This window comes from Actinophytocola sp. (assembly GCF_035762905.1).
Lineage (GTDB): Bacteria > Actinomycetota > Actinomycetes > Mycobacteriales > Pseudonocardiaceae > DASYTH01.
This window is the reverse complement of sequence record NZ_DASUCC010000009.1, coordinates 1-57671: the sequence shown is the minus strand read 5'-3', so window position 1 is coordinate 57671 and position 57671 is coordinate 1. Positions and strand designations below refer to the sequence as shown.

At 70.0% G+C, this 57671-nt stretch carries 53 protein-coding genes (1 of these 53 running past the window's edge); 29 read left to right on the top strand and 24 right to left on the bottom strand.

Going from position 1 to position 57671, the window contains the following annotated elements:
- Positions 1–122: the end of a DUF1707 SHOCT-like domain-containing protein gene (locus VFV67_RS01045; protein ID WP_326466468.1), read on the top strand. It extends 472 nt beyond the left edge of the window; only the last 122 of its 594 coding nucleotides appear in the window; its start codon lies beyond the left edge, outside the window; the stop codon is at positions 120–122.
- A 32-nt stretch (positions 123–154) separates the two neighbouring features.
- Here the strand turns inward: VFV67_RS01045 and VFV67_RS01040 are convergent, their stop codons facing one another.
- The 7 genes from VFV67_RS01040 to VFV67_RS01010 form a co-directional block, all read right to left on the bottom strand.
- Positions 155–3052 carry an AfsR/SARP family transcriptional regulator gene (locus tag VFV67_RS01040; RefSeq protein WP_326466479.1) on the bottom strand — a complete coding sequence of 966 codons (2898 nt, stop codon included), beginning with the start codon at positions 3050–3052 and terminating at the stop codon, positions 155–157.
- Between the two features lie 148 nt (positions 3053–3200).
- The gene (locus tag VFV67_RS01035; RefSeq protein WP_326466467.1) at positions 3201–3638 is read right to left on the bottom strand and encodes a hypothetical protein; all 438 of its coding nucleotides are present in this window, start codon (positions 3636–3638) and stop codon (positions 3201–3203) included.
- A 227-nt stretch (positions 3639–3865) separates the two neighbouring features.
- On the bottom strand, positions 3866–4396 hold the full coding sequence (locus VFV67_RS01030) for a hypothetical protein (RefSeq protein WP_326466466.1): 531 nt from the start codon (positions 4394–4396) through the stop codon (positions 3866–3868).
- A gap of 276 nt (positions 4397–4672) precedes the next feature.
- Entirely contained in the window at positions 4673–5284 is a 612-nt protein-coding gene (locus tag VFV67_RS01025; protein WP_326466465.1) for a LysE family translocator, read from the bottom strand.
- Positions 5285–5325: 41 nt separating this feature from the next.
- Complete coding sequence (locus VFV67_RS01020; protein WP_326466463.1) at positions 5326–6234, bottom strand: diiron oxygenase; 909 nt, start codon at positions 6232–6234, stop codon at positions 5326–5328.
- Positions 6231–7433, bottom strand: coding sequence for an aminotransferase class V-fold PLP-dependent enzyme (locus VFV67_RS01015; RefSeq protein ID WP_326466461.1), 1203 nt, complete (start codon positions 7431–7433; stop codon positions 6231–6233). Before VFV67_RS01015 ends, VFV67_RS01020 begins: the two co-directional genes overlap by 4 nt.
- 116 nt (positions 7434–7549) lie before the next feature.
- Entirely contained in the window at positions 7550–9073 is a 1524-nt protein-coding gene (locus VFV67_RS01010; RefSeq protein ID WP_326466460.1) for an amino acid adenylation domain-containing protein, read from the bottom strand.
- 248 nt (positions 9074–9321) lie between these two features.
- On the opposite strand from VFV67_RS01010, the gene VFV67_RS01005 reads away from it, so the two are divergent.
- Complete coding sequence (locus VFV67_RS01005) at positions 9322–10317, top strand: aldo/keto reductase family protein (RefSeq protein ID WP_326466459.1); 996 nt, start codon at positions 9322–9324, stop codon at positions 10315–10317.
- Between the two features lie 4 nt (positions 10318–10321).
- Here the strand turns inward: VFV67_RS01005 and VFV67_RS01000 are convergent, their stop codons facing one another.
- Genes VFV67_RS01000 through VFV67_RS00990 form a run of 3 tightly spaced genes read right to left on the bottom strand, consistent with a single transcriptional unit; the run spans position 10322 to position 13207 of the window.
- Positions 10322–11227, bottom strand: coding sequence for a transketolase (locus tag VFV67_RS01000; RefSeq protein ID WP_326466458.1), 906 nt, complete (start codon positions 11225–11227; stop codon positions 10322–10324).
- A 26-nt stretch (positions 11228–11253) separates the two neighbouring features.
- Positions 11254–11940, bottom strand: a complete 687-nt coding sequence (locus VFV67_RS00995; protein WP_326466456.1) for a thiamine pyrophosphate-dependent enzyme — start codon at positions 11938–11940, stop codon at positions 11254–11256.
- A gap of 28 nt (positions 11941–11968) precedes the next feature.
- On the bottom strand, positions 11969–13207 hold the full coding sequence (locus VFV67_RS00990; RefSeq protein WP_326466455.1) for an MFS transporter: 1239 nt from the start codon (positions 13205–13207) through the stop codon (positions 11969–11971).
- 185 nt (positions 13208–13392) lie between these two features.
- Here VFV67_RS00990 and VFV67_RS00985 point away from each other — a divergent pair, with 185 nt between their 5' ends.
- The 7 genes from VFV67_RS00985 (at position 13393) to VFV67_RS00955 (ending at position 20535) form a co-directional block, all read left to right on the top strand.
- The gene (locus VFV67_RS00985) at positions 13393–13518 is read left to right on the top strand and encodes a hypothetical protein (protein ID WP_326466453.1); all 126 of its coding nucleotides are present in this window, start codon (positions 13393–13395) and stop codon (positions 13516–13518) included.
- Between the two features lie 77 nt (positions 13519–13595).
- Positions 13596–14435: a JmjC domain-containing protein gene (locus VFV67_RS00980; RefSeq protein ID WP_326466451.1), complete on the top strand. Its 840-nt coding sequence runs from the start codon at positions 13596–13598 to the stop codon at positions 14433–14435.
- 3 nt (positions 14436–14438) lie between these two features.
- Positions 14439–15269, top strand: coding sequence for a hypothetical protein (locus VFV67_RS00975; protein WP_326466449.1), 831 nt, complete (start codon positions 14439–14441; stop codon positions 15267–15269).
- Positions 15270–15299: 30 nt separating this feature from the next.
- A complete protein-coding gene (locus tag VFV67_RS00970; protein WP_326466447.1) occupies positions 15300–17282 on the top strand; it encodes an alpha/beta hydrolase family protein in 1983 nt (660 codons plus the stop codon).
- Positions 17279–18556 carry a YcaO-like family protein gene (locus VFV67_RS00965; protein ID WP_326466445.1) on the top strand — a complete coding sequence of 426 codons (1278 nt, stop codon included), beginning with the start codon at positions 17279–17281 and terminating at the stop codon, positions 18554–18556. Before VFV67_RS00970 ends, VFV67_RS00965 begins: the two co-directional genes overlap by 4 nt.
- On the top strand, positions 18553–19278 hold the full coding sequence (locus VFV67_RS00960; RefSeq protein ID WP_326466443.1) for a TfuA-like protein: 726 nt from the start codon (positions 18553–18555) through the stop codon (positions 19276–19278). The genes VFV67_RS00965 and VFV67_RS00960 overlap by 4 nt, the downstream gene beginning before the upstream one ends.
- Before the next feature lie 3 nt (positions 19279–19281).
- Positions 19282–20535 carry an ATP-grasp domain-containing protein gene (locus tag VFV67_RS00955; RefSeq protein ID WP_326466441.1) on the top strand — a complete coding sequence of 418 codons (1254 nt, stop codon included), beginning with the start codon at positions 19282–19284 and terminating at the stop codon, positions 20533–20535.
- A gap of 34 nt (positions 20536–20569) precedes the next feature.
- Here the strand turns inward: VFV67_RS00955 and VFV67_RS00950 are convergent, their stop codons facing one another.
- A complete protein-coding gene (locus VFV67_RS00950) occupies positions 20570–20803 on the bottom strand; it encodes a helix-turn-helix transcriptional regulator (RefSeq protein ID WP_326466440.1) in 234 nt (77 codons plus the stop codon).
- Positions 20804–21221: 418 nt separating this feature from the next.
- On the opposite strand from VFV67_RS00950, the gene VFV67_RS00945 reads away from it, so the two are divergent.
- A complete protein-coding gene (locus VFV67_RS00945) occupies positions 21222–21824 on the top strand; it encodes a sigma-70 family RNA polymerase sigma factor (protein ID WP_326466438.1) in 603 nt (200 codons plus the stop codon).
- Positions 21821–22264, top strand: coding sequence for a hypothetical protein (locus VFV67_RS00940; RefSeq protein ID WP_326466437.1), 444 nt, complete (start codon positions 21821–21823; stop codon positions 22262–22264). Before VFV67_RS00945 ends, VFV67_RS00940 begins: the two co-directional genes overlap by 4 nt.
- Positions 22265–22275: 11 nt before the next feature.
- Here the strand turns inward: VFV67_RS00940 and VFV67_RS00935 are convergent, their stop codons facing one another.
- A complete protein-coding gene (locus VFV67_RS00935) occupies positions 22276–23772 on the bottom strand; it encodes a S8/S53 family peptidase (protein ID WP_326466436.1) in 1497 nt (498 codons plus the stop codon).
- Between the two features lie 40 nt (positions 23773–23812).
- Here VFV67_RS00935 and VFV67_RS00930 point away from each other — a divergent pair, with 40 nt between their 5' ends.
- Entirely contained in the window at positions 23813–26446 is a 2634-nt protein-coding gene (locus tag VFV67_RS00930) for a CHAT domain-containing protein (RefSeq protein ID WP_326466435.1), read from the top strand.
- On the opposite strand, the gene VFV67_RS00925 is transcribed toward VFV67_RS00930, so the two are convergent.
- Complete coding sequence (locus VFV67_RS00925) at positions 26420–27082, bottom strand: response regulator transcription factor (RefSeq protein ID WP_326466434.1); 663 nt, start codon at positions 27080–27082, stop codon at positions 26420–26422. The genes VFV67_RS00930 and VFV67_RS00925 overlap by 27 nt on opposite strands.
- Before the next feature lie 184 nt (positions 27083–27266).
- On the opposite strand from VFV67_RS00925, the gene VFV67_RS00920 reads away from it, so the two are divergent.
- From VFV67_RS00920 to VFV67_RS00890, 7 genes are all read left to right on the top strand, one after another.
- Positions 27267–28346, top strand: a complete 1080-nt coding sequence (locus tag VFV67_RS00920; protein ID WP_326466433.1) for a hypothetical protein — start codon at positions 27267–27269, stop codon at positions 28344–28346.
- On the top strand, positions 28331–28999 hold the full coding sequence (locus tag VFV67_RS00915) for a S8 family serine peptidase (RefSeq protein WP_326466430.1): 669 nt from the start codon (positions 28331–28333) through the stop codon (positions 28997–28999). The genes VFV67_RS00920 and VFV67_RS00915 overlap by 16 nt, the downstream gene beginning before the upstream one ends.
- 197 nt (positions 29000–29196) lie before the next feature.
- On the top strand, positions 29197–31029 hold the full coding sequence (locus VFV67_RS00910) for a hypothetical protein (RefSeq protein WP_326466429.1): 1833 nt from the start codon (positions 29197–29199) through the stop codon (positions 31027–31029).
- Between the two features lie 21 nt (positions 31030–31050).
- Entirely contained in the window at positions 31051–32565 is a 1515-nt protein-coding gene (locus VFV67_RS00905; RefSeq protein WP_326466428.1) for a hypothetical protein, read from the top strand.
- Positions 32566–32656: 91 nt separating this feature from the next.
- Positions 32657–33646: a winged helix-turn-helix domain-containing protein gene (locus VFV67_RS00900; protein WP_326466426.1), complete on the top strand. Its 990-nt coding sequence runs from the start codon at positions 32657–32659 to the stop codon at positions 33644–33646.
- Between the two features lie 93 nt (positions 33647–33739).
- Positions 33740–34927, top strand: coding sequence for a M23 family metallopeptidase (locus VFV67_RS00895; RefSeq protein WP_326466424.1), 1188 nt, complete (start codon positions 33740–33742; stop codon positions 34925–34927).
- A 159-nt stretch (positions 34928–35086) separates the two neighbouring features.
- Positions 35087–36175, top strand: coding sequence for a DUF4232 domain-containing protein (locus VFV67_RS00890; protein WP_326466422.1), 1089 nt, complete (start codon positions 35087–35089; stop codon positions 36173–36175).
- Positions 36176–36221: 46 nt separating this feature from the next.
- Here VFV67_RS00890 and VFV67_RS00885 read toward each other — a convergent pair whose 3' ends face one another.
- From VFV67_RS00885 to VFV67_RS00875, 3 genes are all read right to left on the bottom strand, one after another.
- Entirely contained in the window at positions 36222–37190 is a 969-nt protein-coding gene (locus VFV67_RS00885) for a hypothetical protein (RefSeq protein WP_326466420.1), read from the bottom strand.
- Positions 37187–37681, bottom strand: a complete 495-nt coding sequence (locus VFV67_RS00880; RefSeq protein WP_326466418.1) for a SigE family RNA polymerase sigma factor — start codon at positions 37679–37681, stop codon at positions 37187–37189. Before VFV67_RS00880 ends, VFV67_RS00885 begins: the two co-directional genes overlap by 4 nt.
- Positions 37682–37753: 72 nt before the next feature.
- Positions 37754–38707 carry a hypothetical protein gene (locus VFV67_RS00875; protein ID WP_326466417.1) on the bottom strand — a complete coding sequence of 318 codons (954 nt, stop codon included), beginning with the start codon at positions 38705–38707 and terminating at the stop codon, positions 37754–37756.
- Between the two features lie 204 nt (positions 38708–38911).
- Between VFV67_RS00875 and VFV67_RS00870 the strand changes: the two genes are divergently transcribed.
- Entirely contained in the window at positions 38912–39778 is an 867-nt protein-coding gene (locus VFV67_RS00870) for a GNAT family N-acetyltransferase (protein WP_326466416.1), read from the top strand.
- 132 nt (positions 39779–39910) lie between these two features.
- Here VFV67_RS00870 and VFV67_RS00865 read toward each other — a convergent pair whose 3' ends face one another.
- The 3 genes from VFV67_RS00865 to VFV67_RS00855 form a co-directional block, all read right to left on the bottom strand.
- Positions 39911–40114 (bottom strand): hypothetical protein, encoded by a 204-nt coding sequence (locus tag VFV67_RS00865; protein ID WP_326466414.1) that lies wholly within the window; start codon positions 40112–40114, stop codon positions 39911–39913.
- 147 nt (positions 40115–40261) lie between these two features.
- Positions 40262–42451 carry an MMPL family transporter gene (locus VFV67_RS00860; RefSeq protein ID WP_326466412.1) on the bottom strand — a complete coding sequence of 730 codons (2190 nt, stop codon included), beginning with the start codon at positions 42449–42451 and terminating at the stop codon, positions 40262–40264.
- 67 nt (positions 42452–42518) lie between these two features.
- A complete protein-coding gene (locus tag VFV67_RS00855) occupies positions 42519–43175 on the bottom strand; it encodes a GntR family transcriptional regulator (protein ID WP_326466410.1) in 657 nt (218 codons plus the stop codon).
- A 61-nt stretch (positions 43176–43236) separates the two neighbouring features.
- On the opposite strand from VFV67_RS00855, the gene VFV67_RS00850 reads away from it, so the two are divergent.
- A complete protein-coding gene (locus tag VFV67_RS00850; protein WP_326466409.1) occupies positions 43237–43689 on the top strand; it encodes a fumarylacetoacetate hydrolase family protein in 453 nt (150 codons plus the stop codon).
- On the opposite strand, the gene VFV67_RS00845 is transcribed toward VFV67_RS00850, so the two are convergent.
- On the bottom strand, positions 43661–44902 hold the full coding sequence (locus tag VFV67_RS00845; protein ID WP_326466408.1) for a cytochrome P450: 1242 nt from the start codon (positions 44900–44902) through the stop codon (positions 43661–43663). The genes VFV67_RS00850 and VFV67_RS00845 overlap by 29 nt on opposite strands.
- Before the next feature lie 162 nt (positions 44903–45064).
- Positions 45065–46177 (bottom strand): hypothetical protein, encoded by a 1113-nt coding sequence (locus tag VFV67_RS00840; protein ID WP_326466406.1) that lies wholly within the window; start codon positions 46175–46177, stop codon positions 45065–45067.
- Between the two features lie 260 nt (positions 46178–46437).
- Between VFV67_RS00840 and VFV67_RS00835 the strand changes: the two genes are divergently transcribed.
- The 3 genes from VFV67_RS00835 to VFV67_RS00825 all read left to right on the top strand — a co-directional run bounded on the left by VFV67_RS00835 (position 46438) and on the right by VFV67_RS00825 (position 49330).
- Complete coding sequence (locus VFV67_RS00835; protein ID WP_326466404.1) at positions 46438–47673, top strand: acyl-CoA dehydrogenase family protein; 1236 nt, start codon at positions 46438–46440, stop codon at positions 47671–47673.
- A gap of 126 nt (positions 47674–47799) precedes the next feature.
- Positions 47800–48237 (top strand): VOC family protein, encoded by a 438-nt coding sequence (locus VFV67_RS00830; RefSeq protein WP_326466477.1) that lies wholly within the window; start codon positions 47800–47802, stop codon positions 48235–48237.
- A 76-nt stretch (positions 48238–48313) separates the two neighbouring features.
- Positions 48314–49330 carry an alcohol dehydrogenase catalytic domain-containing protein gene (locus VFV67_RS00825; RefSeq protein WP_326466402.1) on the top strand — a complete coding sequence of 339 codons (1017 nt, stop codon included), beginning with the start codon at positions 48314–48316 and terminating at the stop codon, positions 49328–49330.
- Here VFV67_RS00825 and VFV67_RS00820 read toward each other — a convergent pair.
- Positions 49325–49471, bottom strand: coding sequence for a GMC oxidoreductase (locus tag VFV67_RS00820; RefSeq protein ID WP_326466400.1), 147 nt, complete (start codon positions 49469–49471; stop codon positions 49325–49327). The genes VFV67_RS00825 and VFV67_RS00820 overlap by 6 nt on opposite strands.
- A 297-nt stretch (positions 49472–49768) precedes the next feature.
- Between VFV67_RS00820 and VFV67_RS00815 the strand changes: the two genes are divergently transcribed.
- A complete protein-coding gene (locus VFV67_RS00815; RefSeq protein WP_326466398.1) occupies positions 49769–50215 on the top strand; it encodes a hypothetical protein in 447 nt (148 codons plus the stop codon).
- A gap of 467 nt (positions 50216–50682) precedes the next feature.
- On the opposite strand, the gene VFV67_RS00810 is transcribed toward VFV67_RS00815, so the two are convergent.
- Positions 50683–51369, bottom strand: coding sequence for a VOC family protein (locus tag VFV67_RS00810; RefSeq protein ID WP_326466396.1), 687 nt, complete (start codon positions 51367–51369; stop codon positions 50683–50685).
- A 179-nt stretch (positions 51370–51548) separates the two neighbouring features.
- Here VFV67_RS00810 and VFV67_RS00805 point away from each other — a divergent pair, with 179 nt between their 5' ends.
- Positions 51549–53054, top strand: coding sequence for a CYTH and CHAD domain-containing protein (locus VFV67_RS00805; RefSeq protein WP_326466394.1), 1506 nt, complete (start codon positions 51549–51551; stop codon positions 53052–53054).
- A 58-nt stretch (positions 53055–53112) separates the two neighbouring features.
- On the opposite strand, the gene VFV67_RS00800 is transcribed toward VFV67_RS00805, so the two are convergent.
- Positions 53113–54495 carry an NAD(P)/FAD-dependent oxidoreductase gene (locus VFV67_RS00800; RefSeq protein ID WP_326466392.1) on the bottom strand — a complete coding sequence of 461 codons (1383 nt, stop codon included), beginning with the start codon at positions 54493–54495 and terminating at the stop codon, positions 53113–53115.
- 302 nt (positions 54496–54797) lie between these two features.
- On the opposite strand from VFV67_RS00800, the gene VFV67_RS00795 reads away from it, so the two are divergent.
- The 3 genes from VFV67_RS00795 to VFV67_RS00785 form a co-directional block, all read left to right on the top strand.
- Positions 54798–56345 (top strand): alkaline phosphatase D family protein, encoded by a 1548-nt coding sequence (locus VFV67_RS00795; RefSeq protein ID WP_326466391.1) that lies wholly within the window; start codon positions 54798–54800, stop codon positions 56343–56345.
- A 97-nt stretch (positions 56346–56442) separates the two neighbouring features.
- A complete protein-coding gene (locus tag VFV67_RS00790; RefSeq protein ID WP_326466390.1) occupies positions 56443–56919 on the top strand; it encodes an NUDIX domain-containing protein in 477 nt (158 codons plus the stop codon).
- Between the two features lie 91 nt (positions 56920–57010).
- A partial coding sequence (locus tag VFV67_RS00785; protein ID WP_326466389.1) for an alkaline phosphatase PhoX occupies positions 57011–57671 on the top strand: 661 nt, incomplete at its 3' end.

The following is a 57671-nucleotide window of genomic DNA, read 5'->3' as shown; positions in this document are numbered from 1 at the left end:
CGGGCAGCGTGGTCAACAAGGCCACCGATCCACCGGATCCCACCATGCCGGTGTTGCGGGTGTACGGCAGGTCTGGAATGGGCACGGTGCGGATCAGACATCCACGCGGACGCGGCCGGTAGCACCCGGCTGGGTGGACGACGGACCGGTTCGGCTATCCCGTGTGGACGACTGACACCTCGGAGTCGGCACCCAGTGCGGAGAGCAGGGACTGGGCCTGTGCCCAGGCCTGGTTGGCGCCGCGATTGTCACCGGCGGCATGCCGAACGTCGCTCAACCGGCGCAGTGCTCTGGCCTGCCAGCGTGGGGCTTTCAGGGTCCGCCACAGTTCGGCCGCCCGCTGCACCGACTCGGCCGCCTCGCCCGCCCGTCCACGAACCCGGCTGAGCTCGGCGAGATCGCCGTGCACCCGAGCCTCCACGAACCGCAGGCCGGTGTTCCTGGCCAGGCTCAGTGCACGGACCAGCTCGGCTTCGGCCCGGGTGTGCTGGCCCCGGCGCAGTTGGCAGGCGCCGACACCGTGCCGGGCGTAGACCTCGCCGACCTTGTCGTCCAGCTCACCGGCAACGCGCAGCACCTGGCCGAACGCCTCGAGCGCCTGGTCGAACATGCCCCGCCGGAAGTGCAGTTCTGCCACGGAGTGCAACACCTGCGCGTGGTCGCGACGGTTTCCGGTGCCGGAGAGGATGTCCAGCGCATCGGACAGCCCTTCGGCCACCAGGTCCGGCTGGCCCAGCGCCAGCCGAGTCTGCGCGAGACTGCACACCGCCGACCCCTCGGCGGCGCGGTCCCCCACCGCGTGCAGGTCGGCACGGCCCTGCTCGCCGGCGGCCAGCGCGAATTCCCACCGGCCCAGCCGGCGCGCCAGATGTGCGGCGTGGACCAGCGCGAGACCGTGCCCGTGCCGGTCCCCCGCCGCCTCGAACAGATGCCGGGCCTGCCGCACCGAGCTCATGGCCGATTCGTAGCTGCCCTTCGCGTCCAGCAGCGCGGCCTGGCAGTACAGGGTCGCCGCCTGCCCGCGCCGGTTACCCGAGCGGCGTGTCGCGGCCAGCGCGTGGTCGATGGCCAACCCCCAGTCGTCCAGGTACCACCGGGTGGCGAACAGGCTGACACAGCTCTTCCCGAGATCCCAGGCCAGTTCGTCCAGTGCCAGTTCGGCGGCCCGGCGCACGGCCGCCACGACAGCGAGCCGCTCGGTCTCCAGCCAGGTCGACGAGTCGGGTTCGGTCCGCGGCGGGCGACGCCGAACGGGTCCGGGCAGGCCCGTGCGCCGACGCACCCCCTCGGCCGGGGCCATTCGGCCGCCGAATGTCGTGGCCACGACGGCCCGCCACTGCGCCGAAGTCTCCTCCGCTTCGGCCCGCTCGCGCGCGTAGTCCCGGACCAGGTCGTGGAACCGGTAGCGCATCTGATCGTCGTCGTCCCGGCCGACCGCCTCCAGCAGCCGCGCGTCCACCAGCCGCTCGGCCAGCTCCTGCGCCCTGGGCCTGGGTAGGTCCAGCAACGCCGCCCCGATCCAGTCGGCGAAATCCGGCGCCTGCACCGACCCGAGCCGGTGGAACAGCCGGCGCGCGTCCGGGTCCAGTCCACGAACGGACAGCTCGAGGCTGGTCCGCACGGCCAACGAACCGTAGGTCAGCTCGTCGAGCCGTTGGCGCTCATCGCTCAGCCGCACGGCCAGGTCCGCCAGCCGCCAGTGCGGCCGGGCGGCGAGCCGGGCGCCGGCGATCCGCACCGCGAGCGGCAGCCGGGCGCACAGGTCCACCAGCTGCCGCGCGGCGCGCGGCTCGGCCGCCACCCGGTCGGCACCGACGATCCTCCCGAGCAGCGTCAACGCCTCCGCCCGGGTCGGCACGTCGAGCTCGATCCGGTGCGCGCCGACAAGACCGGCCAGCCGGGCGCGACTGGTCACCACCACCGCGCTGCCGGGTCCGCCCGGCAGCAACGGATCCACCTGGGCCTCGCCGCCGGCGTCGTCCAGCAATACCAGGATCCGGCGCCCGGCCAACCGGTTGCGGTACAGCTCGGCCCGCTCGTCGAGCGTCGCCGGCAGTGCCGGATCGGCCACGCCGAGCGTGCGCAGGAACCGGCCGAGCACCTCGCCCGGATCCACCTGGCCGCCACGCAGGTTCACGTACAACTGCCCCTCGCGGAACGAGGCGCGCAGCCCGTGTGCCACATGTACGGCGAGCACGGTCTTGCCGACACCCCCACGGCCGGCCAGTGCCGACACCACCACGGCGTCGTCGCCGGCCCTGGCCAGCACGGCGCGCAGCCGGTCGACCTCGTCGGCGCGTCCGGTGAAGTCGGCGATGTCGGCCGGCAACAGGCAGGGCGCGACGGGTGGGCCGGACGTGGATGCCGGTGCGAGGTCGATGCAGGGATCACCGGTGAGCATCGCCCGTTGCAGCCGGCGCAGCTCGTCGTGCGGATCGAGGCCGAGTCCTTCGACCAGCGCGCGCCGCGCGTCCCGGTACACCTGCAACGCCTCCGCCCGCCGGCCGCACCGATACAGCGCGAGCATCAGCTGAGCGCAGAACCGTTCGCGCAGCGGATGGTCGGCGGCCAGACCGGCCAGCTCGTCCACCAGGTCGGCGTGCCGGCCCAGCGCCAGCTCGGCGTCGATCCGGTCGGCCAGCACCGTCAACCGGCGCTCCTCGAGGCGAGCCGCCTCGCCGGCGAGACCGGTCACGCCGCTGAGTGCCGGCCCGCGCCATAATCGCAGCACGTCGTGGAACCCGGCCGCCGCATCGGCGAGCCGGCCTTCGGCCAGGTTCTGCCGTGCCGCCATGACGCGTGCGTCGAACACCCGCAGGTCGACCGCCTCCGGTCGGACCACGAGCTGGTAACCCGGTTCCCTGGTCACCAGCAGCCCGCCGAGCGCGCGGCGCAGCTCCGACGCCGCGTTGTGCACCTGCCGGCGCGCGGTCGTGGGCGGCGCGTCACCCCAGACCGCGTCGATGAGCCTCTCGATCGGCACCAGGCGGCCGGCCGCAAGCAGGAGCACCGCGAGCATCGTGCGCTCCCGCCGCCCGCCGACCCGAACCATCTGGCTGTCAACCCAGGCCCCGACCGGGCCAAGCAGCCGAAACTCCACATCAATCCCCTGGACCGAAACGAAAATCCCCGACATGTTCCAGGAGATGGTAAACCTAGGTGAAAAGGGCCGTCAGCCCGGCCCTTTTCACCTGTTTAGCCTAACCGGTTACGAACCATTCCATGGTGTACCAGGGAATATTGGTGACCCCGGTGAACACGAACCGGGTCCGGGTCTGCACGCCCTGGTTGGCTTCCGGGCCGACCCGGGCATACAGGACGTCGTCGTCCGGCCCGAAGTCGTCCTCCATCAACTCCAGATCGGCGTCCGCCCAGAAATCCCTGGTGACGCCGCTGAGATCGAGCCGCGTCCCCGGAGCACAGTCCGAGTGGCTCCAGAACCGATCGCCGTTCAGCTTCAGGTATGGCTCCTCGTCGTCGCCGGGATCCAGCAGGGTATGACAGGTCACGCTGACCATCTGCAGCCGGTGGGCCGCACCGTGGTGTGCCTGCGCCGTGCCTTGAACACCGACAACCGCCAGTGCCGCCACGCCGAGTGTGGCGACGACCTGTCCCACTCGCCTACGAGTCGTACGCACCGAATTGACTCCTTCCTCGAATCTCGATCAGCCGGGCACCACCGTCGCCGATCCCGATCCTGATCAAACATCGGCCGGACATCGATCAGTACCGCACCGCGGATCCGGCCGGATTCGATCTCGGACAACGACGGGCGAGGCAGGATTCGGCGCACAATTAGCGTGGCGGCGTCGACGTCCTGATCGCGGGGATCGGTGCGGCGCGAGCAGGACAGAAACGGCGAAGGTCAGTCCATGCAGTACAGGGTCACCTTTGCGGTACCGACGATGCCTGGCTGATATGCCTTGACGAACTGCTGGGCCATGGCCTGCTCGGCGAAGAAGATCCGGACCGTGGCGTAGTTGCGCTGCGGATCCAACCGGAGCTGTTCGCGGAGACCCTGCTCGCAGCCGACATCGTACGCTCCGGCATCCGGCTCGTACCCGAGGTCCGTCAACGACTTCTCCGCCGCATCGAGCCGGTTCTGGTCCTCCGGCTTGATCTGGAAGTTGTCATCCGTGCGAACAACTGTGACGTAGACGCCCCAATAGGTGCGGCCGTGTTCAAGCTTCGCCGGTGCGACGGCCGGCGGAAAGTCCGGCGGGGCAGCGGCCGGGGTGGAACTCGGTTGTGCGCCGGTGGTGGCTGGGGCGCCGGTGGGTTCACCGGTACCGGTTGCTGGTTGGGCGCTACCGCTCGTTGTGGCTGCCACCGGCCGGTCGGTCGAACTGTCACATCCCGACACCGCGACAACCACGCTGATCAGTATGGTGACCAAGGTCCCTGTGTGGACCTGCCATGATGAGCTCATGGTCCGCCTTGTGGCACCGTGATTTCGGTACACACGTACCCCATTTCCTGAACCCGGCTGCCGGCTGCTGACGCATGGTAGACGCGGAAGCTGAGAGCAGGTTGCTCTCCGGCGCCGGCCAGCCCCTCGACGAGGTACTGCACCTCGACCGGTGGTGAACACCACCCCGCTCGGATCGCTTCCCACCACTGGTGATCGACGATCAGGTCCCACCCAATGCCCCGGCCGGGGTGGTCGGTCCGGTCAGAGGCCGAGGAGCAGCCGGACGGCAAAACCGAGGAGCACCACTGCCATGATTCGTTGCAGTAGCAGCCTGGTGCGCCTGGCCAGGACCCGTTCCCGCATTCGGTAGACCAACTCGACGAGGATGGTCAGCCAGGTGCTCGCCAGAGTGAGGTAGACGGCCGCCAACACCACCATCGTGGAGATGGGCGGCAGGCCTGCCGGCACGAACTGCGGGAGGAAGACGAGCAGGAAAATCGCCGACTTCGCATTGGTAGCTGCGGAGAGAAACCCGATCGCGAATGATCTGCCGCCGGCCGGCTCGGTCTCCGGGCCGCGGGCCGTGGCCGGGCGGAAGGACTCCCACATCGTCCATGCGCCCCAGAACAACAGGACCGTCGCCCCGGTGATCTGCACCACGATGAACAGGCCGGGGTTGGTGCGCAGCAGCAGCGATACGCCGGTTATGGCAAGGCACACGTGCCCGACACCGCCGGTGATCATGCCGGCGGCGGCCGCCAGTGCGGGGGCGCGGCGAGCGGAGCGCAGCACCGTCTGGGTGATGAGTGCGGCGTCCTGTCCCGGGGTGACGATCACGACGAGCGAACTGACGAGGAAGAATATGCTGATCATGATTTTGCGCTACGTCCGCGGAACTTGGCCGCTGATGGCCATCACAGAAGCTGATGGGCGGCAAAGGCTTCCTCGGCGCCGGGCACGTCAAGGACGCCGGCGGACCGGAACGTCCGCACGGTGGCCCGGCAGACGTCCGCTTTGCTGCCCGTATCGGCGTAGACGTCGGCGACGACGGTCGCCGCGGCCGCGCCGTCCACACCGGACATGAGCAGCGAGGCACGGACCGGCTCGACATCCCACGTGAGGCATGCCTGGACGAGTGCTGGCAGGGTGTGTGCGACCCGCTCGCGGAGACGGTGGTCCAGATTGGCCCACAGCTCGTGGAAGAACTGGGCGAAGAACCGGTGGTGGTGGCCCTCGTCCTTGGCGTGGTCCCGGGTGAGATCTCGCACCGCGGTGATCACCGAGGGGTCGTTCGGGATCTCGATCAGCACGGCGGTGATGAGGGTCTCGAACACCACGGTCTGCAGCAGTGGCACCAGGGCGGGTTCGTCGGGCAGCAGGCGCCGCCCGGTCTCCTGGAGCCAGTCGACGATCCCGCCGTAGTTCCATGGCGGAATCGCCACACCGGTGGCGGATGCGATCTGATCGGCCAGGTCCAGGCTGTACAGCGCGTGGTAGCCCTCGTCGCAGTAGACCTTGAACGCGTCCAGGCGCATGGTGTTCGGCAGGTCCAGTCCCGCGCGGTTGTTGGCGATCAGCTCCGCGGTGATGTTGACGACCCTGGTCTCCAGGTGGGTTGTCGACATCAGAAACTGGTACAGGTGCCGGATCGTGAGTGCGCGCCGCTGTGCCTCCGGCAGGTCGGCGAGCACTTCGTGCGCGAGGTACGGCACAAGCCGCTGGGGGTAGAAGACCTTGCCGGCGTCGGTCTCGTCGGCGAACATCCGGCGGATCCCGCTCCGCACTCCCGCGATGTCGTACCACTGGTCGAAGGGGCTGTTCATGAGGCCGCCACTTGCACGGATCGGCCGAGGGTCAGTGACTCAAGCACCGAGCACAGCCGGGCCAACTCCTCCGAGGAGTTGTAGTAGTGGACCGAGACCCGTAGCAGGCTGTCGAGGCCCCGCATCTTCATGTCGACGCATGCGGCGTTCTCCAGGCATACCCACGTGTTGATACCGGCCCGCTGCAGCTCCGCTCTGACCGACGCCGCGTCCCAGCCTCGCACGGTGATGGCGACGGTGCCGCATCGTTCCTGACCGCGGTCCAGCACCGTCACTCCTGGGATGCGGGTGAGCTCCGCACGCAGGTCCGCGGCCAGTTGCCGGATCCGCGGCCAAGTGTGCTCCACTCCCCAGGCTAGCGCGTAGTCGATGGCGACACCGAGTCCGATGCGGGCCGCGCAGTTCGTCTCCCAGATGTCGAACCGGCGGGCGGCAGGAGCGAACCGGTAGCTTCCGGCGGCCCACTCGACACCGTCCAGGCCGAACATGGCAGGCGTGAGCTGCTCGGCGAACTCCCGGCGGGCAAACAGGAATCCGGTGCCCCGCGGACCCCGCAGGTACTTACGGCCGCAACCCACGAGCAGGTCGCAGCCGATCTCCTCGACGTCGACGGGCAGCTGCCCCACCGACTGGCAGGCGTCGGCCAGGAACGGGATCCCGTTCTGCCGTGCCACCCGGCCGATCAGTGCCACCGGATTGACCAGACCGTCGTGCGTCGGCACGTGGGTCATCGCGATCAGCTTTACCCGTTCGTCCAATCTGCCGCGCAGTTCCGCCACGTTCACCAGACCGTCGGCGTCCACGGGCAACACCTCTAATCGCACCCCGTGGCGTTTGGCCAGGTGGAGCAGGGAGAGATAACAACTGCCGTATTCCATCGGCGAGATGAGCACGCGATCGCCGGCCCGCAGTGGAACGCTGGCGAGTGCCATTGTCCAGGCCCGCGAGGCGCTGTCGAACAAGGCGACTTCCTGGCTGTCGCAGTTGAGCAGGGCGCCGACAGCGGCATGCGCACGTTCGATTGCCGCCTTGGCGCGTTCAGCGGCCTCATAAGGACCTATCGCGCTCTCCAGCCGCAGATGGCCCACCATCGCGTCGATGACGGGCTTCGGCGCGATGCTGGCGCCAGCGTTGTTCAGGTGTGCGACGTGGTTCACGCCGGGCGTATCCGCCCGCGCCTGCGCGAGATCAAGGTTCATTCGGTCAGCTCATCTCTGCCGGTCGTGCGGACTCGAACACCAGGCGAAGCTCCAGCCGGGACAGGGCACGCCCGGTGTTCTGGCAGCGGCCGGTGAATCCCGGAGCGGCCCGTCGGTCACCGCGGCGACGGCAGCGCGTCGCGGTCCAGCTTGCCGCTCGCCCTCAGCGGCAGCCGGTCGAGCACCGTCATGGTGTCCGGCACCAGGTACTCGGGCAGCCGCGAGCGCAGGAAGTCGAGCAGATCCTGAGGGCTCGACCGCCCGTCGGTCACGACGTACGCGGCCAGCACGCGCGTGTCGCCGTCCCCTCGGGCCACCACCGCGGCGTCGGCGACGCCGGGGTGGGAGGTCAGCACGGCAGCGATCTCACCCGGCTCGACCCGGAAGCCGCGGATCTTGACCTGATCGTCGTTACGGCCGAGGAACTCCAGCACGCCGTCGGCACGCCGGCGGACGATGTCACCGGTGCGGTAGACCGCAACGGGCTCGCCGTCCGGGCCGACCGGGAGGCTGACGAAGCGAGCGGCGCTCTCCTCCGGTTGGTTCACGTAGCCGGTCGCGTTGCCGCCACCGCCGAGGCACAACTCGCCATCCTCGCCGTCTGCGGTGCGGCTGCCATCGGAACGAACGACGTAGCAGGTGGTATCCGCGATGGGCACCCCGATCGGCACACTGACCGCGTCGGGCGGCACGTCATTGATCTCGTACGCGGTTGAGAAGCAGGAGATCTCGGTCAGACCGTAGGCGTTGATGAGGTGCGCCGGCCGGCCGTGTTCGAGCACCCGGCGGGCCGCGTCGGCCCGCATCGCCTCACCGGCGACAATCGCGTACCGCAGTCCGGCGAACAACTCGGGCCGCGCGGCGGCCAGGTTGTGGAAGATGCTCGTGGTCAGGAGTACGACGCTGATCCGCTCCCGTTCCAGCACCGCGTGCAGTGCGGGCGCGGACAACAAAACGTCCCTGGCGACCGGCACCAGGCAGGCACCGTTTAGCAGTGTCGCCCATATTTCGAAAACCGAGATGTCGAAGGAGAGCCGCGCGGCGTGCAGCACCCGATCCGTTGGCTCAACGTCAGCGAAGCCGTTGTCGATGCAGAGCCTGATCACACCGCGCTGCGGGATCGCCACGCCCTTCGGGCGGCCGGTCGTGCCGGAGGTGAACATCACGTAGACGGGAACCGCCGTGTTCGGTGTCGGCGTCGGCCCATCGGCGCCTGTGCGACCGGCGTCGAGCACTTCGGCGAATTCAAGTACCTGCCCGTCGGCGACTTTTGCGCCAGGTAATTGGACCACCGCCACCGCGCCGCTGTCGGTCAGCACGCGGTGCTGCCGGTCGGCCGGCAGCGCCGGGTCCAGCGGCGCGTACGCAAGCCCGGCGCACACCGCGCCCAGCATCGCGACACAGAAGTCCTGGCCACGCTCGCCCGCCACCGCGACAACCGCGCCTTCGGGCAGTCCGAGGTGCCGCAGTCCGCGGGCAAACCGCTCGACGAGCGAGCCGAGTTCGGCGTAGCTGAGTTGTCCGTCCATTCCGGCGATCGCGGGCCGGTCAGCGTGGCGGCGTACCTGAGCCAGGAACAATTCGGCGAGCGACTGGTCGTATACGTCGGTGATCGGTTCGGCCGCTCGGTCAGCGTTCATGTGGACCTCCGGTCCCGGTTGGCTCTGCCGTACCCGGCCAGACTAGATACCCGGAATCGATGATCAATACTCGTGAAACGTGAGCGGTAAAGGACTCCGGGCGCGAGTTTTTGGATGGGTGGATGCGATGCGCGACAACGACGGTAAGGGGGTGACGCATCGACATGGTCCCCACGCCAACGCCCGCCGCTCAGGCAGAATGATCAAACCCGGCCAACCCATGTGGTCACAGCACTAGGGTGGTCGGTGTGCGGTACCGGGCGGTCGGTCGAAGTGGCCTTCAGGTGAGTGAGATCTCGTGCGGTACGTGGATCGGGCGCACGGAAGGGTCGGCGGAGGCGGTCGCGCGGGCGGCGCTCGAACTCGGGATCACCACATTTGACACCGCCGACGCCTACGCCGCCACGCGGGCCGAGGTCGTGCTCGGCCGGGCGCTGCGCGGGGTGCGCAGGGAGTCCGTCGAGATCTGCACCAAGGTCTTCGCGCCGGTCGGGCCGGGGCCCAACGATCGAGGGTTGTCCCGCAAGCACATCATGGAGGGCGCGCGGGCCTCGCTGCGGCGGCTGCGCACCGACTACATCGATCTCTACCACGCGCACCGCTTCGATCCCCGCACCCCGCTCGAGGAGACGCTCATCGCGTTCGACGACCTCGTCCGGCAGGGAAAGGTGCTCTACCTCGGGGTGTCCGAGTGGACCGCCGCGCAGATCGCCGAGGCCCTGCGCATCGCGGCCGACCTCGGGCTGAGCCGCATCATCGCGAACCAGCCCCAGTACAATTTGCTGTGGCGGGTCATCGAAGCCGAGATCGTGCCCCTGTGCCAACGGGAAGGGATCGGTCAGCTCGCCTGGTCGCCGCTCGCGCAGGGGATCCTCACCGGCAAGTACCCGCCCGGCGCGCCACCCCCCGAGGACTCGCGCGCGGTCGGCCCGGCGGCGGGGAAGTTCTCCAGCGGCGCCCTTTCCGACGACGTGCTCACCCGGGTCGCCCGGCTCGCGCCCGTCGCCGACGAGGTGGGCTGCACGCTGTCGCAACTGGCGCTGGCGTGGGTGCTGCACAACCCGAACGTCTCGTCGGCGATCGTGGGTGCCACCCGGCCCGAGCAGCTCGCCGAGACGGTGGCCGCGTCCGGCCGCACGCTCTCCGCCGACGTGCTGGCGCGCATCGACGAGATCCTCGACCCGGTCGTCGAGCGGGATCCGGCCAGAACGCCGTCCCAGCCGACCGACTACCGCGCCGGGTGACGGCCTACGCCGCCCGCGTGCCCGCCAGGAAGGACACGATCGAGCGGCGCAGCCCCGCGCTGCCCAGCCCGTGCGCGATCGCGTGCTGGCGTGGCGTGCCGTAGTTGCGCAACTCCTCCCGGGCCACCCCGAGCCCGAGCACCCGGTGTGGCCGGTCCCGCAGCGCCTCGCCGACCTCCTGCGCCGACGTGCCCGCCAGGTACGGCTCCACCAGCACGACGGCAGGGTGCTCCTGACCGGCGACCGCCGCACGCAGTGCGGCGCGGTCGAACGGCCGGACCGTGCTGGCGTACACCACCGTCACCGGCAGCCCTTCGGTCGCCGCCAGCACCGGGTCCGCCAGTGGTCCCACCGCGACCACGGTGCCCGCCTCCCCCGTGCGCAGCACGCGGAACCCGGTGCCGTACGGGCGTTCGTTCGTCTGGTTCGACAGTCTCAGGTACACCGGGTCGTCGCTCGCCGCGGCCGCACGCAGCATGGCCTCGGCCTCGTCGGCGTGGCCGGGCACGTGGATCGTCCACCCCGGCAGCGTCGAGAGCAGCGCGACATCACCGGGTGACTGGTGGGTCCGGCCGCCGCTTGCGATGTCGTACGACGCTCCCGCGCTCACCAGCACGGCGCCGACCGCCTGGTGGTTGAGGTCGAGCTTGATCTGTTCAAACGGCCGCTCGACGAGGAACGGCGCGAAGCTGTGCGCGATCGGTCGCATTCCGGCGAGCGCCATCCCGCCGGCGACGCTGATCAGCAGCTGCTCCCGGATGCCGAGGTTGAGCACCCGCTCCGGGTGCCGGGCACGGGCGCGGTCGAAGAGCTTGGCGGACAGATCGGCGGTCAGCACCGCGAGCCGTTCGTTCGTGTCGAGCAGTTCCGTCGCCACCTCGGCGAACCGCTCGCGCATGATCCCGGCCATGTGCCGCTCCCTTCGTCAGGTGGCGCCTAGTGGAGGTCGGGAAAGGTGGGTTCCACCTCGGCCACCACCAGCCGGGGGCGACCGGGGTGGGGTGCCGTGCACGCGGCCGCGAGCTTCGCGTGGTCGACGCCCACCACCCGCTCGGTCGACCACCCCTCCACCGCGAACCGGGTCTCGAGACCGCCCGGCCAGCCGTGGCTGGCCGAGTGGTTGTCGATCACCACCACGTGCAGCCGCTCCAGCCCGGTCCGCCCGGCGTAGGCGATCGCCTCGAAGTTGGAACCCTCGTCCAGCTCGCCATCGCCGAGCAGCACCCAGACGTTCGACGTGACACCCCTCGCCCGCAACCCGAGTGCGGTGCCGACCGCAAGGGGCAGCCCGTGCCCGAGCGACCCGCTCGAGATCTCCACACCCGGCACCAGTACCCGGTCCGGGTGGTGACCGAGCGGGGACCGGAACGCGCCGAACATCTCCAGTTCCCCGGCGTCGAGGAAGCCCTTCGCAGCCAGCACGGCGTAGTACGCCTGCGGGCCGTGGCCCTTGGACAGGTAGCAGCGGTCGCGGTCCGCCGCCATCTCGGGCGTGACCCGCAGGACCTGGTCGTAGAGCACCCACAGCACGTCGAGCGTGGACGCCGCGGCCTCGGCGTGCTTCTCGTCGCCGGTCATCGCGGCCATCAGCCGGGGCAGGTCCTCGTAGCCTCCGCGTGCCATCGCGAGGTTCCTCCGGTTCCGGTTCGGGTCAATGGGTGAGCGCCGGCTCGCCCCGCCGGTGCCCGCGGGTCCGGCGCACCGCCGGCCCGATCAACACGGTGCCGGCCAGGAAGATCAGACCCGTCGCGAACCAGCCCGCCGGCCCGTGTCCTGTCACCAGGAACGACACCACCGCGGGGCCCACCGTCGCCTGGAACACCATGTGCAGGTGGAAGGCGCCGAGGTACTCGCCGCGAGCCGAGTCCGGAGCGAGGCCGAAGCTGAGACCGAACGCGCTCGCCGACTGCCACAGCTCGCCGCCCGTGATCAGCAGCACCGCGGCCAGCACCACGACACCGGTGACCCACACGCCGCCGGCGTCGCCGACGACCAGCACGAAGCAGGCCGCGGCGCTCGCCAGACCGGCCCTGCGGGCCGCGCCGACCGCACCGTCGAGCGTTTCGGCTCCGCGCGCGGCCGCCACTTGAAACAACACCACCGCGACGGTGTTCATCGCGAACCCGAGGGGAATCACGGCGTGCGGCAGCGCGCCATTATCCACGAGCCACAACGGAATGCCGACGAAAAGGACGGCGCCGTGTAACGCGAGCAGCCCGGAGACGCCGATCACGGCGACGAATGGCGCATCCCGCAAGGCCCGGAAGCGCGCGGTCCGGTTCTTTTCCGGCGGCACCGGCGGCGTGCGGGGTAATCGCAGCGCGATGGCGGCTGCCAGCACGAACGACAGGGCGTTTCCCAGCGGCAGTAAATACATGGCGCCGCCGCCGATACCGATCAGGCCGGCGGCGAGCAGCGCCCCGGCGGAGAATCCGACGTTGTACAACGAGCGCAGCGCGGCGCGCGCCGGCACCCGGTCGTCCGCCGGCACCAGATCCATGATCAGCGTGTGGAACAGCGGGCCGCTGCCCCACTCGAGCGCACCCACCAGCACGACGACGGCCAGGAACGCGGCGAACGAATCCACGACCAGGTAGAGGCAGTATGCCCCGGCCATGGCCGGCATGGCCAGGACGAGCAGGCGGCGCGCGCCGTAGCGGTCCGCGGCCATACCGACCAGCACGCTCGAGAAGAACCCGGTCAGCCCGGCGAGCGAGAGCCCCAGTCCGATCTGTCCCGGCGGCAGGCCCGCGACCACGACGAAGTAGACGGCGGAGCCGGAGATGAACAGCCCGTTGCCCATGCTGTCCAGGAAATGCAGGAGGCCGAGCGCCCTTGCCGGACCCCGCAATGCGGAGTAATTGCGCTGGAGAAAGGTAGCCAAATTCACCCCCCATCCGGCCGTTGTAACAATTGGAACATCCGGCCCTGCAATCTCCCTTGATTCCCGCTGGAGTCGCCATTGTGGCTTGCTTGGCGCACGATGTATTGCTACCTTGAATGCATGCCTACTGGGGGCTTGAATCCGTGGCGCACCGGTAGGTAATAAACCGTCCTCAACCGAAGGAGTTCTTTATGTCCATCTTCGACAAGCTCGAGGCGACCGACGAGGAGCTGCTCGTGGCCGCCGCGGAGCAGGAAATTGAGGAGCTGTCGGACCACTCGCGCCCGATGGTGATCAGCAACATCAACGAGGCGTGACGTAGTTCGTCGACGCGGCTCTGGGAGTGGTGGCCAACTGCTCCCAGAACCCGCACCCAACCCGAAGGGGATCCGCTGTGGACATCGTGCATCCGCTGGCGCGTCTCGTCGACGAGATGGACCTGGCGACCAAGTTCTGGAACGCAAGACACGGACTGTTCAAGGGCGCGGTGCCGACGGACCGTCTGATCACCGAGAACGACATCCAGGACATGCTCGACGCGGGCCTGCTGCGGTGGCCCTACTTCACCCTCCTCAAGGAGGGGCAGCAGCCCGAGCTGAGCGCGTTCACCACACCGCGCAAGGTGGCTGGCCAGTACGTCAAGGGCTTCGCCGACGCGCGGAAGGTGCGCGAGCTGCTCGCGGACGGGGCCACCATGAAGCTGAGCCAGCTCGAGGACTGGCACCAGCCCATCCGTGCCGTCATGGACGCGATCGAGGCGCGGCTGCCGGCCGAGCTCAAGGCCTACGTGTTCTACACGCCATGCGACAACACCGGCATGCTCCCGCACCGCGACGGCTCCCACGTGCTCGCGTTGCAGCTGGCCGGCGCGAAGGAATGGACGATCTACGACGCGCCCGACCAGATCGACTCCCGCCCCGGTCTTGACGTCGACCCGAACAGCCGGTCGCACACGTTCGTCATGGAGCCCGGCGACGTCCTGTACCTGCCGCACGGGTTCCCGCACGTCGCCACCGCGCGTGGCGGCACGTCACTGCACCTGACGCTGACGATCACCGAACCGGGTCCGGCCGACCTGGTCGAGGCGTTCCTGACCACGTTCGCCGGCGAGATCGCAGCCGGAGATGCGCTCGCCGCCGACACGGTCGCGGCGCTGCGCGCCCACCTGGAGTTCGTCGATTCGCGGGTCCTCGTCGACACCGCGGTGGCAACCATGCGCAAGAGGACGGTCTGACCGATGACGAGTCTCGACACCACCGTCCCGAAGGGACTGGCCGATCTGGTCGGGGACACCAGGGCGTTCCGCACCGAGATCTGGGCGTCCCGGCCGGCGGTGTTCCGCCGCGGCATCGCGGCGGATTACCTCACCCCGGCCCGGATCTGGGCCATGGTCGACCGCGGACTGCTGGTGCATCCGTACTTTCGCGTCGCGAAGGACGGTGTCCCGGTCGCGCCGGCCGAGGTCTCGGTGACCCGCAGCGTGCAGAAGAAGCCGCTGCCGACCTATGCGGACCCGGCCGCCGTGCGGGCCCGGTACGGCGACGGCCACACGCTCACCCTCGACGAGGCCGGGCACTGGCACGCCGGCATCGAGGCGTTGCTCGACGGTCTGCGCGCGGACCTGCGTGCCGAGGTGCACGCCGCCGCCGTGCTCACCCCGCCGGGCGCCACCGCGGTGGCCGGGTCCGCCGGGACGCACATCCTCGTCGTCCAGCTCACCGGCCAGACACGTTGGCAGGCCGGCGAACTCGCGGTGACGCTCGAGCCCGGCGACGTCCTCCACGTGCCGGCCGGGACGCGGCGGCACGCGCTCGCCGCCGCCTGCGACGCCCTGCACCTGTCGCTGACCGTCACGCCGCCGAGCGCCCGCGACCTCGCCGAGCTGGCGCTGGCCGCGTTCGTCAAGGGCGAGCGGTGCGAGCGGATCGCCGGTTCGCACCACTTCATGACTCCCGAGGAGAAGATCGCATGGCTGCGGGCGGAGCTCGGCGAGCACCTGGCCGGGTTGGACCTCGCCGCGCTCATGGACAGGGCGGTGCGGCTGCGGCAGCGGGGCGGGCGGCTATGAGCCCGCGTCACCGCTCGTGAGCGAGGCGCCATGGCCGAACCGATCCCGATCGAGGAACCCGGCGCCGCGTTGCTCGCGCGGCTGCTGACCCGACCGCGGGTCAGGGTCGCCCACCGGCTGGGCGCCGGGTTGATCGTCGAGGCCGAGCTGGCCAGGGACCGGCGCCCACTCCCGGTCCCGTTCGTCCTCGGCTACACGCCGACCGCCCGTGGCGGCATGGCGTTGGCGCACGCTTACGCCGGCGCGTCGTCGGTGTCCGTCGAACCGGGTGGGGGGTATCTCTTCCTGTCCGATCTGCGCTCCGCAGGGCAGGCCGGCCGGACCCTCCGCCGGCACCGGCTGGGGCCTGACGGTTCGGCCGGCGAACCGGAGCTCGTGTTCGGCGCACCACGTGACGTCGTCTCCTACGCCGTCGGTGGCCCGACCGCGCTGGCCGCCGTGTGGGTGAGCCCGGACGCGCGCTCCCTCGCCGAGGACGCTGCGCTGCGGGCGGCAAGGGCGGCGGACCTGTGCACCGCCCGCGTGGTGCGCGGGGACCTCTGGCCGCGGTCGGCCTACCACGCCGATGGTGACGTGCTCGGGGTCGTGCACGTGCCGCTGGTGCCCGGCGCGGCCCCGGAGCTGGTGCCGCTGCCGCTCGAGCGGGATGTCCTGTTCACCGGCGAGTTGGCCCTGACCCCCGACGGCCGCACGGGTGCCGCCGGTGTCGTCCGCTTCCTGCCCGGGGGGCACCGCCGCTACGGGCAGCTGCTGTTCCGCGTGGCCGACCCCGGCGTCGCCACCGCGCTGTGGTCCCAGGACGACATCGTCGACCTGGTCGCCGGTCCCGACGGCGCATGGTTCGCCGGTACGGCGGAACGGGTGGCCCGGCCCGGCCTCGGCCCGTGCCGGGAAGCCGTCCTCGTCGCCGCCGACGGCTCCCGGGTGGTGCGTCTCGCCCCCGGGCATCCCGACTGGCTGGAGCCACGGGCGTGGGCGGATCCGGAGACCGTGCTGTGTATCGGTGCGCAGGACGGGCGGCGGCACCTGTGGCGGGTGGCGCCCGGCCGCGTGGCCCGCATCGACCTCCCCGGCTCGGTCCAGGCGGTCACCTCCGCCGCCGACGGCGAGGCGCTGGTCGTGGTTTCCGGCATCGACACGCCACCCGAGGTCCGGTCCGTGCCGGCGACCGGACCGGCCGGACCGGTCATCGCACCGGCCGCGGCCGCCGCACCCGCCGGGCGGATGGAGCGGCTCATCCACCACGCACCGGACGGGTCGGCATGGCGCAGTTGGCTGTGCCTGCCGGCCGGCGAGTCCGACCACCGCCTTCCTGTGCTCGTCTGGTGCCACGGCGGGCCACTGCTGTCCTGGACCGATTGGTCGTGGCGGTGGAACCCTTGGCCGTTCGTCGCCGAGGGTTACGCCGTGCTCATGCCCGACCCGCCGCTGTCCGTCGGATACGGGCAGCAGGCCATCGAGCGCGGCTGGGGGCGGTGGACCAGCGAGGTGGCCGCCGTCGCCGCCGGCCAGGTCCGCGCCGCGCTCGAGCATCCCGCCCTCGACCCGGGCCGCGTCGCCGCGATGGGCGGCAGCTTCGGCGGTTACCTCGCCCTCGCGCTCGCCACCCTCATGCCCGAGATACGGCTCGTCGCCAGCCACTGCGGCTGGGCCGACTTCGCCGCCGTCGCACGCGCCTGCGACCTGCACTGGCACTGGCTGCGCGAGTACGGACCGGTGGACACCGAACCCGGCTACCGGCGCGAGAGCCTCCGGCTCGACGCCGTCCGGCCCGGCGTGCGGGTCCTCCTGTCGCACGGCTGCGAGGACACTCACGTGCCCGTCGGGGAGGCCCGCGCCATGTACCGCACGCTGCAGACCCGCGGGATCGACGTCGAGTTGATGCTGCTGGCGGGTGAGCGGCACAGCATCCAGCGGCCGGCCAACGTGACCGCCTGGTTCCGGTGGGTCCTGCGGGCCTGCCGGACGTCGCTCCCCGCCCCGTCGACACGGAAGGAGCCGTCCCTGCGATGACGACCGCAGCGCTGCGCTCGCCCGGCACACCCGGCCGGGAGTACTGGTTCCCGCCCGCGCCGCAGGCCCCGCCGACCGCGTGCGGCACCTCGCTGCGCACCCGCCCGCTCGCCCGGACCGAGGCCCTGGCCGACGCGTCGCTGTCCCGGTGCGGCATCACCAGGATCGCCGACGTCACCGACCTCGACGTGCTCGGCATCCCGGTCTTCCACAGCATGCGGCCCGCCGCCGCACCCGGCCTGAACACCGTCACCAGCGGGAAAGGCGCGACCCGTCAGGCCGCGAGGGTGTCCGCGATGATGGAGGCCATCGAACGCACCTGGTGCGAGCCACCCGCGGACGGGATCCCGGACCGCCCCTCCTACGCGGAGCTCCGCCGGGCGCGGTTGCCCGTGCTCGACCCGCGCAAGCTCATCCTGCGTCGCGGTCACACGTGGACCGAGGACGCGCCGCTGGCCTGGTGGCCGGCCCGCGAACTGGGCACCGGCATCGAGGTGCTGGTGCCCGCGCTCGCGATGTTCACGCCGTTTCCCGACGACCACGGCATGTTCATGTCGAACACGATCGGGCTCGCGTCCGGCAACAGCCCGCAGGAGGCGTTGCTGCACGGCCTGCTCGAGGCCGTTGAGCAGGACTGCACGGCGTTCGGCGAGACCCTCAAGGGCGGCCGCCGGATCCGGCTCGAGTCGCTGCCGGCCGGCCCCGCCGAGCTGGCCGAGCGGTTTCTGCGGTGGGGCGTTGAGGTCCAGGTTTTCGGCTACGCCAACGAGATCGGTGTGCCAACCGTGTTCGTCACCACCGATGACACGCACGCCGCGGACGGGCTGCTGATCAACGGCGGCGCCGGATGCCACCCCGACCCGGTGGTCGCGGCCAACCGCGCGCTCACCGAAGCCGCACAGTCCCGACTCGCGGTGATCTCCGGTGCCCGCGAGGATCTCAACGGCCAGGCCTACCGGCGGCACGCGTCGTACGAGGCGATGCGGGAGATGCTGCACACGTGGAGCTCCGGTCGGTCCGAAATGGACTTCGGTGAACTGCCTTCGGTGACGACGGGAACGACCGCCGGCGACCTCGACCGCGTGCGCACCGGCCTGCGGGAGGCCGGGCTCGATCTCGTGTTCGCCGCCGAGCTCGCCCCGCCGGACCTCCCGTTCTCGGTGACCAAGGTGATCGTGCCCGGACTCGAGGCGTACCACAACGACACCGGCCGGCTCGGCACCCGCCTGCGCCGCGAGATGGTCCGGGCCGGAGTAGCGAGGCCGCTGTCATGACACTGCACGTCGTCGCACCGCACACCACGACCGGACCCGCCCCGCTCATCGTGTTCGCCGGACCGTCGCTGCGCCCCACCGATCTTGCGGTCCTGCGCGCGGAGGCCAAGGCCGCCGGTCGCACCATGGAACTGCGCCGACCCGTGCGCCGGCTGGACCTGCTCGACCTCACGAAGTCCACAGTAGACAGTCAGATCGTGATGCTCGACGGGGAGTTCGGGCAGAGCCTCGCCGTCAGCATCACCGAGATCCGCGCCGTGCTCGCCGCCGGGCAGCCGCTGCACGGCGCCTCTTCCATGGGTGCGTTGCGGGCGGTCGAGTGCCGGACGCTCGGCATGACCGGCAGCGGCTGGGTGTTCGAGCGGTACCTGTCCGGCGCCATCGAGTCCGACGGCGACGTCGCCCTGCTGTACGACCCGGACGACTACCTCCCGGTGACGATCCCGCTGGTGAACGTGCGGTGGCTGCTGGCATCGAAGGCGGCGCAGGGAGTGCTCGACCGCTCCGCGGCGGACGCCGCGCTCCGGGTCGCCCTCCGCACGCACTTCCGCGAGCGGCGGCCGTCCGTGCTGCTGCGCCGGTGGCAGCGGGAGTTGCCCGCGCACCTGGTCGACGTGCTCGCCCCGGAGCTCGCGGACGACCGCAGGGACCACTGGGACCGCAAGCGACTCGACGCCATCGCCGCGGTGCGGGCGGCGCTCGTGGTGGAGGAGGCGGCATAGGCCATGCGGCACCATGTTCTGATCGTCGGCCGGGACAAGGAGGTTCCCGGCATCATCCGCTCGGTGGGCGGCCCGGACGTGCTGATCTCGCTGATCTGCCGAACGAGCGCGGTGGACAGCATCCCGGATCCGGAAAGCTACCATCGGATCGTCGCCGTCGCCCACGACGCGGCGCCCGGGGACTGGGTCGCGTTCGCGCGGACCATCCACCGGCTGGACCCGGTCACCGCGGTCGGCACCTTCCACGAGTTGGAACAGCACCACGCCGCCCGCATCGCCGCCGCGCTCGGCCTGCCGATGCACGACATCGAGACCGTGACCGCCGTGCACGACAAGGCACTGATGCGGGAACGGTTGCGGGCCGCAGGTGTGGACGACACGCCGGCCGCGATCGTGCGCGACCTCACGGAGGCCACGCGGTTCGCCGAGCGGCACGGCTTCCCGCTGATCGCCAAGCCGGTCCAGGGCGCGGGCAGCACCGGCATCGCCCGCATTCACTCCGCCGCCGACCTGCCTGCCGCGCTTGCCAAAGCGGGCGCCAGGTCCCAGTGGTCCTCGGGCGAGGTGCTGCTCGAACGCCTGCTGCAGGGGCCGCAGATCAGCGTCGAGGCGATCAGCGAGGAGCGCGAGCACGTGGTCGTCGGCAGCACGGCGAAGTCGTCCAGCCGTGACCACCTGGTCGAGCTCGGCCACGTGTGCCCGGCGCCGCTCGACGAGGACACCGCGACCGCCGTGCGGGAGCTTGTGACGCGGACGCTCACGGCACTTGGCGTCACGTTCGGCGTGACCCACACGGAGATCGTCCTCACCCCGGAGGGCCCCCGGATCATCGAGACCCACGTGCGGTACGCGGGCGACCGGATCACGGCGCTGGTGCACGACGTCACCGGGGTCGACCTGAGGGTGTGCAGCGCACGGCAGGCACTCGGGCAGCGCGTGCTCGACGATGTTCGTGCCGCGCTGCGCCGCGAGCCGTCGGGAGCCTCGGCCATCTGGTTCACCGCCCCCGACGCCCCGGGTGTGCTGCGCGGCATCGAAGGCATCGACGACGCCGCGCGGATCGAGGGCGTGGTTGAGGTCGTGCCCCTGTTGTCGATCGGGGACCCGACCAACCCGATGCGATCGACCTTCGACCGTGGCGCCTACGTCCGCGCACTCGCCCCCACCGCCAAGGAAGCAATCGACACCGCCGCCACCGCGGCCGCGAAGATCACCTTCCTGCTGGCCAACAGCCACAGGACGACAGACCTCGTCTGATCCCCGGTTCCAGAGGTGCGGGCCGGGCCGGCGATCAACGCCGCGTCGACCTCACCGAAACCAGCGGCGGGACGACGGCGGCCCCGTCTGTTTGCGCGGCGAGCAGAGCCATGCGGCTGGTGCGGTTGGTGAGATCGAGTTTGCGGTAGATGCGCTCGAGATGTTTGTGCACGGTCCGGGTGCTGACAACGAGGGCCTTGGCGATCTCACGGTCGGTCGCACCGCGCAGAACGTGCGTGCTCACCTGCTGTTCGCGGGCGGTGAGCAAGGTCGTCGGCGATACCCCGCGGTCGGTGGAATTCCCCGTAGAGCGGGGTGCGGCGGAACGCATCGCCCATCGACAAGGTCGGTGACCGCAACCGACGAACGCACCCGATCAGCTGGCCGAACCCGGTCAACGCCGTTGACCACTCCTGCGCGCCGGACCCACTCTCGTTCAGGTCCCGGACCATCCCCAAGGCGCGACGGAGATCGCTCGTGGTCAGCTCGACGTTCACGCTTCTGCCCTCCCCGCCGTACAGCAGGCACAGCGAACCTGGCAGATCCGGAAACCAACGGGCCGTGGAACGGGAAGCCGTTGAGCGGAAACCTCGATTTCCCCATTGGCACTTGTTGTGCTTTTTGTTGTGCGGACAGTGTTTTCCGGCCACCATGAATCTGCGTCAGGTCGACATGCATCCAGTGAGGTGACCACGGAGGTCGACGTGGAGATGCGGTCCTTGCTCGCGGCGGCCAGCCGGGGTGACCAGACGGCGTGGGACCTGATCGTGCGACAGTTCAGCAGCCTGCTGTGGTCGATCGCGCGCGGGTTTCGGCTCGACCCGATCGACGCCTCGGACGTCGTGCAGATGACCTGGCTGCGGTTGGTGGAGAACCTCGACCGGATTGCCGAGCCCGACGCCCTGCCGGCGTGGCTGGCGACCACCGCCCGACGGGAGAGCCTGCAACTGCTCCGCCGGACGAGCCGGCAACGGGTGATCCGCCAGCCCGAGCCGCTGGAGATGCCGGATCCGGGCCCACCGGTCGATCACACGATCCTGCTCGACGAGCGGGACGCGGCGTTGTGGCGCAAGGTGGCCGAGCTTGGCGAGACCTGCCGGCGTCTGTTGCGGGTGCTGATGGCCACACCGCCACCCAGCTACCCCGAGGTGTCCGCCGCACTTGGCGTGCCCACCGGCAGCATCGGCCCGACCCGGCAGCGTTGCCTTCGCCGGCTCCGCCAGCTCATCGCCGCCGACGAACTGCTCGGCGACTGGCGCGCCGCGCCGGACGGAGGACGCCGGCCATGACCGACGATGAGCTGATGTCCGAGTTGCGCCGGATAGCCGAACGGCTCGAGCCGGTGCCGGAGGACGTCATCGACAGTGGACGGGCGGCCCTGCTGACCAGGGGGCTGGACGCGGAGCTCGCCGAGTTGCTGCTGGACTCGGCCATGGACTCGGCCCAGGTTCGCGGTGCGGCGGAACATGTGCGGCTGCTGTCCTTCCAGCTGGACGACGTCTCGCTTGAGGTGCAGGCGGAGTACGCCGGCGACCAGGTGTCGTTGCACGGGCTCGTCGACGGCGACATCGCCGAGGTCGGCCTTGAGCGTGGCGGAGTCGGCGCGCCCCAACGGTTGCCGATCGACGCCGACGGCGGGTTCACGGTCCTGCTGCCGCGCGGCGTGGCCAGGTTCCGGCTGCGCACGCGCGGCGGCAGGGTGATCGCGACCAGTTGGGTGCTGCTGTAGCCGGGTACCCGTCAGGGCACGAGCGGCTTGCTGAACACCGGCAGCGTGGTGTCCGTGTCACCGGCGTCGATGATCGTGTCCAGGTGGCCGGCCAGCAGGTCCCGGACCGCGTCTCGCGGCTTTCCGGCGAACTCGGTGTTCTCGGTCATGTGCCGGGCGATCCGGGCGGCGACGAGCGGGGTGGCGAACGACGTTCCGCTCCACGCGGCCATCCCGTTGAACAGGGCGACGCCGCCCTTGGCGGGGGCGGTCACGCAGCTGCACCCGTCCTGGAGCTTCATGATGCCGGAGACCGGGTTGGGGTAGTACAGACATTGCGGCGGGTCCACCGAGCTGATCGGTTCGTGATAGGTGTACCGCCCGCTGGGAAAGGCGTTGATCAGCTTCTCGCCTTCCTCGTAGACCGTGACCCAACTTCCGTAGTTGGAGAAGCAGGTCCGGCCCCGCCGGTCCTGGCGCAGCGCGCCCACCGCGACCAGCCGACCGTCCGCGACGTCCGTCCGTGTCTTTCCGGCGAACGCCGCCGGATAGAACAGCCCATGGTCCTTGGGCCCATGGCCGTCGTTGCCGACCGCGGCCACCAGGACCGTAGGGCAGCCGGGCCTTCTGAGCATGACCATCACGTCGCTCATCGCCCCGCCCGGCTCGGCGGTATGGATCATGTAACCGGCCGAGAAGCTGATGATGTCCGGCGGGTCCCAGGTCAGCACTTCCCGGATCGTGTACGCGATCTCGTGCTCGAGCATGGTGCCGGCCCAGCGCAGTGTGTTCAACACGTTGACCGACGCCCGGGGGGCGATGCACCGGATCAGCCCGGCGATGAACATGCCGTGGCCCGCGTGCGACGCGATGTCCCTGTTGTCGTCGAAGGTCTTTTGTTCCCGCTGCCCGGTCACCTCGTTGGACGGGTTCTTCGGGTCGTGCAACCACGGATGGTTGTCCCGCCAGCCTTCCGACAGACCCGTGTCGATGACGACGATCCGAACGCCTCGGCCCGCGTCACCGCGGCTCGGCGGCGGGTACGGAATGGTGTGCGGGTAGGGCCGCACCGGGGTGGGCTCGTCACCCGGGCAGATGTTGCCGCCGTCTTCGTGGGTGGCATAGACCAGGTTGTTGACGAAAACCTTGCCGTTCAGATCAGGGATCCTGTCGAGATTCGCGACGATTTCGTCGGTCCGCTGACCTTGCGGGTTCCGCAGCCGCAGGAGCTTGACCAGGTCCGGGTACACCTCCTGGTGCATGCCGTTCGGGCGGAGGGCAAGCTCCGCGCCCAGCGGGGTCAGCGCCTCGTGGGTCTCGTTGACCGAGTGGTGGACCAGGATGTGATCCTTCTGCCAGATGTGCTGGGGCGGGCCCTCGGTCGGCTGTGTCTCGAATGTCACGGGTTCGGGCAAGTTGGCGGCGGCGGCCCGTTTGACGGCCTCGAACTGTGCGGCGCTGACCGAGTCCTCGGTCCGCCAGCGCCCGCGGGTGACCATGTTCTGACCATGACCGCGCTTGTCGTTCACCTGATACCTCCAGAGCGAACAGGAAACTGACAATGGAGGGATGCCGCGGCTCGGCCACCAGATACCCCGCTCCGGAACGGATCTCCTGCACCTGGTCTTCGCGCACCCGGCGGACGCGGTCCGGCGGGCCCGCGCCGTGCTTGCGGACTCGCCGACGCCGTTCGACGCGTCGGTCGCGCACCAGGCCATCGGCATCGTTCAACGCGATTTCGGCGACCTCACCTCGGCGGTGGCCGAGTTGCGCCAAGCCCTGGCGCACGCGCGACGGTCCGGTTCGAGCGAGCGCGAGGCCGACGTGCTCGCCACCTTCGGCGTCGCCCTGATCCACAGTGGACAGACCAGGGCGGGGCTGGCGGCGTTGGACCGCGGGGTGGCGAAGTCGGCCGGCCCGCACGGGGCGCGGGTGCGGTTTCGGCGCGGTGCCGCGCTGTGGGTGTTGGGCCGGCACGAGGACGCCCTGCCCGATCTGAAGACCGCCATCGCCGTGCTGCGCCGGGCCGGAGACACGATCTGGGTCGGCCGGGCGTTGGCGATCCGCGGTCAGGTGCAGCTCGCCCTCGGCGCGGTCGAGCGGGCGAGCACCGACTTCACCGAGGCCGAGCGGCTGTTCCGGCAGACCGACCAGGAGCACGATTCGGCCATCGCGGTGCAGAATCTGGGCCTGACCGCGTTCCGCGCCGGCGACCTGCCCACCGCGCTCGCCCGGTTCGACGACGCGGACCAGCGGTTTCGGCGGCTGGCCACTCCGATGCCCGAGCTGGTCGCCGACCGGTGCGCGGCGCTGCTCGCGGCCGGGCTGTCCCACGAGGCCCTCGTCGAGGCCGACGCGGCGATCGCCGAGGTGTCCGCCCGGCGCGGTCAGACCACCCGGAAGGCGGAACTGCTGCTGATCGCCGGCCGGGCGGCGCTGGCGGCGCGGGACCCGCAGGTGGCACTGGACCGGGCGACCGAGGCGGTCCGGTTGTTCACCGTGCAGCGGCGGGAATGGTGGCGGCAGCACGCCCGGCTGCTCGCCCTGCGGGCCGGGTTCGTCCTGGATCCGCACGCGCGGCAACTCCCGCAGGCCCGCCAGGTCGCCGCTCGGCTGCGCGCACTGCGCGCGCCGGATCACATCCAGGCGAACCTGCTCGCCGGCCGGATCGCGCTCGAGGCCAACCAGTTGGCTCAGGCCCGGGACCACCTGACGGCGGCCGCCGCGGCCCGGCGCGGCGGCCCGGCGATCAGCCGGGCCGAGGGTTGGCTGGCCCGTGCGCTGCTCGCCGCCGCGGACGGAAACCCGGCGCTGGTGCTCTCGGCCTGCCGGCATGGTCTCGACGTACTCGACGAGCATCGGCTCGCGCTCGGCGCGTCGGAACTGCGGGCCCGGGCCACCGAACACGGGGCCGAGTTGGCCGAACTCGCGCTGCGCACCTGCCTTTCCCGGGGACGCACCCGGGATCTGCTGAAGTGGAGCGAGCGCTGGCGCGCGACGGTGTGCGCGGTCCCGGCGGTACGCCCGCCGGTCGACAGCGGGGTCCAGCGCGACCTCGCCGCGTTGCGGGCCACCGCGAGCCGGCTCGACCAGGCATTGGCAAGCGGCACGCCGGCGGACGCCTTCGCGGCTACCTGGCAGCGGTTGGAGCGGCAGATCCGCGATCGGGTCCGCCGCGAGCCCGGCGGGTTCGGCGACCGGCCCGACACCCCCGCGCACCAGTTCGTGCGTGCGCTGCTCGACGAACTGGGCACCGACCGGCTGGCCGCCATCGTCGAGATTCGCGGTGAGCTGCACGTGCTGGTCTGTGGTGCGGGTCGGGTTCGCCGGTGGGTCGCGGGTCGGGCCGCCGCCGCGGCCCGACAGCTCGACTCCGCCTGCTGGCTGCTGCGCCGGCTGGCCTACGGATCCACGCCGGCGCTGGCCGAGCGGTTGCTGACCCGGTTGAACTCCATCGGTGATCAGCTTCAGCACACCCTGCTCGGCGCCGCCGCCGGCCGGCTCGGCGACGACCGGCTGGTGATCGTTCCGCCTGGCCGGTTTCATGCCGTGCCCTGGGCACTGCTGCCCTGCCTGCGAAACCGGGTGCATGCCGTCGCGCCTTCGGCCACCGCATGGTTCAACGCCAGGCGGGCACGGCGTCCCGCCACGGATGACGTGGTGCTGGTCCGCGGCCCGGACCTGGCGACCAAGGGTGCCGAGATCACCCATCTCGCCGCGACCCATCCGGGCGCCCGGGTCATCGAGGGCGGTTCGGCCACCGCACCGGCCGTACTGGCCGCGATCGACGGAAGCTCGCTGACCCATCTCGCCGCACACGGCCAGTTCCGCGCCGACAGCCCCATGTTCTCGGCGATCCGCCTGTTCGACGGCCCGCTCACCGTCTACGACTTCCAGCAGCTTCGCCGTGCTCCGTACCGGATCGTGCTGCCGTGCTGCGACTCCGGCGTGCTGCAACCGGTCGGCGCCGACGAGTTGCTCGGCCTGACCACGGCCCTGCTGCCCCTCGGCACCGCCGGCATCGTCGCCGCGATCGTTCCGGTCAACGACACGGCGACGGTGCCGTTGATGAGCGCCCTGCACACCGCCCTGCGGGCCGGTGGCACCCTGGCCGAATCGCTCGCCACCGCGCGAAATCACACCGCGAACCAGCCCCTGGACCTTGCCACCGCGTGGTCATTCATCGCCCTCGGAGCCGCGTGATTTCGGCCATCCATTCCTGAGCGCGGCGGGTGCCTCCATCCGACTTTTCACCTTCAGTTTGTCCAGCAGATGGTGGACATGGTTCTTCACCGTCGACACGGAGATCGACAGTTTTCGAGCGATTTCCTTGTTGGTCAGCCCGGCGTCGATGTACCACAGGATCTCCAACTCCCGTGCGGTCAGCGGGCGAGCGTTGCCGGGCGGCGTCCGCCTTCCGGAGGCCCAGGTCGCCAGCCGATGGAACACCTGCGCGGTCGCCTGCGCCGGGCAGGTCGCCTCGCCCCGGTCCGCCCGCCCGATCGCCGTCGCAAGCTCCGGCAGGGTGGCCTCCGTTGTCAGATATCCCAACATTCCAGCCTCGACACAGGAGATCACGTCAACGGCTGTTCCGGTGTCCGCCAGACCGATCACCTTGGTGTCCGGTGCGGTGTCGCGCACCTCGCGGGCGAACGCCAGCCCGGCGTCCACGCCGAGGTCGAGCAGCAGCACATCCGGCCGGAGCCGCGGTATGAGCCGGTGTGCTTCGGCCGGCCCGGCCGCGCCGCCGACGATCACGATGGGCGGACTGTTGGCGAGGTGTCGCTCCAGGCAATCCCGGTAGATCCGTACGCCAACGACGACAAAGACGTTGATCACTTCCCCTCCTCGTGCGCCGGTGTCCGGTAAGGATGCGCGGACCCGGCCGGACGATACGTTTTCCGGGATCTAGATCTATCCACCTGAGTCTCTTTTGGACCATTGGATCCATTTACCCACTCGAATGTGTCGGCCGACACTTGAACAGCCAGGCAACAACGGAAAACCACTGCGGAGGCCAGTGATGACCGAACCCGTGACCCACGCCAACAACTACACCGACTCCTCCCGAGGCGTCCTGCCCAGCCGGGTGCTGCACGCGCTCAACGACCTGCAGGCAGGCATCGAACTGAAGGCGGCCCGGGTCGCCGCCGGCCAGGAGCCCACCGACGATCTGGAACGTGATTTCAAGGGGGTGCTGGACCGGAACCGGTCGGCGGCTGCGGACCGGGGAACGACGCTGCAGGCCCGGATGGCCGCACCACTGCGGCTCTACCGCACGAGCAGCCGGTACCGGGCGTACGCCGGCGTCGACCCGCTCAAGGCGGGCGCCGTCGACTCGGTCGACCTGGTGGCCCTGCACCGGTCGCGGGTCGCGCCCCTTGCGGACAGTTGGGTGCACATCCCGACCGCGGTGGACGGCCTTGCCGACCTCCAGGGCGGGATCGTGGTTCCGCAGGCGAGCCACACGGCCCTGCGGTTCTACATCGCGAAAATCAAGTGCATCAAGGAGACGCCGTGGGACCAGGGCTCGGCGTCCGACGAGATCTACGTGGGCGCCAACTTCATCGACGAGACCGGCGACGTGACGAAGGCGAGTTGGTTCCAGGCCGTACCCAACTCGGGCGGGCCGGGCTTCGACACGGGCGAGGTCGCGGACTACGGGTTTCCGGGCAAGCTGATGCAGACCTTCGGCATCACCGAGGCGGGCAACAAGTTTCCCAAGCTGTACACGGCGGCCGTCAGCATGGTCGAGGAGGACTGGGGAAACATCGCCTCCTGGTTCGCCGACCTGCACCAGAAGGTCAAGGACAAGGTGGCCGAGTTCCTGAAGAAGCAGGGCTACCAGGTGGGTGAGCGGATCGGACTCGGCGCGCTGGGATCACTGATCGGTGAGCTCTTCGTCAAGGTCTACGACTGGTTCGTGAAGCTGCTCATGAGCTGGTTCGGAAACGACGACCTCGGCACGTTCAAGTCGATGGTGACCATCAACAGCTACACCGGCAACTGGATCGGCTCGGGAACGCCGTTCTTCACCGCGGCCCAGTCGCTCACCGGGGATGGCGCGAACTATCAGGTGACCTACCGATGGGAGCTGGTCTGAGGGCCGGCGGGCCGGCCGGAGCGGGGGCGGCGCTGGCCGTCCTCGACTCCGGCTTCAACGCCGCGCATCCGGCGCTGCGCGGGGTGGAGGTCGCCGGCAGCCGGTCCTTCGTCGGCGGCGATCCGCTGCGTGATCCGGTCGGCCACGGCACCGAATGCTGCAGCATCGTGGTGGCCCGGCCGGGTCACGGCGGACCGGCCGGGGTTGCGCCCGGGGTGCGGCTGTACGTGGGGCAGGTGATCGGCGCAGGGGGATGGGGTGACCCGCCGGCGCTGTGCGCCGGACTTCGCTGGGCCGCCGGGCTGGACATCGACGTCCTGGCCATTCCGCTCGGCTGCCTGTCGAGCACACCGCCGCTGTGGCACGCGATCCGGACGGCGTGTGCCCGAGGGGTACGGGTCGTCGCGGCCGTCGGCAACCCGTACCTCGGTCAGCGTGGCCCGCTCTACCCGGCGGCCTACCCCGGGGTCACCGCCGTCGGTGCGGCCCGCTTCGAAGACACCTACGCCGCTTGGCGTACACCCCCCGATGTCATCGTGCGCACCGTCCCGCAGGTGTGCACCCCCGGTGGCGGCTGGCGCCCGGGCCTCGACACCTCGCACGCCACCCTGCACTTCGCCGGCACCCTGTGTGCCTCGATGATCGCCACCTGAGCACCGACCTGCATATTGCAGACGGAGGCTTGACACTCAGGCCGCACAACAGTTAGGTGTTCGCATGAACGGGGGTCGCACCAGAGGAAGTTGACGTGGTGGGGGCTGCTCGGTTGTGCGGTCGTGCGAGCGTTCTTGATCTCTTTGATGAGTGCATAGCGCGGCCGGAGCCGCGTCGTAGGCACCGCAAGTTGCCCGTGATCGTGCTGTTGGGTGTGCCTGGCAGCGGCAAGACCGCGGTGCTGGGCGAAATCGCGCGGCGGTGGGAACGGGTGATTCCGCTGTCTCGGGTCGATCTCGATGCCAAGGACATGGCGGACCGGCCGCCCCGGGAGATCGTGATCAAGCTCGCTTTCCAGATGTCCGAGAAACGTCCACAGTTCGGCAGGATTCCGTTCCATCATCTGATGCTGTGTCTGGCGATCGTCCGCGCCAAGATCGACACTTCGGACCGCGGCAAGGCTCTTGCCGACGTCCGTACGGCCATCATGGCCGACGCGGTCAAGTCGGGGTACAGAGCCGCGATCGAAACAGCCGTTGACGCGCTCGTCATCGGAGGACTGTTACCTGGTCGTGCCGGAAAGCTGCCCGGCGTGCTGCTGCGCATGTGCGAAGTGGTGCTGTGGCGCCGTCAGTTGCGCCTCGGCGCAGGCCTCCGGCCACGTCGAAGCGCCACCCAGCTTCCGATGAACCCGCACGATCTCCTTGTCAACCTCGGTGTTGGTCACCAAGACGTGGTGGACGAGTTGTTCTGCCGGGCGTTCCTCGCCGACTTGCGGGTCGCTTACCAACGTGGGTTGCGAGCCCCCGGGCGAACCGCCAACTGCGCCGTACTGCTGGACAATGTCGACTCCTCCGGCGGGCGACATTTTCTGGAGCTGCTGGCCTCCTGCCGAGCCGGCACTCAGGGCGACCCCCTCCTGGTCGTGGCGACCAGCCGCACATGGCAACCATCCTGGGCCGCATCGTGGACGTTGCCGAACGAGGCAGCCGGGAACCATGACAGACAACAGGTGCGCACTCCGGAGCAGGCGAGCCTCGCGGATTGGGCCACGAATTGCGCTAAAGGCGACGGTTCCTGGGGCTATCTCATCGGACTGCGCAACCTGACCGTGCAGGAGGTGGCGGATCTCGCGGCCGGCGGGGACCACCCACTTGGACTGTCGGCCGCACGGTTCGCCCATCGCCTCACGCACGGCCACCCGCTGGCGGTGCGGAAGATTCTCGACGGGCTCGCCGGCTCTACCGAACTGCCGGTGATGCGGAACATCCTCGAGGTGGAAGACGCGACGGTACGGAATCCGGAACCGGTCTCGATCGCGCAGTCCATCTTGGACCGAATGTTGGGCGACGTCTACAAGAACAATCAGGCCATGCTGTGCAACATCGCGGTCCCGGTCGACGTCGAGTTGGGCGTGCTCGGGCGGACCGGGCAGGACAAGGCCGCCATGGCGGACCTCGTCCGCAAGCTCCAGGCCCGCTTGCTGGTCACCAGAGACACGCGACCCGCATTGGATCCTTGGTTGCGTCGGCTGGTGCTGTATTCATTGGCCAAGGTGAGTGGTGATGACATGGATGGATGGTGGATGTTGCACACCACGCACCGTAACCACCATGACCACTCCAACAACAAGGTTGCCAAGCTCTACCACGGGCTCGCGCTCGGTGAGATCGAACCTGTTGTTTCGTACTTGTCGGAGCGGCTCACCGAGCTGAAGGAAAACGCCGACGCCCACACCTGGATCGATCAGCTCAACTCGATCACATGCGCGCCAAACCGATTAACCGGCGATCGCACGCCGACCGACAGGGTCGAGGAGCTGACACCGCGCACCGGCGACAGGACCTTGGCCAGGTTGGTGGTGGCCAAATGGCTACTCTCCGATCCCCTTGCCGATCCCGAGGAGTCGCTGCGCGACAGCGTGCGCCGGAACCTGGAGCGGATGGCCGAGGATGCGCCCGCCGGTTACTTCGTTTTCATGCATGAGGCGGACCGGTACACCTCGTCCGGATCGGCGCCACCACAATGACCACCACCGTAAGGCGACGACGTGAGCAGAAGTAGCGATACCTCCGCCGGTTCGACCAAGATCCCCCCGAACCCGTTGCGACGACTGGTCATGTACGTCGTCGGCGGGATCCTGTTGATCGCGCTCGTGGCCAGCTTCGTGCTGGTTCTCAACAACGACGACGACGCCAGTCAGTGCGCCGAAGGAGTCGAGCGGCACGGACCGCGGAACGAATGCGTCGGTCTCACTGACGGCTCCTACCTGTTCGCGCCAGAGTTGCGGGACATCCAAGCGAAGATCCTGGCCGAGAACAACTGGGTGCTGCAGCAGGGCAAAGAGTACGTCAACATGGCCTATTTCGAGCCGATGACCCTCGTCGACAACGACGTGACCACCTACCAGGCGGTCCGGCATGGCCTGCAGGGCGCATACCTGTCACAGCGCCGCGCCAACCGGACCAGTGAGTGGAACGGTGAGGTTCCACTGATCCGGTTGCTACTGGCCAATCCCGGGAGCCAGGCACGACAATGGGAACCGGTCGTCGACCGGATCGTCGGCGGCCAGGGCGCGACCGACAAGGTGGTCGCCGTCGCCGGGCTCGGCCAGAGTATCGGCGGCACCCTTCCTGCCGCGAAGCGACTGTCGGAGCACAAGATCCTGATGGTCGGCTCGGTCATCACCGCAGACCATTTCAGCGACGTCAATCACCTGGCACGCGTGGTGCCCACCAATACCAACGAGATCAGCGCGATCGTGGAACATCTCAAGATCGACACGAAACGTGCCATGCTGGTGCAGGACATCAACCTTACCGACCAGTTCGCCACGAATCTCGGTGAAGTGTTCGCGAACCTGTACCCGGGGGACGGCCGAACGCTTGTCATGCCGATTGAGGAGTACGAGTCGTCCGACGATGACACCAACAACTTCCAGCGGATCGCACCGGAGATCTGCTTTGCCAGCCCGGATGCGATCTTCTTCGCCGGCCGATTCCGGGACCTGATCAGGTTCCTCGACGTGCTGGCCCAACGGCCGTGCCCGAACCTTCTGATGCGCGTGGTCACCGGGGACACGATCGTGGACCTGGTCAACCGTGAGGATGTGCGGCGCAGCCTGGCGGCCAACATCCAACTGAAGCACCTCCATCTCGCCTACTCGCCCGCCTGGGACGGGTCCAACAACGATTTCTTTCCACAGCGGTCGACCGAATACTTCACTCAGACCGGCGGCGACGGCTTCTTCCGAAGTGAGTTTCCCAACGAGTCGCTCGACGACGGCCTCGCCATCCTCGCCTTCGACGCGGTGGGCACCGCGGTCAGCGCCATCCGGGAAGGCAACGACTTCACCCGGTTGCACGGGCAGTCGGCGGTTCCCGGCGCGAGCGGTTGGATCTCGCTGAACAGCGGCGACCCGGACCGCAAGGCGATGTCACTGCTCACCTTGACCGCCGCACCCGGCGACACCAGGACATCGGTGCAACGCGAGGTCATCTCGTGCTCGGGCACACCGTTCCAGCCGCGTAAGCAGGGCGGCCCGGACCCCCAACCGTGCCCGTAGTTGCTCCTCACCAGCATCAGCCAGCACGAACAGCCGCGCGCCACCGAACTCCGCCCCGCGAGCACACCGTGACCACGTAGTGTCGCGTTCCGTGCTGCGGATCCACTTCCAGGACGTCGATCTGTCCTTGGTGCGCGTCGCCAAGGCACCCGACCCGCTGTGGGAGACCGTGCTCGGGCTCTACCGCCTCTCGGCCGACGGGACGGACATTCCGGTGTTCGCCGACTGGCAGCGACAGGCCCGCGCCGCGGTACGGGAGAGCGGGCTCCACGGCGCTGTCGGCCTGCTCCGCCAACTGGTGCCCAAAGTGGGCTACTGCCCCGACTTCCTCACCCCGGCCGAGGCTCGTGACGGGCTCCACGCCGGGCTCGAGGCCGTTCGGCACACACCTTCGCACCGGCTGCGCACCGACATCGCTCACGCCGCGCGCGACCGGGAGCTGCCGGAGTGGGCGCATCGGCTCGGCGCGGCCGATCGGGACGTCCTCGACGATCTCACCCGCGCACTGCGGCTCGTACACGGCGCGATCGTCCAGCCGGTGTGGGAGGACGTCGAGGCCGTCGTCAACGTCGAGCGCTCCATGCGTGGCGCGGCACTGCTGGAGGGCGGGGTGGAGGCCATGCTGGGCTCCCTGCGCCCGGTGCTGCGCTGGGACAGGCCGGTGCTGTCCGCCGACTACCCACTCCCCCTTGACATCCGTCTCGACGGCCGGGGGCTGCTGCTCATCCCGTCCTTCTTCTGTTGGGGCAAGCCGGTCGCGCTGGTCGACCCGGCGCTGCCCCCGGTGGTGGTCTACCCGGTGGAACACCCGCCCACCTGGCTGGACGGGATCGCCGGGCGACGCACAGCACTCGAGGCGTTGCTCGGCCGGACCAGGGCGGCGGTGCTCGCCGCGCTGATCACCGCGTCGACATCCACCGAGCTGGCCACTCGGCTCGGCATCTCGATCGCATCTGCCAGCGAGCATGTCGGGGTGCTGCGCAACGCCGGGCTGGTGGTCAGCCGGCGCAGCGGGCGTGTCGTGCTGCACATGCTGACCCCACTCGCCGGCGCCGTGCTCGCGGGCGGCCAGACCGGTTGATCGATTCGGGCAGGACCGAATGGTGTTCCGGCACCGCCACGGCAACCGCGATCCTTCGTGGCAGCCTGAAAATCACCAACCAGAAAGGCGCTGATGACCATGTTGAGGCGGCGGGCCTGGGTCGCTCTGCTCGCGGTCGCCGCGGTCCCAGTCATGCTGCTGGCGGTGCCGGCACCGGAGGCGTCGGCACGGCCGAACTTCCAGGCGCCGTTCCCGTGCGGGACCGCGATCCGGGCCGAATCGTTCGGGCACGCACCGGCCCTGGACATCTTCCGCAACCCGACCAGCGCCACCGAGGGACAACTGCTCGTGGCCCCGGCCGCGGGAGTGGTGAACCAGTCCTACAGCAGCCCGGCCGGCGCGGGGAACATCGTCCAGATCAACCACGGCGGCGGGTGGTTCACCACGTACATCCACCTGCAGGCGCGGCTCGTCGACGTCGGCGACCGCGTCCAGCGCGGCGTCGGCATCGGCCGGGTGGGACACACCGGCGAGACCTCCAACGGAGTCCCGCACCTGCACTTCGAGATGGCCGTCGACCGCAACGGCGACGGTCGCGCCGAGTGGGGTTACCCGAACAACGAGCGCACCACGCCGGTGTTCAACGGGGTGACCTACGGTCAGACCAACTCGCAGTCATCGCAGATCACCAGCCGCAACTGCGGATCGGCCAAGGACGAGTTCGGCGTGTTCCGGCCGTCCGACGGGTCCTGGTACACGCCGGGCACGGTCCTCACGACCAACTGGGGGGAGCCGGGCGACCTGCCGTTCGCGGCGGACCTGAATCGCAACGGCATCGACGAGATCGGCGTGTTCCGACCGTCGACAGGGAACTGGCACACCGTGGGCCAGATCGTCCACTCCAACTGGGGTGAACCGGGAGATCTTCCGGTTCCCGGCGACTGGAACGGCGACGGCATCACGCAGATCGGCGTGTTCCGACCGTCCACAGGCGACTGGTTCACCCCGGGTACCGTGCTGCGCACCAACTGGGGCGAGCCGGGCGACCTCCCGGTCGCCGGCGACTGGAACGGCGACGGCATCGACGAACCGGCGGTGTTCCGGCCCTCCACCAAGGACTGGTTCATCCTCGGCCGCACCCTCGCCGCGAACTGGGGCGAACCGGGCGACCTGCCCGTGGCCGGCGACTGGAACGGTGACGGCATCGACGAGATCGGCGTCTTCCGGCCCTCCACCCGGACCTGGCACAAGCCAGGTGTGGTCATGCAAAGCAATTGGGGTGAGCGGGGCGACCTGCCCATCGCCGGCAACTTCAACTGACCGCGACCGGCAGGGTCGCTTTCCTCGCAGCGCCGGCGTTTCGCCGATCAGTCGAAACGCCGGCGCGCGGGGTGGCCCGAGTCCTTCCCCCTGCCGCCAATGGTCCGGGTACCACCCGCCGAGTGATCGGGCCGTGGTCGCGTAGGGCAAACTGGCGCAATGGCACGGCGGTTGCTGGTGGTGGGGGTGCTGGCCGGACTGGTGCTGGCGGCGTGCGGGAAACGGAACGAGGCTGGCTGGCCACCGCCGGACACCGAACCCCCGGTGGTCGACGCACCGGCGACGCTCCTGCCGGATGGGACCGTGCCGTGGGTGGACGAGCCGGGCGGCCAGGATGAGTTCAGTCCCCCGGCAGCACAGCGCCGCGAGGATCCGAATGCCCAACCCTGCACGGCCGAGGAGCTGACCGGGGTGCTGGCGTCGTGGCAGCGGCCGGGTGGGCTCGCCGAGGCCGAGGGGGTCCCGCAGCGCGAGCCACCCAAGCTGATCGGGTACGTGCGGGTCACCAACACCGGGCAGCGCACCTGCCGGCTGCGTGGGGAGGTGCCGACTCGGCTGCGGGACAGCGCCGGTGACCTGGCCATCGACTACACGCACGGCATCAACGCGCAATCGCGGGAGCGGGCCACGATCGTGCCGCCCGGGCAGTCGGCGGATCTGCGGCTGGACTGGACCGGCCCGTTCTGCCAAGCGGTGCACGGGCCGCTGGAACTGGAGATCTCGCTGCCGGAGGATGGCGGCACATTGCGCGCGGCCGTGACCACCGACACCACACCGCCGTGCACGCGGTCGAACGAATCTCGACCCGAGCGCACCTCGAACCTGGCCAGCAGCGGATTCGACGAGCCGGCTCGGGAACCCGGCCCCGACTCACCAATGGCGACGCTGAGGGCCACCGTCGAACCGCCGGCTGGCGCGCGTCCCGGCGACCGGCTCACCTTCTCCGTGCGGCTGGCCAACCCGACCGCGGTGCCGATCGCGCTCGAGCCGTGCCCGGGCTACCTGCTGGAGCGGCTCTCGATGGGGTCGGCCACCACGCCGGCAATCAACGACAGCGCGACGTATCGGCTCAACTGCCGGCCGCTCAAGGAGATTCCGGCGCAGGGTGAGGTCAGGTTCGAGATGGTCGTCCTGGTCCCGCCGGAGCTGACCGCGGGGCGCGAGCTCACCGTGACCTGGAGACTGATCGGCCCCAACCTCCTCGGCGCGCCGAACGCGCGGGGGCAGTTCAATGTGACGATTCAGTAGTGGCGGTGCGTTCCGCTCCGGGGTCATCGCGGCTGTGCGCGTTCGATCACCAAGGTGGATGGAGGGTGACCTTCCAGTCGCCGCTTGCGCGCTCGGGGAGGACCCGAATCGTGACCAGCTGGCCGGGCGCGAGGCGAAGGCCGACTAGCTCGGGCCACAAGTCGTCGCTCGTGCTGGCGCCCTGGGGGTAGTAGGCCCAGCCGTCCAGGCTGAGGACCTCGACATCGTCGACGAGAATGCGCAGGCGGCCCGGGGTGTTGATCACCGCCTGGAGCTCGAGCGGTCCCGGCCAGGTGAGGGACAGCTGTTGCGGGCGGTTGGGATCGGCGGGATCGGCGCGCAGTTCGCCGCTGGTGCCGGGGAGACCCACGTCGTCGAGAGAGTCCAGGGTGGCCGGGCGCGGTGGATAGGGGTACTCGTCGGGCGGGACCGCTTCGCCGATGGCCATGGCAAAGGCTCCGCTGTCGGGTATCGGCAGCAGGTCGCCTTCCGGGCTTTGCCCCCCGATCACGGTCAAGGTCACCTCGGCGGGCGCACCGACGCGCACTCCCCCGTCGGTCCATGCCTGCTCGGGGAAGCCGTGTCCGCCACCGCACGTCCCGCCGGGGCTCAGCGGTCCGCCGTTCACCTCAAGCCGGACCATGAGCTGCCGGCCCGGGTTATCACACCGCGTGAAGACCGTCAGGTCGAGCGAGGCCGGCACGAACCTGACCGTCAGGGTCCGATGCGGCAGTGCGCCGGAGCCCGCGGCGATCACCCGCGCCCCACTGGCGTATTCGGGAAACCCTTCGATCGTGCGGCTGTCGGCGGGCGGTGCGGTCCGCCCCTGCCACGCGGTCGAATAGACCACGCCGGCCAGCAGCAGAACCACCAGCCCGCTCACCGCCACCATCAGCCGGCGCCGGCGGCGCGCCACCACACGGTTGCGGATCGCGGCCAGGCGGGACTCCGGCGGCAGGTCCACCGGCTCGCCGGCACGCTCCCGAAGAACCTCGCTGAGGTCGGACAGATTCATCGCCGGACCCTCTCCTGGGTGACCGCGTCATCCAGCCGCAGCCGGGCCAATGCCCGGCTGGCCTGGCTCTTCACCGTCCCGACCGAACACCCCAGCATCTCGGCGACCTGCGTCTCGGTCAGGTCCTCGTAGAACCGCAACACCAGCACCGCGCGCTGCCGGCGGGGCAACCTGCCCAGCGCCTGCCACAACCACTCCCGCTCCTCGACGCCCGCCTGCGGATGCTCCGCCACCGACTCCGGCAGCTGCGAGGTCGGCTCCTCAGACCGCCACCGCCGCCGCCACCAGCTCGCATAGGTGTTCACCATGATCCGCCGCACATACGGTTCAGGGTCGCCGTCGATCCGCCACCACGCCCCCCAGGCCCGGGCCAGCGCCGTTTGCAGCAGATCCTCGGCATGGCCCCGGTCGCGGGTCAACAGAAACGCCGACCGCAGCAGCCGCGACGACGCCGTCGCCACGAACTCGTCGAACTCCTGCAGTGCACCCACCACAACGCTGCCCTTCGGCCGGCTCTACGTCGTACTACCACTCGGGGCCCGGCAATGGTTGCAGCCCGTGGCCTACCTGACTCCCCACACCAGTTCGCTGACCGGTCCGCTGAGCGTCGCGGGATGGTGCGGGCCGGACAGGACGGGGCGGATGGCGTCCGCGGTGAGTTTCCGGCGGGTGTGGCCGTCGTCGAAGCCGTGACCGACGCAACCGCTGTAGCGGACCACGACCTCGGTGCCGCCGGCGATTCTGAGCACGACGAGTTCGTCGCCGGCGGCGTATTCGGCGGCGCAGTTGTCCGGGCTGTCGGGGCCGGTGCCCTCGGGGGCGGCGAGGATCGCGCGGGACACGGCGGCGGCCTGGTCGCCGGTGAGCTGGCTGGTGGACAGCACGGCCGGACCGTTGCCGGTGAGCGAGTACCGGCAGACGGTGATCGATTCGACCGGTGCGAGACCGGGCTTGCCGGGGTCGGGGCGGGCGTCGCGGTTGGTCCTGGCCGGGTGGTCGGCCGGACACGCCGGGTTCGTCGCCCCGGCGGCCGGGCGGGCGGAGCCGAGGATGCGGGTGCGGAGGTCCGGATCGTCGCTGAACACGGTGAACGTGGTGCCGGCGACGGTACGGGTCTGTGAAACCCAGCCGCCGTCATAGGTCTGAACCCGATCGGCGCTGACGTTGTTGCTGAACCACAGGTACGGGGCGCGCAACTCCAGTGCCGGCACCGGCGGGCCCGAGCACATCACCAACGGGACCACGCCAGGACGGCCGACGTGCGGCTGGTGCTTTTCCCGGCTCAGACAAGGCGGATAGTTGGCGATGCCGTTGCCCCAGTCTGCCGGCACCTGAACCTCGACGCCGCCGTATGCCTCCCAGCGCCAGCCCGTCGGCAGGTCCGTCACCGACCCGGCGGGCGGCGCCGCGGGTGGCGCGGCCCGCGGGGTGTCGCCGCGCCAGAACACGGCGACGAGCACGCCCGCCACCGCGAGCACGAGGACGACGACCGACAACGCGACCCGGCGCCTGGTCATGAAACACCTCCGCCTGTAGCACGGAAGGTATCCCACAACCGGTTGCACTGTCAGCGGGCGGACCGGCGTTGATCGTCGTGGCGGTCGCCGAGATGGCGACGCTTGCGGTAAGCGCTGTCGAATTTCTCGCAATGCATGTGCCCGCCCGTCAAGCTGGTCGAAAATCGAGTGCTGGGTGTCGGCGCGGTGGTGTCTGATCGGGATGTGGCGATTGTGTTGGGCAGGCCGGGAATCGACGGCCTGAGCGAGGTTGTGGGCGTACTGCGGGGGTGGCAGTACGACGGGGCGCCGATGCAACTGCATCCGGGGGACCTGGGCTGGTTCTGGCGGTTCGGTGCGGAGGCGACGGCGGCGGCGGTGCGGACCTGGAGGCGGGACGGGCAGCTGCTCGCCATCGGACTGCTGGATGAACCCGACCTCTTGCGACTGGCGATCGCGCCAGGCGCTGCACGGGACGAGGAGTTGGCGCAGCAGGTAGTGGAGGACGTGACCGAGCCGCAGCGCGGCGTCCTGATCGAGGGGAAGGTGTTCATCGAGGCACCACAGGGAGCGCTGGTCCAAGACCTGCTGTCCGAGCACGGCTGGAACGCCGCCGAGCCGTGGACGCCGCTGCGCCGCGACCTCACCGAGCCGGTGCCGGAGCCAGGCGTGCGGACCGAGGTGATCAGGCCGGAGCAGGCACACGTGCGGACTGCCGTCCAGCGGGCATCGTTCGACTCCTCGACGTTCACCGACGAGCGCTGGCATGCGATGGCCGGTGGGTTGCCGTACGCCGACGCCCGGTGTCTGGTCGCGTACGACGCGGCGGGCGACGCGGTGGCGGCGGTGACGGTGTGGTCGGCCGGTCCGGGAAAGCCCGGGTTGCTCGAGCCGATGGGCGTGCACCGGGACCATCGCGGTCACGGCTACGGTACGGCGATCACCGTCGCCGCGGCGGCCGCACTCCAGCAGTTGGGCTCGTCGAGCGCGATCGTCTGCACCCCGAGCTCCAATGCCGGCGCCGTAGCCACCTACAAGTCAGCCGGCTTCGAACAACTCCCCGAGATCCGGGACCAACACCGGGACACCTAGGCCGTGTGGTCCGCCGGGGTCTTCAGGTGCGAGGACGACCATCGCCCGGCGGCGGATCACGCTCGGCGGAACCGTGGGCATCGTCCCACCACCAGGCCGTCTCCTGCGGGAAACGGCCTGATGGTTGCGCCGTCAGACGGTGAAGTACCAGCCTTTGGCGCCCTTGTGTTGATGGCACCGTCCGTCCGGGCCGGGATTCTGATTCTTGGCGATCTGGCAGCTGGCCAGCGAGCCGAACGGCCCCTTCTCGGACCCCGCGACCGCGGTGCCCGCACCACCGACGAGCGGAAGGGACACCGCGGCGGCGGTGACAACGACGGTGAGAAGTCTGCGCATTGAGTACCTCGTCTGGTGTGGTCGGTGCCGGCGGAAATGTCCGGCACCGCTTGGATGCTGGTTGCCCACAACCGGTTCCGGTCGGCGATCACGCTGTCCCAGCGTGCATAACCTGATCGGTCGCGCGGGGAGGGTGTGCCGGCCCGGTCAGCGCGGGGCGTGAACCATGGGCTCGGCCGGGTCGGGTGTCGGTTCGTCGGTTGGCCGGGATGGGCTGGTCTTGCGGCCGCCGAGCCAGCGTGGGGTCCACCAGTTGGCGCGGCCGAGCAGGGCCATCAGTGCCGGCACCAGGATTCCTCGGATGATGGTGGCGTCGACGGCGACCGCGACGGTCATGCCGAGGCCGAACATCTTGATGATCGGGTTGTCGTGCAGCATGAAGCTGGCGAAGACGCACATCATGATCAGCGCGGCCGAGGTGATCACCCGCGCGGTGCTGGCCAGGCCGGTTCGGACGGCGGCGCGGTTGTCGCCGGTCGCGCGCCAGCTCTCCTGGACACCGGTCAGCAGGAACACCTCGTAGTCCATGGACAGCCCGAACAGCAGGGCGAACAACAGCATCGGCACATAACTCTCCACCGGGACCGGGCCGTCCAGTCCGATCAGCGTCACCCCCCAACCCCAGGTGAACACCGCGGCCAGCACGCCGTAGGCGACACCGACCGAGAGCAGGTTCATCACCGCCGCCTTGATCGCCAGCACCGGTGACCGGAACGCGAACATGATCAGTAGTGCGGCGAGGATCACGACCACCGCGATGACGTACGGCATCCGGTCGGCCATCCGGTCGGCCAGGGCGGCGCGCACCGCGGTCTGCCCGGTCACCCGAGCGTCCACTCCGGACACCCGCACGGAGCGCAGCCGGTCCACAGTGTCCACCGTCGCGGGATCGCTCGGCCCCGTCGTGGGCTCCACCCGGATACTGGCCACCTCGCCGCCGTCGGCCATCCTCGGCGGCGCGACCCGCGCCACGCCCGGAACCTCGGCCAGCCGCGCGGTGAGCTCGGCCAGCCGCGGGTCCTGTGGTCCGCTCGCCGGTGGGACAAGTTCGGCGGCTACCGTGACCGGGCCGTTCACCCCGGGTCCGAAGCCCGCGCTGAGCAGGTCGTATCCCTCCCGGCCCGGCGCGCCGACCGCCCGGTCACCGGCGTCGGTCTGGCCGATGCCCAGGCTCACCACGGGCACGGTCAGCAGCACGAGCAGCCCGCCCGCCACCAGCGCGGAGCGCACCGGCCGCGCGGTCACCCGGTCGGCGAGCCGGGCCCAGCCCGATTGCCGGGTGCCGGCCCGGCGGGCGCGACGGCGGATCGGCAGGGCGTTGACCCGGTGCCCGAGCAGGGCCAGCACGGCGGGCAGCACGGTGTTGGCCACCAGCACCGCGATCACCACGACCAGGCCGGCGGTCCAGCCGAGGGTGGTGATGATCGGGATGCCCGAGATGGCCAACCCGGCCAGCGCCACCATCACCGTGCCACCGGCGAACACCACGGCACTGCCCGACGACGCGACGGTCGCGACCACCGCCGAGCTCGGCTCCTGACCGCCCGCGAGCAGGGTTCGGTAGCGGGTGACGAGGAACAGCGCGTAGTCGATGCCGACCCCCAGGCCGATCATGGTGCCCAGCGTGGCCGCCACCCCGGGCATGCTCACGGCGTGGCCGGCCAGCCCGACCAGCCCGAGTCCGCAGGCCACCGTGACCAGCGCGGTCACCAGCGGAAGGCCGGCGGCGACCAGACCACCGAAGGCCACCAGCAGCACCAGTACGGCCACCCCGACGCCGACCAACTCGCTGGCACCGGTGCTGAACCCCGCCTGCGCCAGCACTCCGGCCGGCACCGTACGCATGCTTGCCGCTCGTACGGGTTCGGCCGCCGAGACCACGGCCTCGGACATCGCCGGAGTGACCTTGCGCGAGTGGAGGTCGAAGGTGATGGTCAGGTAGCCGATGGTGCCGTCCTCGCTCAACGACCTGGCCTGTGCGCTCGGCGGCAGCACCGCGGTCACATGGGGCAGGTTGCCGATCCTGGCAATGGTCTCGGCGATCGCGGCCTGGTAGGCGGCGGCGTCGATCCGTCCATCGTGGACCGTCAGGATCAGCTGACCGGAGGCGTTGGTCGCGCTGGAGAAGTGCGTGCTCAGCAGGTCCCGGCCGGCCTGGGCGTCGCTGCCCGGCAACGACACGTCGTCCTCGGTGGGCGCACCGAACACCGCCACCAGCGTGACCACCAGCGCGGTCAGCGTCACCCAGCCGGCGATGACCCACCAGGGCCGCCGCACGCACAACCGGCCCACCCCGGCCATGGCCCGGTGCACCAGTCCCCCTTCGACCGCGCTCATTCTTCGTTCCCCCTCAACACGAAGCCAGTGTCGTGCGCCCAACCGGACGGCCGATTTTCGACTGACCCTAGTGGGCCGGCCGGGTCCGGCGGACCGCATCGGCCGTGTGCAGTTTGTGGGCGCGTGCCAGACGTTCCAGACGGTCGGCCGGCGCGCCGACGGCGATCAGGTCGAGCAGCTCGGCGTGTTCGGCCACCGACGACCGTGCCCGGCCGGGGACGAAGGCGAACACCGACCGGCGGATCGTGTCCAGCCGCGACCACTGCGCCTCGAGCAACGACCGGATGTGCGTGTTGGGGCAGCGGTCGTAGATCACGAAGTGGAACTCGCGGTTCAGCGTGGAGAACCGGATCGGGTCGCAGTCGGCGAGGGCGGCTCGCATCCGGTCGTTGACCTTCCTGGCCTTGGCGATGTCGGTGCGGCGCATTCGCGGCGCGGCCAGCGCGGTCGCATAGCCCTCCAGCACCGCCACCACCTGCACGGCCTGCTCGAACTCGTGCTCGTCGAACGATGCGACCCTGGCCCCGACGTGTCGCTGGAAGTCCACGTATCCCTCGGCTTCGAGCCGGCGCACCGCCTCGCGCACGGGAACCGGGCTGCTGCCGATCTCCCTGGCCAGCTCGTCGAGCACGAGCCGGTATCCGGGACCATAGACGCCGGTGGTGATGCGTTCGCGGATGGTGGCGTACGCCAGCTCGACACGCGACGGGGCGGGGGCGGCCATGACGGGATGCTACCCGACCCGGACTCGACAAATCGTATATGATTTGAGATAAGGTCGGCCGGTGACCGACCGGCATCCGCTAGGCCTGCGCCCGACGAAGATCGTGGCGGTGCATGTGAACTACCGGAGCAGAGCCGCCGAGCGCGGCCGCACTCCCCCGGTGCCGTCCTACTTCCTCAATCCACCGTCGACCCTGCCGTGGGACGGTGCCGATCTGGTCCGCCCCCAGGGCTGCCGGCGCATGGTCTACGAGGGCGAGATCGCCGCCGTGCTTGGCAAGCGGACCCGCGGCGTGACACCGGAGAACGCCCTGGACCACGTCGCCGGGTTCGTCGCGGCCAACGACGCAGGCGTCCTCGACCTGCGCGAGGTGGACCGGGGCTCGAACCTGCGGTCGAAGGGCCAGGACGGCTTCACCCCGCTGGGCTCGGTGATGATCGGTGCCACGCACAACGATCCGGCCGAGCTGGTGCTGCGCAGCTATGTCAACGGCGAGCGGGTGCTGTCGCGCTGATCCGAATGTGGGCGGGCAGGGTGGTGTGGCCGTTGGACAGGAAGGTGCGCATGGTGGTCAGGTTGTCCGGCGGAGTCGCGAGGGCGAGGTCGGGGAACCGGTTGAACAGTGCGGGAAGCGCGATTTCGGCTTCCAGGCGGGCCAGTGGGGCGCCAAGGCAGTGGTGTGCGCCATGGCCGAAGGCGAGGTGCTGCTTGGTGGTGCGGGTGATGTCGAACTCGTCGGCGGTGGCGCCGTACAGGGCAGGATCGCGGCCGGCGGCGGCGTAGCCGACCAGGATGGCGTCCCCGCGCGGGATGAGCGTGCCGTCGAGGTCGATGTCCTCGACGGCATAGCGCAGCGGCAGGTAGGGGACGGGAGCCTGCCAGCGCAGCGTCTCCTCCACCACGTCGGTCCAGGACCGCTGCCCGGAGCGCACCAGATCCAGTTGTGCGGGGTGGGTCAGCAGTGCGGCGATGGCGTGGTCGAGCAGGTTCACCGTGGTCTCGTGGCCCGCGGAGAGCATCAGGATCAGGGTGTCCACCAGTTCGGTCTCGGTCATGGCGCCGTCCGTCTCGTCCCGGGCGGCGATCAGGGCACTGGTCAGGTCGTCGGCGGGGGCTTCGCGCTTGTCCGCGACCAGGTTCGTGAACAGCTCGTAGATCGCCAGGGTGTTGGCCTGGGCCTGTTCCGGTGTGATCGTGCTGTCGAACGCGGTGTCCATCACCGTGCGGAGATCGGACCGCTTGTCCTTGGGCACGCCGAAAAGGTCGCAGATGACCTCGATCGGCAACGGGTGGGCGTAGCAGGCACGAAGGTCGACCGGCTCGCCCGGCGGACTCGCGGCGATCGCGTCGAGCAGGCGCCGCGAGGTCTCCTCGATCGTCGGCCGCAGCGCGGCGGTGCGGCGGGCGGTGAAGGCGGCAGCCACCATGGACCGCAGCCGCCGGTGGTCGGTTCCGTAGGCGGTGAACATGTTCCGCACCGACACCCAGATCCGCAGCGGCCAGTCCTCGGCGATCTCCCCGTTGATGTAGGCCGCCCAGTGTTGCAAGGCATCCTTCGACACCCGGGGGTCGGCCAGCAGCCGGCGCAGCGTGTCATGGCCGCCCACCGCCCACGCCCGCACCCCGCCCGGCAACTCCACCAGCACCGCCGGTCCCTGTTCCCGCAGCCGGGCACCTTCGGCGTGAATATCCGAACCGTTGACGTCGAGCATGATCGGCGTTCCCATACCCGAAATTCTCCCAGATAATCGGTCGCCAGGATTGGTCTGAACATCCCAACTCAGAACGTGCGGAGCGCGGATAATCTGCGGCCAAATGATCCACAATGCCAGCTGGTGGGATCGATCGCCATTCATTCTTCCAGCTCGGCGTCGGTGATCGTGCGGGCCTTACGACCACCCGATTAGGTATGCCTCAGCGAATTCCGGTATGTCGGCAAGCTTCGTCGGCTGTGCGCCGGATGACAGTGCCTGTCGGTACACCGCCGTGGTATCGCCCTGCTCGGCGAGGAAGGCGAACGCGCGCTTGTCTGGCGCCGGCACGGGCCCGTAGGTCTGGCGGTCGGTGTCCGGCAGCAGCGGTTCGGCCTTGCTGACCGACCCGTGATCGGGTGCCAGGGTCAGTCTCCAGATCTGCGATTGGCTGGAGCACACCATCGTGGCGTCATCGAGCCAGTAGTTCGGCCGGCAAGGGGGTAACGGCGCGCTGCCCGGCGGCGGTTTCTCAGCGCCTGCGGCGAGGGCCTCAGACAGGACGACAACATCGTTCCGGCTGGCGTCACGTTCCCGGATCCGGAGATTACCCCAGAAGCCGTCGAACTCGGCCGCGTAGCGGCCGGACGGGTGGACCGCTGTGGTATCGACTTCCTGGCCGTACCAGGGACTGTCGCCAGCGAAGATCACCTTCAAGGCGCCGGCCGGGCCATGGTCCTCGGCGGCCTCCGGTGGTTGCTCAGTCGACCGGCTGCGCAGTCGCTTGTCGCGGTCCACATACCAGAGTTTGCCGTCATGAAACACCGGCCGGCTGTCCTCGGGCGAGGCCGCGAAGTCGTCGGGGTCGAGGCCTGGCCCAACCTGAGCTCCGGTGCGGGTGTCGTACGCGGTGGCCAGGAAGCCCTCGTCGCCGGGACCACGTGCCCAGCCTGCTAGCCGGGCGGCATCGGGGGCCAGCAGTTGCTGCAGCATCCCGGTCGAGGGATAGCCCGAGGTGAGCGGGTCACCGCAGAGGTAGGACGGCCCGCCGTCGCTGACTCGGGCCGCGGTGATCGTAGCGACCTGATGTCCATCGTCACTCGACAACGCGGTCAGGGTCAACGATTTCTGGTCGCAGTGCAGCACGAGCACGGTTCCGGGCGAACGCAAGTCCGCGATCGGATCGGGCGACTGCGGAGCGGTAGCCTCCGGCGCATCGGGCCCGCTGCACGCGGCGCCGGTTCCGGCCACGGCAACAGAAAGGATCAACGGCAGCAGACGGGAAGCACGGACGAGTCGGCGGCGGCTCATGAACAGTTCTTCTACACCATGCGGCCGCGCGGTACGTCGAGTTCAGTCGAACATTCCGCAGCGGAATGCAAACAAGCGTTCGGAGGCGGCGGCGAACATCCAGATGAGCTGCCGATGAAGTTGGCCGAGTCGTTCCGTCAGTAGACCAGGCCACACGGCAAGAGTGCCCGGTGCCGGCGTGCGGAAATGTCTGGACCGGTGCGACATAGGGGGTGATGCTGACCCACACCACCACACTGTTGGCCAAGGAGGTCTTCGCGATGACCGTGTCGTTTCTTCTTTCCCCGCAGCAGGAACAGCTCAAGGCGGCCGCCCGGGGTTTCGCCCGAGAGCGGTTGCGGAATCTGGCCGCGGCGACCCGGGCCGAGCCCGATCCGTTGACTCGAGCGTTGCTGCTGCGGCCGGTGTTCGAGGATGCCGTCGCGGCGGGGTTTCTCAAGGGCCTGATTCCGGTGCCGTTCGGTGGGGCGGCATCCAGCGGCGTCGACGCCGCGATCTTCCTCGAGGAGTGGGCGGCGGAGATGCCGGACTTCGTCATCTCGATGGGCGGTCCGCTGATCGCGTTGGCGCCGGTCTACCAGGTGGGCACGCCGGAACAGGTCGAGCGGTTCGTGCGACCGTTCCTGGCCGACTCGGGTGCGCCGCTGGCAGCCATGGCCTTCAGCGAACCCGAGGGCAGCGCGAACTTCGACGCCGAGGGACCCGGCCTCGGGGTCCGCACCACCGCGGCGCCCGACGGCGAGGAGTGGGTGATCAACGGTCGCAAGGCCTGGGCATCGCACCTGCCGGGGTGGGACGGCGACGGCCCGGACCTGATGACCATCGTCTGCCGCACCCCCGGCGGCATCTCGCTCATCGTCGCCGAACGGGAACACCTGGCCGGCCACATCGAGGTCGAGCAGTACTACGACCTACCCGGGCTCAAGGGCTGCCTGACCACCCGGGTCCAGCTCACCGATGTGCGCGTGCCGCGCGGCAACCTCCTCGGCGCCGAAGGCCAAGGCGTGGCGTTGACCCGCAACGCGTTTCTGCCAAGCGGCGCGTCGATCGGCATCTTCGCCACCGCGGCGATGCGCCAGGCCTTCGACGTCGCCTACCGCTTCGCGCTGTCCGAGACGCGCGGCGGACCGGTGCCGATCATCGATCATCAGGCCGTTTCCGACGTCCTGGCCGACGCCAAGGGAAAGATCGAAGCCGTCCGGCTGCTGGCCTGGCGCGCCCTGGACGCCGTGCTGTCGATGCACCCCAGCGGACCGGAACTGGCCCTGCACGCCAAGATCTTCGGCTCCGAGACCGGCGTCGCGGTCATCAACGACCTGATCGGGATCGTCGGCGTGACCGCCTACGACCAGAACTTCCCACTGGTCCGCCATCTGATGGACGCGCTGTCCTACCCGATCATCGAAGGCAGCAACGTCGGCATGCGCCGCCGGCAGCTGCAGGCGCTGTTGCGCACCCCCGGCTACGACCCGCTCGCCGCCTCCGGCATGACCTGAACACACCCTGGCCGGGGATCGACCAGGGTGTTCCACCGGTGCGAACGGCGGGGCCGCGGAGCGATTGTTGTGGCGTGGCAGCAGCCACGACAGCGACAAGAACCGAAAGAAGTGGCGATCGTGGACATGAAGTTTGAGGTCACCGTCCTGCCGGTCTCCGACGTTGACCGGGCCGAGCACTTCTACAAGACGCTGGGTTGGCGGCTGGACGCCGATTTCACCGCCGACGACGGCCTGCGGGTGGTGCAGCTGACCCCGCCCGGCTCGCCGGCCTCGATCATCTTCGGCAGCGGGATCACCACCGCCGAGCCCGGCTCCGCGCGGGACCTGATGCTGGTGGTGGACGACATCGAGGCGGCCCGCGCCGAGTTGGCCGACCGTGGGGTCGCCGTGAGCGAGGTGTTCCACGACGCGGGCGGGGTGTTCCACCACGCCGGTACCGAGGGCCGGCTGCCGGGCCCGGATCCCGAGCGGCGCAGCTACTCCTCGTTCGTCTCGTTCAGCGACCCGGACGGCAACGGCTGGATCGTCCAGGAGATCACCACCCGGTTGCCCGGCCGGTGACGACGCGAGCGCGCGGGCCGCAACCCGTGCCGGCCCGCGCTCACCTCCGTAACCCTCACAACCACTGGGAGTCACCATGTCCGTCTACCGTGCCGTGGAAGTGACCGGCTCGCGCCAGTTCGCCTTCGTCGAACGGGAAACCCGCGATCCGTTGCCCGGTCAGGTGCGGCTCCGGGTGCAGGCTTGCGGGGTCTGTCACAGCGACACGCTCGCCGTCGAGGGGCTGCGGGCCGATGCGTCGGTGCCGGTGGTGCCCGGTCACGAGATCGTCGGCATGATCGACGCGGTCGGCGCCGGGGTGACCGCGTGGCCGGTCGGCACCCGGGTCGGGATCGGCTATCTGGGCGGCCACTGCGGCGAATGTGAACCGTGTCGGCGCGGGGACTTCGTCAACTGTGCCGACCAACCGCAGACCGGCACCACTGTCGACGGTGGCTACGCGGAGGTCGCCTACGCCCGGGCCAGCGGTCTGGTCCGCATCCCCACCGACGCCGACCCGCTACAGATCGCGCCGCTGCTGTGCGCGGGACTGACCGTCTACCGCGCGCTGCTGTCCGCCGGACCTCGGCCGGGGGCCCTCGTGGCTGTGCAGGGCATCGGCGGGCTGGGTCATCTGGGCATCCAGTACGCCAAGGCCCTGGGCTACCGAGTCGCCGCGATCGCCCGCGGCAGCGGCAAAGCCGACCTGGCCGCCGAACTCGGCGCCGAGGACTACATCGACAGCACCAACACCGAACCCGGCCCCGCACTGCAGCAACTCGGCGGCGCCGCCGCGATCATCGCCACCGCCGCCAGCGGCGCGGCCATGTCGCCGTTGGTCACCGGGCTGGCCCCGCGCGGCCAGCTCATGGTGGTCGGTGCCGCACCCGACCCGATCGAGGTCCGCACCCCGGATCTGATCTTCGGCACTCGCGCCGTGCGCGGCGCCCTGACCGGCAGCTCGATCGAGAACGAGGACAACGTGAGCCTCGCGGCGCGGCTGGGCGTCCGCAGCCGCAACGAGACCTTCCCGCTGTCGCAGGCCCCCGAGGCCTACGAGCGCATGCTGTCCGGCCAGGCCCGGTTCCGCGTCGTCCTCGACACCCGGTCATGACCGGCTGATCAGGGTGGCGGCCCGCTCGGCGATGGCGTCAGCGGTGGCGTTGGTGTTCCCGGACACGATGGTGGGAATGACCGACGTGTCGGCGACACGCAACCCGCCGAGGCCGTGCACCCGCAGCTCGAGATCGACCACCGCTTCGGGTCGGTTCCAATCCGGCAGCTGACGGCCGGATGGAAGACAGCTGAGCGGCCAGCACGCACCCGGCCGACCCCGCCCACGATCACGACGCATAGCTGTCCATTCCCACCTCACCTGTCGGGTCTCGTTGGGTTTCGTCCGATCCGGCCCGTGCCTTGAGGATTGGGGAGAATGGCGCGGTGGTGACGGCGGCGCAATTCGCGCTGGATCGGGTGAGCCGGGTGCGCGACGATCCGGACGCTCGGCTGGAGCTGATGTGCCGGCTCTACACCGGATTACCCGGGCGAGCCGATGCGGCATCTGCCCTACCGCCGCGCCGCGGTCGCGTTCGTGAGCTGGCAGCTGCGGCGCGGGCTACTCCACCCGCCGCACGGTCCGAAGTCAGGTAGCCCGTGGTGGCGGGCGGTCAACGAGCGGCTGCTGCGCGACGGCTGGGAGGCGCGTGCCCTGGCCGCCGGCTACGACCCGACCGGCGCCACGGAAAGCGCGGCGGCGTCGCTGGCGTTCGTCCGCGAACCCACGGCGCGCAACTGGTATCGGGCGCACAACGTCAGCATCGTAACGGCCTATCTGGAGCATCGCGATCTCGCCGAGCGGGAGAGCCGCACCGAGCGGTTCTTCCTCGACCTGATGCTGATGCGGGTGCTCTACGCGCATGCGCTGGTGTCGCGCCGCGGCTTTCCCTGGGCTGGCTCGCACCCGTCGCGCCCGCGCTGGGCGATCCGCGTGTGCGGATGACCGGGATCTTCCTGTCGATATCCCGGATCCTGCCCAACACCTACCCTCTCGGAGAGGACATCGAGCGGCATGTGGCGCGCGAGCACCAGGTGGGCCGGCTGCTCGACGTCGGGGTGATCCAGCCCCGGCTGCGGCAGGTCTACGACTGGTCGGCCGCCGAGCTCGGCCTGCCCGGGGTGCGCGATCTGCTGGCCGACGACGTGCCGTGCTATGCCTGGCCCGCGGGGGACCGGCGACCCTGGTTCCCCGCCCCACAATCCTGGCGCGGATGGCCCGGCGCGCGCTGCCACCAGGCCGGAACCGGTCGCCTGGTGACACCGCGCGGATCCGACATCGACGGTCGCTTACTGCGCGGGGCGCGACACCCGGGCCCGCATGCGGCACCGAACATCACCGGTCGCTCGTCGAATCGACACGCCAGTAGACCCACCAGGTGCTGGTGGGTCTACTGGGACGCGCCGGTTCGATCAGCCCGGCGCCATGATGTGCTTGATGTCGGCCATGTAGCGGTCGGCAGCTGTCGAGGCGTCGTCGGGGGTGGCGCCGGTCTGGCGGGCGTCGAGGTAGGCGGCGTACCAGTCCCACCAGTCATGGGGAGGGGCAACCGCTTCGAAGGCGCCGTGGTGTTCGGCGGTTTCGTGCAGCAGCTCGGCTAGGCCGGCGACGTCACTCGTCACCCGGCCGGGGAGCCGTTGGGTGATTTCCTGCAGCTGCCAGCCGTTGCCGTCGGGATCGGTGAAGTCGGCCCGGCTGAGGTAGGAGCGGCGCTGCGGGTCGAGCCCTGGCACCTGGCCGGTGCCGGGTTCGAGATGCCAGATCTCACCGACGTCGACGCCGCGGCTGATCAGGTCGTCGCGGGCGGCGACGATGTCGGCCACGACCAGCAGCAGGCCATCCAGTGAACCGGGGGTCGTGGTGGTGCGGCCGGAGCCGAACTGGATCGACGTCGGTGAGCCCGGCGGAGTGAACTGCACCGCACGCGTGTTCGCGTCGGGCTGGAAGTCGATGTCCAGCCGCCACCCAAGGTTTGCATAGAACGCCTTGGCCCGGTCGACGTCGGCGACCGGCAACGTGGTGACCTCCAACCGCATGGGGATCCCTGCGGTGTTGGATGCCTTGGTCTCGATCGTGGTGCTGTTCTGCGCGATGTTCATGACGGATCTCCTCGGGATGTTGTGGTGGTCTCCGGCTTCTTCCCCCTTTGTCGGACAGCGCAACTGTGCGCGCTCGCCGGGGTCACTCGCGCCCGTGGAACACCCTGGCCCGGGATCCGCCAGGGGTGTCCTCGCACCGACAGGTTTGCCGAAGCGCTCGGTTCGGGTAGCCGGGAAGGATGAAGGCAACCACCCACACCGAGACCGAACGCAAGTACGAGCTCGGGCCGGACGCGAAGCTACCGGTGCTGGACGGGCTGCCCGGCGTGGTCGCCACCTCCGACCCCAGCACCGAGGACCTGAACGCGGTCTACTACGACACCGACGATCTGCGGCTGGCCCGGGCCGGCCTGACCTTGCGCCGGCGTACCGGCGGTGCGGACGCGGGCTGGCATCTGAAGGTTCCGGCCGGCCGGGACACCCGGGACGAGACGCGGCTTCCGCTCGGGGACAGCGACGAGCCGCCGGCCGAACTGGCCGACCTGGTCACCGGCTACACCCGGGGCGCCCGGCTGGTCCCGGTGGCCCGGCTGTCCACCCGGCGGGACCGGCGGCAGCTGCTCGGTCCGAATGGGGTGCTCGCCGAGGTCACCGACGACCTGGTGACCGCCCGCTCGACCGGCCGCCCGGCCTCCCTCGACACCTGGCGGGAGGTCGAGATCGAGCTGGCCGGCGAGGCCGGAACCGGCCTGCTCGACCACGCCGAGCGGCGGCTGGGCAAGGCCGGGATCCGCCGGTCGAAGTCCAGTTCGAAGCTGCTGCGGGTGCTGGACCTGGGGCCGGATCAGGCCGATCACCCGGCGACCGCGGGCGAGGTGGTCCGGCACTACCTGCGCGCGCAGGCCGACGTGCTCGCCCGCAACGACCTGCTGGTCCGCAAGGGGACGGGCGACGCCGTGCACCAGCTCCGGGTGGCCGCCCGCAAGCTGCGCAGCGCGCTGCGGGTGTTCGGAAAGATCATCGACCAGGACCGCACCCGCGAGGTGGAAGCCGAGCTGCGCTGGCTGGGCCGCCGGCTGGCTCCCGCGCGCGACCTCGAAGTGCAGGAGGAGCGATTCCGCCGGGCCGCCGGGTCGCTGCCGCCCGAGCTGCTGATCGGGCCGGTCGTCGCGCGGCTGACCAAATATTTCGGCCGGGCCGAAGCGGACGCCGGGCGCAAGGTGCTGCGCACCCTGCGCGGCGAGCGGTACCTGCGGCTGCTGACCGCGGTCGATGAACTGCTCGCCGACCCGCCGTTCACCCCCGCCGCCGGCAAGCCGGCCACCAAGGAACTGCCCCGGCACATCCGCCGGGCATACCGCACCGTGGCCCGCCGGGCCGAGCGGATCCGTGTCCTGCCACCCGGTCCCGACCGGGACACCGCCACCCACTCGATGCGCAAGGCCGCCAAGCGCTTCCGTTATGCCGTCGAGGCGGTGGCACCCACGATCGGCAAGCCCGCCTGGCGCACCCGCCGCCACGCCAAGAAGCTGACCAAGGTACTCGGCGAGTTCCAGGACAGCGTGATGGCCCGGCCGGTCTTAAGAGAACTGGGCGTGCGGGCCCATCTGGCCGGCGAGAACGGCTTCACCTTCGGTCTGCTGCACGGCCACGAAGAGGCCGCCGCCCATCGCGCCGAACACGACCTGTGGCCCACCTGGCGCCCAACGACCACGAAGAAGGCCCGCGCCTGGTTCCGCAAGTAGTCGAGCCGCCGGTACTCCGCCATCAGTCAGACGCGGCGCTGGGCGTTCCGGAACGACCTCAGGCCATTGAGGTGGCGCGCCGGGGTGGTGAGCCGGCCTGGATGTGGGTGTCGAGGTCGCGCAGGGCGTGCAGGAATGCTTCGGAGAAGGTGGGAAATGGTTGGATGACATCGAGCAGGACGGGCAGGGGGATGCGGGCGCGGATGGCGACGGTGGCCTGCTGCAGCCATTCGCCGGCCTCGGGGCCCACCGCGTAGGCGCCGGTGAGCCGGTCGCCATCGGAGACGACGGTGAGGAAATCGGACCGGGTGTCGTAGGCGCGGGTGTAGGTCGCCGTGCGGGCGACGCCGGCAAGCGGGACGGTCGCGGTGAACGGCCCGTCGGCGGCGCCGACGGCGGCGGCTTGCGGGTCGGTGAACACCACGCGCGGGACGGCGTCGTAGTTGATGGTGCGGGGGGTGCCGAGGATGTTGGCGGCGACCACGCGGCCGTGGTATTCGCCGACGTGGGTCAGGTTCCACTGGCCGGTGACATCACCGACCGCCCACAGACCCTCGCCGGCGGACATGCGCTCGTCGACCGGTATGCCGCGCGGATTTGCCTCGATGCCCACGGTGTCCAACCCGATCCCGGTGACCCGGGGCCGCCGGCCGGTGGCGACCAGCAGGCGGTCGCCGTGCAGCCGGGTGCCGTCGGCGAGGTCGAGCCGGTAGTCGTCGCCGTCGAGCCCGGCCGCGATGACCTGCTGGCCGAGGTGCAGCTCGATGCCGTCGGCGCGCAGCGCCTCGCCGAGTGCCGCACCGAGGGTCCGTGGTTCGCGCGGCAGCACTCGATCGGCGGCGCCGACGAGCGTGACCGAGGCGCCGAAGCGGGTGAACACCTGGGACATCTCGACCCCGACCGGTCCGGCGCCGAGGATGAGCAGCCGTCGCGGGATCTCGGTGACGCCGGTGGCCTCGCGGTTGGTCCACACTCCGGGAAGCTCGCGCAGTCCGGGCACCGGCGGGATGATCGGGTCCGCGCCGGTAGCCAGCACGATGTGCTCGGCGGTGTAGGTCGTCTCCCCGACCGCGACAGTGTGCGGGCCGGCCAGTCGCCCGGCACCCCGTAGCACCTCGATACCCGCGTCGCGGGCCCATGTCTGCTGGCCGGTGTCGCTGTAGGAGGAGACCATGAAGTCCCGCCACGCCAAGGCGGCGGACGCGTCGACTGATCCGGTGACCGCCTCGCGGGCACCCGGTACCTCGCGGGCGGCCGCGAGCGCCTCGCCGGGGCGCAGCAGCGTCTTGGATGGGATGCAGGCCCAATAGGAGCATTCGCCGCCGAGCAGTTCCCGCTCGACGATGGCGACCCGCAGACCGCCCGCGGCGATCGCGGCGGCGGTGTGCTCGCCGGGTGCGCCACCGCCGATGACGATGGCATCGAAGTCACGCTCGGGCATGCTGATCACTCCTCGTGGATTCGGGAGCGTCGGCCGGCGACGGGACCAACCGCGCTTCATGGGGTCCTATGTAGACGAACGAGTGACGGTGCCGGCGGGATGGAACATCGCGCCCGCGTCATGGAACACGGCGCTGACATTAACGCCACGCTCGGCGGGGACCGAGGACCGGCTGCCCTGGTTCCCAGGTCGGCTGAACCGTGACCTTCCTCGTGGTGTCACCGTCGGCTCACTGCGCGGTGACCTGCCGTATACCTGGTGCCGCCACGGTGGGCCTGGTAACCGCGAACCGGGAGGCATCTGTGGTCAGTTCCTCGGCCAGCGCGATAGCCCGCCGGAACGTCCTGCTCGGCGGGACGGCCGCGGTCGGGTTGACCGCGCTGGGCACGCCACTGGCCGGTGCGGCCCCGGCGGTCCGGCCGCTGACCGATCCGTTCACGCTCGGTGTGGCCTCGGGGGATCCGTTGCCGGACAGTGTGGTGCTGTGGACCCGGCTGGCGCCCGCCCCGCTCAATGACGACGGCCTCGGGGGTATGCCGAGCCGGGCGTTTCCGGTGCTGTGGCAGGTTTCGGAGAACGAGCGGTTCACCCGGGTGGTGCGCTCCGGCGTAGCGCTTGCCGATCCGCGCTTGGCGCACAGCGTGCACGTCGAGGCCGGGGGGTTGCGGCCGGGCCGGGAGTATTTCTACCGGTTCCGCGTGCGGGGGCACCTGTCTCCGGTGGGGCGCACCAGGACCGCACCGGCGCACGGCACCTTCGGGTCCGGGTTGACCATGTGCTTCGCGTCGTGCTCGCACTTCGGGGAGGGGTTCTTCACCGCTTACCGGCGGCTGGCCGAGGAGCACCCAGACCTGGTGCTGCATCTGGGTGACTACCAGTACGAGTACGAGACCAAGGCCGCCGATGTGCGGGTGGTGGCCGGGCCGGAGACCCGCACGTTGGCGGGCTATCGGCAGCGGCATGCCCAGTACAAGACCGACCCGGATCTGCAGTTGGCGCACGCCACCGCGCCGTGGCTGGTGGTCTGGGACGACCACGAGACCGAGAACAACTGGGCCGACGAGGTTCCTGAGCAGCCCGACCCCGGCTTCTCCGACCGGAGGGCCGCTGCTTTCCAGGCCTACTACGAGAACATGCCGCTGCGGTCGAGCGCCCGGCCGCGGGGGATCGACATGCGGCTGTACCGCCGGTTCGCCTGGGGTGGGCTGGCCACCTTCCACATGCTCGACACCCGCCAGTACCGCGACGATCAGGCCTGCGGTGACGGAACCCGGGTCAACTGCGCCGAACGGCTCGACCCGGCCCGCACGATCACCGGTGCCGAGCAGGAACGGTGGCTGGCCGACGGTCTGGCCCGATCCCGGGCTCGCTGGGATGTGTTGGGCCAGCAGGTGTTCTTCGCCCAACGCGACTTGCGGGCCGGGGTCGACCAGGGTTTCAGCATGGACGCCTGGGACGGCTACCGGGCCAGCCGGGACCGGGTCGCGGCGATGCTGGGCGGCACCCGCAACGGCGTGGTGCTCACCGGCGACGTGCACCGCCACTATGCCGCCGACCTCAAGGCCAACCCGGATCAGCCCGACTCGCCCGGCGTCGGCGTCGAACTGGTGGCCACCTCGATCACCAGCGGCGGCGACGGCGACGAGGGCACCAACCCCACCGTGCGCACGGAGAACCCGCACATCAAGTTCTACAAGAACCGTCGCGGCTATGTCCGAACCCGGTTCACCCCGACAGAACTCCGCGCCGATTTCCAGATCCTGCCCGCCGTCCGCACCCCGGACGCTCCCTCCTCGACCGCCGCCAGCTTCACCGTCGCCGACCGCGACCCCACCCTGCACCAGACCTGACCCGACAGTTTCCAGAAGTTGAGCGGTGCGGTTCGAATTCACGAAAAGTACCCTTGCACTTCGTCACAGTGCGTGACGGTTTGGGCACACTGGAGTCATGGTTCGGAAGGCCGAGTATTACTACGATGCCGCCGCCCCACCGGCGAATTCGGTGCGTCCCGCCGCTTTCGCCGCGGCTCGCGATCCGGCCGCGCGAATTCTGCTGGCCCAGCGGGCCGACACCCGCAACTGGGAGCTGCCGGGCGGCAGCGTGGAACCCGGTGAGTCCGCCGTCAACGCGGTGGTCCGCGAGGTCGCCGAGGAGACCGGCGTCCTGGTCACGGTGACCGGCCTGTCCGGCATCTACACCGATCCGGCGCACGTGATGGTGTACTCGACCGGCGAGGTGCGCCAGCCATTCGCCGTGTGTCTGCATGCGATCCCGGTGGCTGGCCAACCTCGACCGGACCGCGACGAGATGATCGACGTGGCCTGGATCGACCCCGGCGAACTCGACGGCCTGCCCATCCATCCCAGCATGCGGCTGCGCATCGAGCATGCGATCGGCCTCCCCGGTCGGGTTCAGTTGACCTGAGCACCTCGCCGGGTGTTCACCTTGGCGATGCGTGGGTGCGGCTTGTGGTGCGTACTGTGCGTTGGCGGGTGACACGGTGCGGAGGTGCGAGGTGCGGCGAAGGAACTTCCTGCGGGCGGCGATGGTCGGGGCGGGTGTCACCGCGTTCGGCAACACGTTGACCCCTTCGGCGATGGCGGCTCCGGCGCAGAACGGCCCGAGCCCGTATGGTCCGCTACAGGCGGCCAATGCCAACGGGATTCAGTTGCCGGCCGGGTTTACCAGCCGGATCGTGGCCCGGTCGGGGCAGCAGGTCGGCGGCACCGGCTACGTCTGGCATGCCGCGCCGGACGGCGGTGCGGTGTTCGCCGATGGGAGCGGCTGGATCTACGTGTCCAACTCGGAGATCAATCCCGGTGGTGGGGCGAGTGCGATCCGGTTCAACGGCAGCGGGAACATCACCGGCGCTTACCGGATTCTGGGCAATACCCGGCAGAACTGTGCCGGTGGCGCGATGCCGTGGAACAAGTGGCTGTCCTGCGAGGAGGTCAGCCGGGGGTTTGTGTATGAGACCGATCCGTTCGGGGGTGCGGCGGTGCAGCGGCCGGCGATGGGGCGGTTCACCCATGAGGCGGCGGCCGCGGACCCGGTGCGCCGGGTCGTCTACCTGACCGAGGACGCTCCGGACGGCTGCTTCTACCGGTTCGTGCCCACCATCTGGGGCAACCTGTCGGCCGGGACGCTGCAGGTGTTGCGCGCCGGCACCGCCACCT

Bases quoted from the DNA above. Each gene is read 5' to 3' on its own strand.
- VFV67_RS00995 (WP_326466456.1), bottom strand. From the start codon at position 11,940: ATGGCACGCGGAGGCTACGAGGACCTGCCCCGGCTGATGGCCGCGATG.
- VFV67_RS00915 (WP_326466430.1), top strand. From the start codon at position 28,331: ATGGGAGCTGGTCTGAGGGCCGGCGGGCCGGCCGGAGCGGGGGCGGCG.
- VFV67_RS00970 (WP_326466447.1), top strand. From the start codon at position 15,300: ATGGCCGAACCGATCCCGATCGAGGAACCCGGCGCCGCGTTGCTCGCG.
- VFV67_RS01025 (WP_326466465.1), bottom strand. From the start codon at position 5,284: ATGATCAGCATATTCTTCCTCGTCAGTTCGCTCGTCGTGATCGTCACC.
- VFV67_RS00845 (WP_326466408.1), bottom strand. From the start codon at position 44,902: ATGGGAACGCCGATCATGCTCGACGTCAACGGTTCGGATATTCACGCC.
- VFV67_RS00975 (WP_326466449.1), top strand. From the start codon at position 14,439: ATGACGAGTCTCGACACCACCGTCCCGAAGGGACTGGCCGATCTGGTC.
- VFV67_RS00955 (WP_326466441.1), top strand. From the start codon at position 19,282: ATGCGGCACCATGTTCTGATCGTCGGCCGGGACAAGGAGGTTCCCGGC.
- VFV67_RS00840 (WP_326466406.1), bottom strand. From the start codon at position 46,177: ATGAGCCGCCGCCGACTCGTCCGTGCTTCCCGTCTGCTGCCGTTGATC.
- VFV67_RS00930 (WP_326466435.1), top strand. From the start codon at position 23,813: ATGCCGCGGCTCGGCCACCAGATACCCCGCTCCGGAACGGATCTCCTG.
- VFV67_RS00790 (WP_326466390.1), top strand. From the start codon at position 56,443: ATGGTTCGGAAGGCCGAGTATTACTACGATGCCGCCGCCCCACCGGCG.
- VFV67_RS00810 (WP_326466396.1), bottom strand. From the start codon at position 51,369: ATGAACATCGCGCAGAACAGCACCACGATCGAGACCAAGGCATCCAAC.
- VFV67_RS01015 (WP_326466461.1), bottom strand. From the start codon at position 7,433: ATGAACCTTGATCTCGCGCAGGCGCGGGCGGATACGCCCGGCGTGAAC.
- VFV67_RS00815 (WP_326466398.1), top strand. From the start codon at position 49,769: ATGCGGCATCTGCCCTACCGCCGCGCCGCGGTCGCGTTCGTGAGCTGG.
- VFV67_RS00920 (WP_326466433.1), top strand. From the start codon at position 27,267: ATGACCGAACCCGTGACCCACGCCAACAACTACACCGACTCCTCCCGA.
- VFV67_RS00860 (WP_326466412.1), bottom strand. From the start codon at position 42,451: ATGAGCGCGGTCGAAGGGGGACTGGTGCACCGGGCCATGGCCGGGGTG.
- VFV67_RS00885 (WP_326466420.1), bottom strand. From the start codon at position 37,190: ATGAATCTGTCCGACCTCAGCGAGGTTCTTCGGGAGCGTGCCGGCGAG.
- VFV67_RS01020 (WP_326466463.1), bottom strand. From the start codon at position 6,234: ATGAACAGCCCCTTCGACCAGTGGTACGACATCGCGGGAGTGCGGAGC.
- VFV67_RS01000 (WP_326466458.1), bottom strand. From the start codon at position 11,227: ATGGCCGGGATCATGCGCGAGCGGTTCGCCGAGGTGGCGACGGAACTG.
- VFV67_RS00825 (WP_326466402.1), top strand. From the start codon at position 48,314: ATGTCCGTCTACCGTGCCGTGGAAGTGACCGGCTCGCGCCAGTTCGCC.
- VFV67_RS00985 (WP_326466453.1), top strand. From the start codon at position 13,393: ATGTCCATCTTCGACAAGCTCGAGGCGACCGACGAGGAGCTGCTCGTG.
- VFV67_RS00830 (WP_326466477.1), top strand. From the start codon at position 47,800: ATGAAGTTTGAGGTCACCGTCCTGCCGGTCTCCGACGTTGACCGGGCC.
- VFV67_RS00890 (WP_326466422.1), top strand. From the start codon at position 35,087: ATGGCACGGCGGTTGCTGGTGGTGGGGGTGCTGGCCGGACTGGTGCTG.
- VFV67_RS00960 (WP_326466443.1), top strand. From the start codon at position 18,553: ATGACACTGCACGTCGTCGCACCGCACACCACGACCGGACCCGCCCCG.
- VFV67_RS00865 (WP_326466414.1), bottom strand. From the start codon at position 40,114: ATGCGCAGACTTCTCACCGTCGTTGTCACCGCCGCCGCGGTGTCCCTT.
- VFV67_RS00895 (WP_326466424.1), top strand. From the start codon at position 33,740: ATGACCATGTTGAGGCGGCGGGCCTGGGTCGCTCTGCTCGCGGTCGCC.
- VFV67_RS01040 (WP_326466479.1), bottom strand. From the start codon at position 3,052: ATGGTTCGGGTCGGCGGGCGGCGGGAGCGCACGATGCTCGCGGTGCTC.
- VFV67_RS00855 (WP_326466410.1), bottom strand. From the start codon at position 43,175: ATGGCCGCCCCCGCCCCGTCGCGTGTCGAGCTGGCGTACGCCACCATC.
- VFV67_RS01010 (WP_326466460.1), bottom strand. From the start codon at position 9,073: ATGAACGCTGACCGAGCGGCCGAACCGATCACCGACGTATACGACCAG.
- VFV67_RS00965 (WP_326466445.1), top strand. From the start codon at position 17,279: ATGACGACCGCAGCGCTGCGCTCGCCCGGCACACCCGGCCGGGAGTAC.
- VFV67_RS00835 (WP_326466404.1), top strand. From the start codon at position 46,438: ATGACCGTGTCGTTTCTTCTTTCCCCGCAGCAGGAACAGCTCAAGGCG.
- VFV67_RS00805 (WP_326466394.1), top strand. From the start codon at position 51,549: ATGAAGGCAACCACCCACACCGAGACCGAACGCAAGTACGAGCTCGGG.
- VFV67_RS00800 (WP_326466392.1), bottom strand. From the start codon at position 54,495: ATGCCCGAGCGTGACTTCGATGCCATCGTCATCGGCGGTGGCGCACCC.
- VFV67_RS00875 (WP_326466417.1), bottom strand. From the start codon at position 38,707: ATGACCAGGCGCCGGGTCGCGTTGTCGGTCGTCGTCCTCGTGCTCGCG.
- VFV67_RS00940 (WP_326466437.1), top strand. From the start codon at position 21,821: ATGACCGACGATGAGCTGATGTCCGAGTTGCGCCGGATAGCCGAACGG.